The following is a 57671-nucleotide window of genomic DNA, read 5'->3' as shown; positions in this document are numbered from 1 at the left end:
TCCGGGCTCCAGTCGCCGCTGCTCGGCGCGGTCGCCGGCGGCGCGGCCCAGCAGATGGTCAACCAGGTCGTCCGCCAGGCCAAGGCCGCCGTCGAACCGGTCATCGAACGCAACCCGGACGTCTTCGACCACCTCGCCGCCGCCGGCGGTGAACTCCTCGCCGCGTACCGCTCCGCCGTCGAGGCCCAGGAGCGCCGCTGGACGAACCGGGACACCGGCCACCAGGCACGCCGTGACCAGGGGGACGATCCGGGCCCCGGGGAGCGCATCGACCTGGACTGACGGCGGGCCCGTCCGCCGGGCGGACGCCGGGAGTCCCGGGGCAGGGCCTCGGGTACGGTTGGCCGTAGCGGGGCTCGACCGAAACTGAGGGATTCATGGGACTCACCATCGGCGTCGACATCGGCGGTACCAAGATCGCGGCCGGTGTGGTCGACGAGGAAGGCAACATCCTCTCGACGCACAAGGTGCCGACCCCGGGCACGCCCGAGGGGATCGTGGACGCCATCGCCGCCGCCGTCGAGGGCGCGCGAGCCGGACACGAGATCGTCGGTGTCGGCATCGGCGCGGCCGGCTATGTCAACCGTCAGCGGTCGACGGTCTACTTCGCCCCCAACATCGACTGGCGCAACGAGCCGCTCAAGGAGAAGGTCGAGGCCCGCGTGGGCCTGCCGGTCGTCGTGGAGAACGACGCCAACGCCGCCGCCTGGGGCGAGTACAAGTTCGGCGCGGGCAAGGGCCACCGCAACGTCATCTGCATCACCCTCGGCACCGGTCTCGGCGGCGGCATCATCATCGGCAACAAGCTGCGCCGCGGGCACTACGGCGTGGCCGCCGAGTTCGGCCACATCCGCATGGTCCCCGACGGCCTGCTCTGCGGCTGCGGCAGCCAGGGCTGCTGGGAGCAGTACGCCTCCGGCCGCGCCCTCGTCCGGTACGCCAAGCAGCGCGCCAACGCCACCCCGGAGAACGCGGAGCTGCTGCTCGGCCTCGGCGACGGCACCCCCGACGGCATCGAGGGCAAGCACATCTCGATGGCCGCCCGCCAGGGCGACCCGGTCGCCGTCGACTCCTACCGCGAACTCGCCCGCTGGGCCGGAGCGGGCCTCGCCGACCTCGCGTCCCTCTTCGACCCCTCCGCCTTCATCGTCGGCGGCGGCCTGTCGGACGAGGGCGAACTGGTCCTCGACCCCATCCGCAAGTCCTACAAGCGCTGGCTCGTGGGCGGCAACTGGCGCCCGGTCGCCGAAGTGATCGCCGCCCGGCTGGGCAACGAGGCGGGCCTCGTGGGCGCGGCGGACCTCGCGAGAGAACCCGACCCGATCATGTAACCACCGCCCGGCGGCAACCCCGCGCCCCGTTTCTGGGGCGCGGGGCTGTGTCGATATGCGGCTCCGCCGCGTGCGCGCGAGGAACCACGACGCACCGGCAGTCGCAAGCGGACAAATGCACCCGAGCTCGTGGGCGTATCTTGATCCCCATGGTGACCCCGCTCCCCAACTCCCGCACGAACCCGGACGGTTCGGCAACCATTCGCGTCCTCAGCTACAACATCCGCTCCATGCGCGACGACACGGACGCCCTCGCCCGCGTGATCACCGCCTGCGCCCCCGACCTGGTCCTGATCCAGGAGGCCCCCCGCTTCTTCCGCTGGCGCAAGAAACTCGCGCGGCTCGCCGCGGCCTCCGGTCTGGTCACCCTCTCCGGCGGCGCCACCGCCTCCGGCCCCGCGCTGCTGTGCGGTCTGCGCGCCACGGTCGAGCAGACCGAGGACGTCCTGCTGCCCCTCACCCCCGGCCTGCACCGGCGCGGCTTCGCCACGGCGGTGGTCCGCTTCGGCCGCGCCCGCCTCGGCGTCCTGTCCTGCCACCTCTCCCTCCACAAGGACGAGCGGTACGAGCAGGGCGGCATGCTCCTGGACCACCTCGCCGGCCTGGGCGTGCCGCACGCGGTGGCGGGCGGCGACCTCAATGAGCGTCCGCAGGGCCGTACGTTCCGCCGCCTCGCCGGTGAACTGCAGGACTGCTGGAGCACCACGCCGTGGGGCGGCGAGTACACCTCCACCCCCACCGACCCCCACCAGCGCATCGACGCGATCCTGGCCACCGGCGGCATCGAGGTCCTCGGCTGCGGCGTCCCCCTCGACCACCCCGGCATCACCCACGACGACCTGAGGGCGGCCACGGACCACCTGCCGGTCCTGGCCGCCCTCAGGGTCCCCGCCGAGGCTTAGGGACGTCGTACCGCCCTAGCCCGCGGCCGACGGGTGCTCCTTGGCCCGGTCGACGATCGCCCAACTGTCCAGGTAGGAGAGCTGGGTGTAGATCTTCATGTCCTTGCCGTCGCCCGAGGAACGCTGGTCACGGAAGCCGAGGAAGGCGTAGGTCACCGGGTCGAAGATGAAGTAGCCGCCGTAGCCCGAGGCTCCCTCGGGCAGGGTGGGGTCGTCGTAGGTGATGGCCACGCCGACCCGCCCCTTGGCGTCCTTCTGGTTCGGCACCGCCTTGACCCCCGGCACCATTCCGAGCGCCTCGTACGCCGCCGGCCGCAGGCCCTCGGGCATCACCGGGACCAGCTTGAGCAGCCCGGCGAGGCTGAAGTGGATGTGCGACCACTCCTGGTCGGTGATGGCGTCCAGGGAGGTGTTCTTGTCCTTGCCCCCGAAGAAGTTTCCCTGGATCTCCAGGATCAGCCGCTCCGGGTCGGTCGGCAGCTCGCGCAGCGTGCCCCAGTCCTGCGGCGGCCACATGCTCTCGTTGTCCGCCAGCGGGGGCGACCACCAGCCCTTGCCGACCTCCATGATCCAGGAGCGCCGGGAGCCGTCCACCGAGCGCCAGTTCTCGTCGACGTGCGTCTTCGTCCGCCCGGTCTTCTGCTCGGTCTCCTTGATGATCTCCTTCGTGTAGACGAACTGGTCGTCGCGCGGGCTGACCGGCTTCTCGTGCTGTCGCGCGTACGCGGCCGCCCCGTTGAGCACCGTCCGCGCGCTCACGTTCCGCATCGGCGGCAGGCTCGCCACCGGCGGCTTCGCGGTCCTGCCCCGGCCGTCGTCGTCGCGGTCGTGCTGCACGGCGACCAGGACACCGGCGGTGACGGCGGCGGCGACCGCCCCGCTCAGCGCGATCCGCAGGACCGGCCGGCGGCGTACCGGAGAGGCGAGCCGGAAGGCTGGCCTGCCCGTCCGGTCCGCGCCCTGCGCGGTGATCGTGGCGAGCAGCCGGGCCCGCCCGCGCCGCCGGGTCTCCTCGTCCAGCGGGGGCGCCCCCGCGTCGTAGTCGGCGAGGTCCCGCAGGTCCTCCAGGGCCCTCGGGTCGTCGATGTCACGCATGGGCGTCTGCCTCTCGGAAAGCGGTCGGATCGGATCCGCCCAGTGCTTCGCGGAGTCTGCCGCGAGCCCGGTTCAGCCGGGATCTGATCGTGCCGACGGGCACGCCGAGGGCCTGGGCCGCCTCCTCGTAGTCGAGGCCGGCCCAGGCCACCAGCAGCACCACGTCGCGGTGCCGGGCGGACAGCCCGGCCAACGCCGCCGCCAGCTCCCGGCGCACCCCCGTGGCACCGGCCCTGGCGACCGCCCGGTCCGCGACCGGCTCCTCGTGCTCCACCGGCTCCGGCAGCCGGGCCAGCGCCCTGAAGCGGCGCGCCTCGGTCCGCCGGTGCCGGCCGACGAGGTTGGTGGCGACACCGAACAGCCAGGGGCGGGCGTCGAGCCGCTCCAGGTCGTACGTGTGCCGCCGCTGGAAGGCGATGGCGAAGGTCTCCGCCATCAGGTCCTCCGCCGCCTCGGGACCCAGCCGCCGGGCCGCGTAACGGTGCACGGCGTCGGCATGGCGGTCGTAGAGGACGGCGAACAGCTCGGGCTCGTCCCGGGACCGCTCGATCACGCGGGCGTCGCTCTCCTCGCGATCCGTGTCGCGGGTGCCGAGTCCCGGTGGTCCGACGGGCATCGGGGCTCCTCTCGTTCGTCCGAACGCCTCGAAGGCTTGGGCTCGTTCGGTCGTGCACCCGTACTTCGCCGTTCCCCGGAATCGAGTTCCATTCCGCCGCCGAGGAAGCGTGTCGTGGTGCCGGGCGACGGCGAGGGCCCGCCCGGAACGATCCCGGGCGGGCCCTCGTACACGACGCGACGTCGGTGGCGGCGGGGGTGGCGGTGGGGTCAGACGACCGCGCCCCGGCCCGGATCGTCGTCGTCCTCGTCGTCGCTCTTCATCCGCATCACCAGCGTGGCGAAGCCGCCGAGGAAGCCGCCGATGCCCAGGGTGGTGAGCCACCAGGTCATCTCCCAGCCGAGCAGCACGGCGAGCAGCAGCAGGACCGGACCGCCGGCCACGCCCAGCCAGGCGAACTTGGCGGTCGCGTCGGCCTCGGGCAGCGGGGGCGGCTCGGGCGGCACGAAGTGGCCCTCGCCGTCCTCGTCCTCCTCGTCGGCCTCGTCGCCCGTGTCCTCGCCGACCGGGTCGGGCACGCTGTAGTCGCGCGGTCCGGCCCCGACACCGGGTGCGAACGCGACCGAACTGCCGAGCGGCCTGGGGGCCGCGGGGCCGGCGGCGCCGTCCGGGGCCTTGTCGGCGGACTCCTCCGGCTCGGGCTCCAGGAGGGCCAGGTCCTCCACCGACTTGAACGGCTTGGCACCCGGCGGGTCCGGGGGCTCCGCGCCGAACCCGGCGACGATGGCCCGCCAGGCGGCGTCCTCGTCGAACGGCACGTGCTGCTCCTCGGCCGCGTGCTGCTCCTCGCCCGGCGACTCGCCGGACGAGGCACCCCCGGCGCCCTTGGCGGGGCCGCCTGCGGAGCTGCCCGAGGAGTCACCCCGTGAGTCACCGGGTGAGGCGCCGAGAGGCGCTCCCTGCTCCTCCGGCTCACGCTCGGAGTCGTGCTCAGCCACCAGTGGCCGTCCCTTCCCTCTGCTCCAAGGATCCCGGACCGTTCCGCCCCGCGGACCCCGAATCAGACTGCTGTACGGATTCCGCGTCGGACTTCTTCACCAGCCGGGTGACGAACGCGTGGCTCTCCTCGAAGATCCGGTCCGCGTCGTGGTCCAACGTCGCGACGTGGTGGCTCTGTTCCAGCAGGATCTCCGTGACGTCCGTCGACGACACCCGGCCGAGGACGCGCTCGGAGTCGACGGGCGGCACCACATGGTCCCGTGGGCTGTGCAGCAGCAGCAACGGCTGGGTGACCTGGGGCAGTTCCCCGTCGACCAGGCGCAGGAAATTGCGCAGCGAGTGCGCCGCGTGCAGCGGCACATGGCTGTACCCCAGCTCCTCGACGCCCTCCTTGGCGATGTCGCTGGTGATCCCCTTCGTGGTGGGGACGAAGTGCCGGAGCAGGGGGAGGGCGTGCGCGGCCGGGCCGTGCACCTTGTTCGCCGGGTTGACGACCATCACGCCGGCGACCGCGTCCCCGTGCTTCGCGGCCAGCCGCAGCGCCAGGGCGCCGCCCATGGACAGCCCCGCGACGAAGACCCGCGTACAGCGCTCACGCAGGGTCCGCAGCTCGCGGTCCACCTCCGCGTACCAGTCCTGCCAGCCCGTGGGGCGGAGGTCCTCCCAGCGGGTGCCGTGGCCCGGCAGCAGGGGCAGCGCGACGGTCAGCCCGCGCTCGGCGAGATACTCCGCCCAGGGACGCATGGACTGCGGTGACCCGGTGAATCCGTGGCAGAGGAGGACTCCGACCTCCCCGCCCTCGTGGTGGTACGGCTCGGCTCCAGGAAGGACCGGCACGGTTCGGTCTCCTGTTCATGAGAAGGGTGTGAAAGTCCGGATGTGGTTCACCGTACGCGACCGCACTGACACCGACCAGGGGCTTCGGTCGACACCGGCCGGACCTGTCGGACTCTTCGTCGGGCGTCCGGGTTAAGGTCTCATCCACGGATCACAGAGAGGCACTCGGTTGTTGTACGGCGCGATGAAGGTCGCTATCGGGGGACCGCTCAAGGTCACCTTCCGGCCCTGGGTGGAGGGCCTGGAGAACATTCCGGCCGAGGGCGCCGCGATCCTCGCGAGCAATCACCTCTCCTTCTCGGACTCGTTCTTCCTCCCCGCGGTCCTGGACCGCAAGGTCACGTTCATCGCGAAGGCCGAGTACTTCACCACCCCCGGCATCAAAGGCAAGCTGACGGCCGCCTTCTTCAAGGGCGTCGGCCAGCTCCCGGTGGACCGCTCCGGCGCGCGCGGCGCGGGTGAGGCCGCGATCAGGAGCGGCATACAGGTCATCGAGAGCGGCGAGCTGTTCGGCATCTACCCCGAGGGCACCCGCTCGCCCGACGGCCGCCTCTACCGGGGCAAGCCCGGCGGCCTGGCCCGCGTGGCCCTCGCCACCGGCGCGCCCGTCATCCCCGTCGCCATGATCGACACGGAGAAGATCCAGCCCCCGGGCAAGGTCCTGCCCAAGGTCATGCGCCCCGGCATCCGCATCGGCAAGCCCCTCGACTTCAGCCGCTACCAGGGCATGGAGCACGACCGCTTCGTCCTGCGGGCGCTGACCGACGAGGTCATGTACGAGATCATGAAGCTCTCCGGCCAGGAGTACGTCGACATCTACGCGACCGCCGCCAAGCGGCAGCTCGCGGACGCGGCCAAGGCCGAGAAGGAGGCCGACAAGGCCGCCAGGGCCGCCCTCGCCAAGGCAGAGAAGGAACAGGCCGCCAAGGAGCTCAGGGAACAGGCCGAGAGGGCCCGCGCGGGCAAGGACGACGCGGACGGGGACCGCCCGGCTTCGTGACCGCCCGGTTCCCGGGTACGGTCGCCTTCCGGACGCGTGCGCCGGGGGTGCCCGGTGGCGAGTCAGCAGGGGGTGGGGGACGTGCCGAAGCTCGAGCGGGTCATGGCGATGTCGGTGGAGCAGCCGCTGTGGCGCGCGCTCACCGGCTATCGAGTCCTGACGATGATCTACGCCGTCGGGCTGTTCATCAGCGCCTACGACAAGTTCGAGCGGCCCTGGCTCGCGATCACCTACTTCGTGGTGCTGGCCGGCTGGACGCTGGTGACCCTGCCGAAGGTCGCGGGCGCCGCCAGCTGCACCAAGCGGTTCCTCGCGGCCGACCTCACCATCGCGATCGCCGGCATCCTGCTCACCCGGCTCGCCGACTCGACCGCGCGGATCGAGGCCGGCGGCCCCACGCTGCCGTCGATATGGACCGCCGGCGCCGTCCTGGCCTTCGCCATCAAGGGCGGCTGGCGCTGGGCGGCCTTCGCCTCCACGCTCGTCGCCGTCGCCAACCTGATCCACCGGGGCGCCCCCACCCGCGACACCATCCACAACGTCCTGCTGGTCTGGGTCGCCTCCATCGCCATCGGCTACGTCGTCGAGGTCGCCCGCGCCTCCGAGCGCACCCTCGCCCGCGCCCTGGAGATCGAGGCCGCCACCCGCGAACGGGAACGCCTCGCCCGGGACATCCACGACAGCGTGCTGCAGGTCCTCGCCATGGTGCAGCGGCGCGGCACCGCCCTCGGCGGCGAGGCCGCCGAACTGGGCCGGATGGCGGGCGAGCAGGAGGTCGCGCTGCGCACCCTGGTCTCCGGCGGCCTGGTCCCCGTCTCCCGGATCTCGGAGGACGCCGCCCAGGGCGCCCTCGTCCGCGTGGTGGACGAACCCGACGCGTCCGACGACGGCGCCGGGGACCCCGTGGACCTGAGGGCGCTGCTCGCCCCGTACGCCGGCGCGAAGGTCACCTTCGCCGAGCCGGGCGGGCCGGTGACGCTCGCCCCGGGGCGGGCCCGGGAGCTGGCGGCGGCGGTCGGCGCCGCCCTGGACAATGTGCGCGAGCACGCGGGCGACGGGGCCCGCGCCTGGATCCTGGTCGAGGACTGGCCGGACGAGATCATCGTGACGGTACGGGACGACGGACCCGGCATCCCCGAGGGACGGCTCGTCCAGGCCGAGGGCGAGGGCCGGCTCGGCGTGGCCCTCTCCATCCGGGGGCGGCTGCGCGACATCGGCGGCACGGCCGAGCTGATCTCGGTGCCCGGCCAGGGCACGGAAGTCGAACTGAAGGTGCCCAAGGCCGCAGAGGGGCCGAAGGGCGTACGGGGGAAGGCGGAGAAGCGGTGACGAACAGCGTGGAGAGCGTGGGCGAGGGCGGGTCGGCGGACGCGGTGGCGCGGCCCGGCGGGGGCGGCGGCCCGATCAGGGTCATGGTGGTCGACGACCACCCCATGTGGCGCGACGCCGTCGCCCGCGACCTGTCCGAGTCCGGCTTCGACGTCGTCGCCACGGCGGGCGACGGGGAGCAGGCGGTGCGGCGTGCCCGCGCCACCGGGCCGGACGTGCTCGTCCTGGACCTGAACCTGCCCGCGAAGCCGGGCGTGCAGGTCTGCAAGGAGCTGGTGGGGGCCAACCCCGCTCTGCGTGTCCTCGTGCTGTCGGCGAGCGGGGAGCACGCGGACGTCCTGGAGGCGGTGAAGTCCGGCGCCACCGGCTACCTGCTGAAGTCGGCGTCCACGGAGGAGCTGATCGACGCCGTGCGCCGCACCGCCGTCGGCGACCCCGTCTTCACGCCCGGCCTCGCGGGCCTGGTCCTCGGCGAGTACCGCCGCCTCGCCTCCGAGCCCGCGCCCGCGCCGGGCGCCGACGAGCCGAAGGCGCCGCAGCTCACCGACCGCGAGACCGAGGTGCTGAGGCTCGTCGCCAAGGGCCTGAGCTACAAGCAGATCGCCGAACGCCTCGTCATCTCGCACCGCACGGTCCAGAACCACGTCCAGAACACCCTCGGCAAGCTCCAGCTCCACAACCGGGTGGAGCTGGTCCGCTATGCCATAGAGCGTGGTCTCGACGACGAGTAAACGCCTCGAATCACCCCATAGAGTGATGGCGATTTGATCAACTCCGGCCAACTCCCCCTCAATCGGCCGTAATTCGCCGGAATTGGCTTCCCGCGCATGCCGAAGTGACCTGGATCACTATTAGCGTGACCCTCACCAGGCAACCGCGGCGAAGGGACATTTCCATGCGCGTCGGAGTACTGACCGGAGGCGGCGACTGCCCCGGGCTCAACGCCGTCATCCGGGGCGTCGTCCGCAAGGGCGTACAGGAGTACGGCTACGACTTCGTCGGCTTCCGGGACGGCTGGCGAGGACCCCTGGAGAACGACACCGTCCGCCTCGACATCCCCGCCGTGCGCGGCATCCTGCCCCGCGGCGGCACGATCCTCGGCTCCTCCCGCACCAACCCGCTCAAGGAGGAGAACGGCATCCGCCGGATCAAGGAGAACCTCGCCAAGCAGGAGGTCGAGGCACTCATCGCCATCGGTGGCGAGGACACGCTCGGGGTGGCCGCGCGACTGTCGGACGAGTACGGCGTGCCGTGCGTGGGCGTCCCCAAGACCATCGACAACGACCTCTCCGCCACGGACTACACCTTCGGCTTCGATACCGCGGTCGGCATCGCCACGGAGGCGATCGACCGCCTCCACACCACCGCCGAGTCCCACATGCGCGTCCTGGTGGTGGAGGTGATGGGCCGTCACGCCGGCTGGATCGCCATCCACTCCGGTCTCGCCGGCGGCGCCAACGTCATCCTCATCCCCGAACAGCGCTTCGACGTCGACAAGGTGTGCGCCTGGGTGACGTCCCGCTTCAAGGCCTCGTACGCGCCCATCGTGGTCGTCGCGGAGGGGGCCATGCCGAAGGACGGCGAGATGGTCCTCAAGGACGGCTCGCTCGACTCCTTCGGCCACGTCCGCCTCTCCGGGGTCGGGGAGTGGCTGTCCAAGGAGATCGAGAGGCGGACCGGCAAGGAGGCCCGGACCACCGTCCTCGGCCACGTCCAGCGCGGCGGTACGCCTTCGGCGTTCGACCGCTGGCTCGCCACGCGGTTCGGCCTCCACGCGATCGACGCGGTGCGCGACCGGGACTTCGGCAAGATGGTGGCGCTGCGTGGCACCGACATCGTCCGCGTCCCGATCGCCGACGCGACGGCCAAGTTGAAGACGGTGGACCCGAGCCTGTACGAGGAGGTCGGCGTCTTCTTCGGCTGAGGGTGCGCCCGAGGGGGTGGGGGGTGCGGGTGCGTCGGCGGGTGCGGGCCCGGTGGGGCTTCTCGCGCAGTTCCCCGCGCCCCTGAAAAGCATGGGCTGCGCCCATGCTTTTCAGGCCCGCAGCCCCGTCGCCCTTCAGGCCCGCAGGGCCTGGTCTTTTAGGGGCGCGGGGAACTGCGCGACCAGCCCCCACCCACCCGCACCCGACAACGCACCCCGAGCCCCACCAACCCCCCGCCCCTAAACCGCCCGCAGAGACTGGACCCCCGCCACCAGTTCACCCACCACACTCACCCCGTCCAGCGTCAGCACCGACTCCGGATGGAACTGCACCCCCGCGAACCCGGGGCCGCGCAGCGCGTGCACCTCGTCGCCGCCGTTGCGGCTGACCTCGACCCCCCGCGCGGCCAACTCCCCGGCCGTCCCGTCGTCGCACCGGGCCACGAAGCTGTTGTAGAACCCCACCGTCTCGGGCCGCCCGAACAGATCGATCTCCGTCTGCGCCCCCTGGTACGGCACCTTCTTCCGCACGATCTCCAACCCCAGCTCCAGCGCGAGCAGTTCGTGCCCGAGACACACCCCGAGCACCCCGTACCGGTGCCCCCGCAGCACCTCGGCGGTCAGCGACCGCAGAAACGTCATCTTGGGGTCGGCCCCGTCCGACGGATCCCCGGGCCCGGGCCCCAGCACCACCACGCCCTCGTGCGCGAGCACCCCCTCCCGCAGCCCCGGCTCGTCGTACCGCCGTACCGTCACCTCCAGCCCCGACGACCGCAGCAGATGCGCGAGCATCGCCGTGAAGGTGTCCTCGGCGTCGACGACGAGCGCGTGCCCGGTCAGCTCACCCGTGCGCTCCCGCATCCGCAGCCAGAACGGCGCCAGCGAGGCCCGCCGCCCGTCCAGCGCGGCCCGCACCCGCGGATCCTCGGCCAGCCCCGGCCGCACCCGCTCCCGCTCCGGCCGCCCGGGTCGTACCCCCAGCGCCGCCAGCACCCCCGCCGCCTTCGCATGGGTCTCGGCGACCTCGCTCGCGGGGTCCGAGCCCCGGACCAGCGTGGCCCCCACCGGCACCCTCAGCCGCCCGTCCGCCGCGATGTCGGCCGTACGGATCAGGATCGGGGAGTCGAGGGTCTGCGCGCCGCCCGCGTCCCGACCCAGCAGCGCCAAAGCGCCGGCGTAGTACCCGCGCGCGACACCGTCCCGCCCGAGGGGCTCGTACCGCTCGATCACCCGGCACGCGTTCTGCACCGGCGAGCCGGTGACCGTCGCGGCGAACATCGTCTCCTTCAGCACCTCCCGCACATCCAGTGAGGACCGGCCGCGCAGCTCGTACTCGGTGTGCGCCAGGTGCGCCATCTCCTTCAGTCGGGGCCCGACCACGACCCCGCCCATGTCGCCGACCGTGCACATCATCTTGAGCTCCTCGTCGACGACCATCGACAGCTCCTCGATCTCCTTGCCGTCGCCGAGGAAGGCCAGCAGATCCTCCGGGGTGGGGCCCTCGGCCGGATAGCGGTACGTCCCGCTGATCGGGTTCATCACGACCGTCCCGCCGGACATCCGGACGTGCACCTCGGGGGATGCGCCGACCAGTGTGCGCTCACCGGTGTGCACCACGAAGGTCCAGTACGCCCCCCGCTCGACCTCCAGCAGCCGCCGGAACAGCGCCAGCGCGTCGGCGCGACCGAAGCCCGGGACCGTGCCCTCGTACGTCCGCCGGATCACGAAGTTGGCGCCCTCGCCCCGCCCGATCTCGTCGCGCAGCACCCGGCCGACGATCTCCGCGTACTCCTCGTCTCCGACGTCGAAGCCGCCGCCCTCGACCCGGACGTCGTGCGCGGGCAGCTGGGCGAGGGCCCGCTCCAGCGGCAGCGCGTACGACTCCTCGGGCACCAGCACCGACAGGGGCGTCCCGTCGTCGCGGACGTCGAAGCCGCGTTCGCGGATCTGCCGGAACGGGACGAGCGCCAGCCCCTCGTCGGGCAGGTCGGCGAGCCGCTCGTACGTCGTCACCGGGCCGATCAGCAGCTCCACCGTGTCGTGGTCGTGGAGGCCGGGGGTGCGCCGTCGCAGCAGTGCGAACGGACGGTCGTCGGACAGCAGCCGGGTCAGGTCCATGGGTTCCTCTTCCCTGGGGGATCACGGTCTCGCGGTGATCGGGGAGGAACGGCCGGGCCCTGGAAACGCCGAAGGCCGCCCCTCGGGCGGCCTTCGCGAAGTCTTGCGTACGCGCAGTCAGTGGGCCGCCGGATGAGCGGTCCACCACCAGTTCTGGGTCGAGTGCGCGAACATGCGCCGCACCCTACCGGAGATCCCCGCGGAACTCATGTGATCCACGCGGAGGGTTCAATTTATGATCACCTACTGTTCAGTCTTGACATGTTCGAGTCGATTTGTGGATACGGAAGGGCGAGTGTGTCACTCATAGGGAGAACGAGGCCCCTGGCCTTCGTCGTCGCGGCGGCAGCCCTGTTCGCCGGCCTCACCGGGCAGCCCGCGGCGGCCGCGGACGAGCCGGTGGTGACGAAGCTGACGCTGAGCGGCGACAGGTTCAAGATGACCGACACGAGCACCGTGTCGGCGGCCACCACCCTCGACGGCAAGCTGGCGAACGCCGACCTCGCCGACGTCGTCACCACCAACTACACGACGAACTCCTCCGGGGCGAGCGACCCCTGGATGAACCTGCGCACCATGCGCGCCTGCGCCGGCGACGAGACGAAGGCCCTGCCGCCGGTGACCCGGAAGGTCGCCTGGTGCTGGTCCTCGGCGCACGGCGACGACACCACTCCGCGCTGGTGGCCGCAGGGCATGAGCAGCACCGGCACCGCCGACGGGGCCGACGGCGCCATCCAGGACAAGCGCGTCACGGCGGTCGCCTGGCACTACGAGACCTTCAAGACCAACGCGGCCGGCGACTACGAGGCCAACGACAAGTGCAAGACGAACAACCTGCTCAAGCTCACCCTCATCGACCGTGACACCCAGAAGTACCGCCACATCCTGCTCGTCGAGCCGACCGAGAGCGGCGCGGACTTCAAGTTCGTCACCGGCCACGGCGGCGGCATCGTCTGGTACGGCAACTACATCTACGTCACGGACACCTCCAACGGCATCCGCGTCTTCGACATCAACAAGCTGGGCAAGGTCGACACCTACGGCTCCGGCCTCAACTCCTACGGCATCGACGGCACCGGGAAGTCCAGCGCCTGCGGCTACCCGTACGTGCTGCCGCAGGTGCACTACTACAAGCAGGCCTCCCCGCCGCCCTCCGGCGCCTGTGACGCGGACGCCGTGAACGGCACCCCCGACGCCGACTCCCTCTGCTACTCCTGGCTCTCCCTCGACAAGTCCGGCGGCGGCCCGTACAAGCTGGTCACCGGCGAGTGGTTCGGCAGCGCCGCGGGCGGCCGGGTGGTGCGCTACCAGCTCAATCCGACGAGCGCCTCGACCTACCCGGGGCTGCTCAACATGTCGGGCGGCAAGACCGTGATCCAGGACGCCTACGCCGCCTCCCGCTACGTGGGCCTCCAGGGCGGCATGACCTGGACCGACGGCGCCGGGCTGCTGAACTTCGCCTTCCACAAGGGCTGCGCCCTCCAGCCCGCCGTCTTCTCGCACACCTGGGTGGGCGACACCCGCGCCACCACGGCCTGCAACCGCACGGTCGGCGAGACCGTGTACGCGAACGGCAACTGGGCGGTGGGCACGCCCCAGGCCCTGAGCTACTGGCCGAGGCTCGGCACGGACCAGGTCGAGGAGCTCTGGGGGCTCACGGAGCACATCTGCGCCGGTACGACGCTGCGCACGAGCTTCCCCCACGAGTTCAAGGCCGTGGAGGAGCCGGACGAGAAGAAGAACGCCTGTGACGGCTACAACAACGCCGCCAACCTGTCGCTGCGCACGGTCTTCGCCGTCGGCTTCGACGACAGCGCGGTCATGAACCTGCACTGACACCGGCGGCCCATGCCACCGGCCGGACGAACCCCGCTCCCGATCGAGCGGGGTTCGTCTCACTTGATGAGCAGCGGGATGGACGGCGGACATGACCCCGTAATGTGGACGTCGTGACCGTGAACGCTAAGTCCAGCGCGAGCGCTGGCAACACCTGGCGAGACCTGCCCGCGGCGCAGCAGCCCGAGTACCCCGACACCGAGGCTCTGCGCGCAGTCGTTGCGGAGCTCGAGTCGTATCCGCCGCTCGTCTTCGCGGGCGAGTGCGACCAGCTGCGCGCCCGGATGGCGTCCGTCGCCAAGGGAGAGGCGTTCCTCCTCCAGGGCGGCGACTGCGCCGAGGCCTTCGACGCCGTGTCGGCCGACCACATCCGCAACAAGCTGAAGACACTGCTCCAGATGGGCGCCGTCCTCACGTACGCGGCCTCCGTGCCGGTCGTGAAGGTCGGCCGGATCGCCGGCCAGTACTCCAAGCCGCGCTCCAAGGGCACCGAGACCCGCGACGGCGTGACCCTGCCGACGTACCGCGGCGACTCGGTCAACGGCTTCGACTTCAACGAGGCCGCCCGCATCCCGGACCCCGAGCGCCTGAAGCGGATGTACAACGCCTCCGCCTCCACGCTCAACCTGGTGCGCGCCTTCACCACCGGCGGCTACGCCGACCTGCGCCAGGTGCACGCCTGGAACCAGGACTTCGTGAAGTCGTCCCCGTCCGGCCAGCGCTACGAGCAGCTCGCCCGCGAGATCGACAACGCGCTGAACTTCATGCACGCCTGCGGGGCCGACCCGGAGGAGTTCCGCACCGTCGAGTTCTTCTCCTCGCACGAGGCGCTGCTGCTCGACTACGAGTCGGCGCTCACCCGCGTGGACTCGCGCACGGGGCACCTGTACGACGTCTCCGCGCACATGGTGTGGATCGGCGAGCGCACCCGGCAGCTGGACCACGCGCACATCGAGTTCGCCTCGCAGATCCGCAACCCGATCGGGATCAAGCTCGGCCCGACGACCACGGCCGAGGAGGCGCTGCAGTACATCGAGCGCCTCGACCCGCACCGCGAGCCGGGCCGCCTCACCTTCATCGTGCGCATGGGCGCGGACAAGGTCCGCGACAAGCTGCCCGAGCTGGTCGAGAAGGTCACCGCCTCCGGCGCCACCGTGGCCTGGGTGACCGACCCGATGCACGGCAACACCTTCGAGGCGGCCTCCGGCCACAAGACCCGCCGCTTCGACGACGTGCTCGACGAGGTCAAGGGCTTCTTCGAGGTCCACAAGGGCCTCGGCACCCACCCGGGCGGCATCCACGTGGAGCTCACCGGTGACGACGTCACCGAGTGCGTGGGCGGCGGTGACGAGATCTTCGTCGACGACCTGCACCAGCGCTACGAGACCGCGTGCGACCCCCGGCTCAACCGCAGCCAGTCCCTGGACCTGGCGTTCCTGGTCGCGGAGCTGTACCGCGACTAGTAAAAGATCAACAGTGGGTGCGCCTGTTACGGGTGCGTGACAGGGCATGACGTGGGGCGCGGATCACATACGATCCGCGCCCCACTCCACTTTTGCGGTCCCGGCCCGCCGGGTAAGGTTAGGTTAGCCTCACCGATCATCGGGATGGCGCCACCTATCGATCCCGGCGGGAGGTGAACCGCGTGTTCGTCTGCAGTTGCTTCGGCATCACCGAGCAGCAGGTCAAGAAACATGCGGCGGACGGCGCCTGCACCCCTCGCCAGATCGCGTCGGCCTGCAAGGCCGGCACCGACTGCGGTTCGTGCGTCCGGCGGATCCAGGCGATCCTCGGCCGGGGGGCGTGCCCGCGCCGTGAGTCGGCCGACCAGGGCGAGTCGGTCTTCACCGAGCTCGAGGAAGCGGCCTGACCCGGACGGCTCAGCTCTCGGGCTGTTCGATCAGCTGGGCGATGTAGAGCGCCTCGCCGAGCTTCTCCAGCAGTTCCAGCTGGGTGTCGAGGTAGTCGATGTGGTGCTCCTCGTCCTCGAGGATCGACTCGAAGATGTTCGCCGAGGTGATGTCGCCCTTGGCGCGCATCACCTCGATGCCGCGCTTGAGACGGTCGATCGCCTCGACCTCGATCTGCCGGTCGGCCTCGAACATCTCCTTGACCGTCTGGCCCACCCGGACGTGGAACAGCCGCTGGTAGTTCGGCAGCCCGTCCAGGAACAGGATCCGGTCGGTGAGCACCTCCGCGTGCTTCATCTCGTCGAACGACTCGTGACGCGTGTACTTCGCGAGCTTCGTCCAGCCGAAGTTCTCCTGCATCTTGGCGTGCAGGAAGTACTGGTTGATCGCGGTGAGCTCCGCGGTCAACTGCTCGTTGAGGAATTCGATGACCTCGGGGTCGCCCTGCATCGCAGAGGCTCCTTCCAAGCGGGGAACTGGGAGGTTGCGCCGCGATGATTGCACCGCTGTCGAAGATCGTCCAGTAAGTGCAAGCTTAGTAAGTAAGTGCAGCCTTAGTTCTAAATGTCCGGGTCGGGTGGACCCTGGTCATGTGCACCACCCGGGGTCTGTCAGGATGGAGTCATGGGTCAGCCGGTGGAACGCGAATCAGGAGATCGCGCCTCTGAGAACGCGGCGTCGTCGCAGCTTCCGCCGGGACAGCGGCTCCAGCGCGGCTGGCCCGTCACGCATTACGGACCCGTCCCCAAGTTCCGTCCCGAGCGCTGGGACTTCCGGGTCTTCGGCGCCACCGCCGACGGCGAGAAGCACGCCTGGACCCACGACGAGTTCACCGCCCTGCCGTACGCCTCGGTCGTGGCCGACCTGCACTGCGTGACGAAGTTCAGCATGGTCGGCGCCGAATGGGGCGGCATCCCGGCCCGGACGATCCTGGACACCGCGCCGCCCGCCGCCGAAGTCACCCATGTGATGGTGTGGGCGGAGTACGGCTTCAGCTCCAACCTCCGCCTCGCCGACTTCGCCGACGACCGCACGATCTTCGCCACCCACAAGGACGGCGAACTCCTCACCGCCGAGCACGGCTTCCCGGTCCGCCTCGTCGTCCCCCACCTCTACGCCTGGAAGGGCCCCAAATGGGTCCGCGGCATCGAGTACATGACCGCCGACCGCCGCGGTTTCTGGGAGGAGCGCGGCTACCACAACATCGGCGACCCCTGGCGGGAACAGCGCTACTCCTATCAGGAGGAACCGGGGGACGGACCCGAACTCTGACGGGCCCCCGGCCGGCGGCGCGCTCCACGAGGGGGCGTGTCAGCCGTCCCTGAATCTCTTCAGCTGTCCCCGAGTTTCTTCAGCCGTCCCTGAGTTTCTTCAGGCGTTCCACGTCCGCCGCGTGGCCCTCCTTGCCGCCCGGAGTCTCGATGATCAGTGGCACGCCCGCCGTGGCGGGGTGGGTCATCAGGGCGCGGAAGGGATCCTCGCCGATGTGGCCGGAGCCGATGTTCTCGTGGCGGTCCTTGTGGGCGCCGACCACGTCCTTGGAGTCGTTGGCGTGGATCAGCTTCAGCCGGCCCTCGCCGACGGTGTCCACCAGCAGGTCGAGGGTCCGGTGCATACCGTCCGGGCCGGTCAGGTCGTGGCCGGCCGCGAAGATGTGGCAGGTGTCCAGACAGACACCCAGCTTCGGATGGGCGTCCAGCGCCTCGAAGTACGGCCCGAAGTCCCAGGTGCGGGAGCAGAGCGAGGCTCCCTGGCCCGCCGTCGACTCCAGCAGCAGGAACGGGTCGTCGTCGTGGGTCAACTCGTCCAGCAGCGGCAGCAGATACTCCCGCACCTGCTTGAGCGCCACCGACCGGTCCCGCCCGCCGGTCGCGCTCCCCGTGTGCACGACCACCCCGAGCGCGCCGATCTCCCGCCCCCGGCGCAGCGAGTGCCGCATCGACTCCACGGACCGCTCCGCCGTCGCCTCGGTGTGCGAGCCGAAGTTGATCAGGTACGGCGCGTGCACGTACACGGGGATCGACTCCTCGGCGCAGGCCGCGCGGAACTCCTCGTCCTGCCGGGGGTTGCCCACCGGGGTCGCCCAGCCGCGCGGGTTGGCGACGAAGACCTGGACGGTCTCGGCCCTCAGATCACGGGCGTACGTCAGCCCCACGGAGTTCAGGCCCCCGGCGACGGGCACATGGCCGCCGACGGGGTTGCGGGACGGGCCGGCGGGGGTGGGGAGGGGGCCCGGGAGGGCGGGGGACTGCTGAGTGCTCACCGCACCAGGGTGTCATGCGGTCCGCGGTGCCCGGCCGCCGGTTCGAGGCGACGGCCGGGCCGATCCCGTCAGCGGATCTCGATGGTGATGGTCGACCCCTTGGGAGCCGTGTCACCGCCGTCCACCGACTGGCTCCTGACCTCGTCGCCGAAGAGTCCGAGGATGCCCCGGTCCTCCTCGACCTCGAAGCCGGCGTCCTTCAGCTGCCGGGTCGCGTCGTCGACGCTGTCGCCCACGACATCGGGGACCTCGACCATCACGGGCCCCTTGGAGAGCGTCAGCGTGACGGTGTCGCCCTGCCCGACCTGCTTGCCGACGCCCGGGGACTGCTCGGCCACGAGCCCCTTGTCGAACTCGGAGTTGACCCGCCCGGGGGCGATCTTCACCTTCAGCCCCGCCTCCTCCAGCCGGGCCCTGGCGTCCGCGACCGACGCACCCGACACCTCGGGCACCTCCACCGGGGCGCCCCGGCTGACCACGATCCTGACCGCCGCGCCGGACGAGATCTCGGTGCCCGCGCCCGGCCGGGTGCCGATCACCTGTCCCCGGAGGACCTCGTCGCTGAACTCCCGCGTCACCACGCCCGGTTCGAGCCCGTCGTCCTTCAGTTGGGTCTTCGCCTCGGCCAGCGGGGTGCCCTTCAGATCCGGCACCTTCACGGTCTGCGGGCCCTTGGAGATCGTCACCGTCACGGTGTCGTTGTCCCGGATCCGCTCGCCGGGCGCCGGGTCGGTGCCGATCACCCTGCCGCGCTCGACGGTGTCGCTGTACGCCTGCTTGACGTCGACGTCCAGCCCGGCGCCCTCCAGCCGTCTCGTGGCGTCCGCCTCGCTCTGCTGCAACACGGCCGGGACCTGCGTGAACTGGCCCGAGTTGATGTACCAGACACCCCCGCCCACACCCAGCACGAGCACCACGGCGACGACGACCGCCCACAGCCCGCGCCGGGGCGCGGGGGAGGTGCGGGCGCCCCGGGGCGGCGGCGGAGGCGACTCGAACCGGCTCGTGCGGTTCAGCCGATCGTCGGGATCCAGTCCCACCGACCGCGACACGGACAGGGAACGCGGGATCACGCTCGTCCGGTCCTCCGCGGTGTCGTGGCCGTCGGCTATCGCCTGCGGCGGCACCACGTCCAGCTGCTCGGCGCTCAGCCCAGCCCGTGCCTCCAGCGTCTGCGCGAGCAGCGCCACGGCGTCGTACGGCCGCAGCTCCGGATTGCGGGCGGTCGCCGAGGCGACCAGTGCGTCCAGCTCGTAGGGCAGCCCCGGCACGGCGGCCGAAGGCGGCGGCACGTCGTCGTGGAGCGCGTGGTAGAGCACCTGCGCGGGGGAGTCGCCGGCGTGCGGCTTGCCGCCGGTGAGCATCTCGTAGAGCATCACGCCGCACGCGTACACGTCGACACGGGTGTCGGTCGTGCCGTGCTCCAACTGCTCGGGGGCGAGGTAGGAGACGGTGCCGAGGACGCTGCCGGTGGTGCTGGTGACGGTGTCCACGGCCCGGACGAGCCCGAAGTCGGCGACCTTCACACGGCCGTCGTCCCCTATCAGGACGTTCTCCGGCTTCATGTCCCGGTGCACGAACCCGGCGCGGTGCGCGGCGCCCAGGGCGGCGAGCACCGGCTCCAGGATGTCCAGCGCCGCGCGGGGCTGGAGCGCTCCGCGCTCGCGCAGCACGTCACGCAGGGTGCAGCCGGCGACGTACTCCATCGCGAGGTAGACGTACGAGCCGTCGGTGCCCTGGTCGTAGACCCCCACCACGTTCGGGTGGGAGAGCCGGGCGACCGACTTCGCCTCCCGGATGAACCGCTCGACGAACGTCCGGTCCGCGGCCAGCGTCGGATGCATCACCTTGAGCGCGAGCACGCGGTCGAGGCGGGTGTCCACGGTCCTGTAGACCGTGGCCATCCCGCCGACCGCGATCCGCGCCTCGACTCGATACCGGCCGTCGAGCACCTGGCCGACAAGCGGGTCCTGAAGGGTCGTGTCCACGCAGGTGAGTGTACGAGCCGCCGCCGACAGGCCCAGGGGCCCCGTGGCCCGCGAGACGTACTGCAGCAGAGCTGTGACCGAGTCCGGAGGGCTGTGACGAGCGGGTCTCCGACCTGACTCGTTCGACTGTTCGAGTGAGGGGTGGGGTGGCGTGAGCTCCGCCTCAGAACGCCGGGCGCTCCGGATCCAGCCGCGCCAGTCCCTCGGCGGGCGAGGAGGCCTCGGCGAAGTGACGGCGGGGGATGCGGCCCGCCCGGTACGCGAGCCGTCCGGCCTCCACCGCGTGCCGCATGCCCTCGGCCATCAGGACCGGCTGCTGCGCCCGGGTCACGGCGGAGGCGAGCATGACACCGGCGCACCCCAGCTCCATCGCGAGCGCCACGTCCGACGCCGTCCCGGCACCCGCGTCCAGGATCACCGGCACGCGCGCGTGCTCGACGATCAGCTGGAAGTTGTGCGGGTTGCGGATGCCGAGCCCCGAGCCGATGGGCGACCCGAGCGGCATGATCGCGGCACAGCCCACGTCCTGGAGCTTCCGCGCCAGCACGGGATCGTCGTTCGTGTACGGCAGCACCGTGAAACCGTCGTCGACGAGGGTCTCGGCGGCGTCGAGCAGTTCGATCGGGTCGGGCAGCAGGGTGCGCTCGTCGGCGATGACCTCCAGCTTGACCAGCGACGTGCCGAGCGCCTCCCGCGCGAGGCGGGCCGTCAACACGGCCTCGCCCGCCGTGAAGCAGCCGGCCGTGTTGGGCAGCACCCGGATGCCGAGCCGGTCGAGCACGGACAGGACCGAGCCCTGCGTGCCGGCGTCGACCCGGCGCATCGCGACCGTGGTCAGCTCCGTGCCGGAGGCCACCAGCGCGCGCTCCAGGACGTCCAGGCCGCTCGCGCCGCCGGTCCCCATGATCAGACGGGACGCGTAGGTCGTCCCGCCGAGGACGAAGGGGTCGTCTGCCATGGGATCAGCCTCCTTGGACGGCGGTGAGGACCTCGACACGGTCCCCCTCGGCGAGGGCGGTGGTCGCCCACCGCGCGCGCGGGACGACGGTCTCGTTGAGGGCGGCGGCGACACCGGAGACGGACGGCGTGAGCGTGCGCACGAGCGCGTCGAGCGCGGTGCCGGGGGTGATCTGCCGCGGCTCCCCGTTGACGGACACGGTCAGGGTGCCGGAGGTGCTCGTACGGCTGGTGCTCATACGGCCGGTGCTCATACGGGCTGCTCCAGGAGTTCGCGGGCCGCGCCGGCGCGGAACCGCAGGGGGGTGAAGTCGCGTGCCTCCGCCGGTAGTTCACCGGTGGTCAGCACCTCGGCCATGACGTCGCCGGTGACCGGCGTGAGAAGCACCCCGTTGCGGTAGTGGCCGGTCGCCAGGAGCAGGCCGTCCAGTCCGCTCGGGCCGAGGAGCGGGGCGTTGTCGGGGGAGGCGGGGCGCAGTCCCGCGCGGGTCTCGGTGAGCGGCAGTTCGGTGATGCCGGGAACGAGTTCGTGGGCGTCCCGCAGGAGTTCGTACACCCCGCCCGCGGTGACCGTGGTGTCCCAGCCCTGCTCCTCGCTGGTCGCGCCGACGACGAGTTCGCCGTTCTCACGGGGCACCAGATAGACCTGGCTGCCGCGCACCACGGCCCGCACCGTACGGCTCAGGAAGGGCGCGTACGGCTTCGGCACGGTCAGCCGGAGCACCTGCCCCTTCACCGGCCGCACCGGCGGCCGCACCTCGGCCGGCACCCCCGCGAGCCGGCCGCTGAGGCTGCCCGCGGCGAGGACGGTGTGCCCGGCGCTCAGCAGGTCGCCGTCGCCGGTCCGGATCCCGGTGGCCCGCTCCCGGGCCACCGTCAGCTCCTCGGCCCAGGCCCGGTGGAACACCACCCCGGCGCGTTCGCAGGCCGCGACGAGGGCGCCGGAGAGCCGCCTCGGGTCGACCTGGTGGTCCCCGTCGACCCGCAGTCCGCCGCGTACGCCGGGCGCGAGCATCGGCTCCAGGCGCCGGCACTCCCGTCCGCTCAGCCACTCCGAGTCGAGGCCCGACCGCTGTTGCAGGGCGTGCAGTTCACGCAGGTGGGCGCGGTCGTCGGCGTCGAGCGCGACGGCGAGCGTGCCGCAGCGGCGGTAGCCGAGGTCGAGGCCGGTGGCCTCCGTCAACTCGGCCGCGAAGTCCGGGTAGCGGCGCGCGGACTCCAGGTTGAGCCCGAGCAGCGTCTCCTCGCCGTAGTGCAGTTCGGTCACGGCGGCGAGCATCCCGGCCGCCACCCGCGCGGCCCCGCCGCCGGGCTCGGGATCGACCACGGTCGTGGTGAACCCGCGCTGCGCGGACCGCCACGCCGTGACGAGCCCGATGATCCCGCCCCCCACGACGAGGACGTCTGACGTGTGCGTACGCGACATGGGCGTCCAGCCCCTCCCTTCGCCGGCATGACCCGGATCAGGTTCGTACGGTCGGAGGCCGCCAGCCTCCCTCTCAGCCCGGTGCGTCCGGGCTCCCGCGAGTGCTCTACGGTGGCCCACCCTAGCCCCCGCCGATCGCCTCAGTAAGGGAGCCCGTGCCCATGGCCCGCTCGCTCGACGGTCTCGTCCTCGCCCCCGTGGCCGACCAAGCCCCAGGTCAGGTGGGCACCCGCACCCGGTTCACGTACCACGAGAAGGACGGCGAGATCTGGGCCGACTACGCGGGCGGCGACGTCGTACGGGGCCGGCTCGTGGGCACGCGCGCGGGGGACCGGCTGGACTTCCGCTACGTGCAGTTGAAGACCGACGGGACCACCGCCTCCGGCCACTGCGTGGCCCTCGTGGTCGAGCTGCCCGACGGCCGCGTCCGCCTGGAGGAGACGTGGGAGTGGGAGTCGCGGCCCGGCAGCGGGACGAGCGTGGTGGAGCAGGTCCACGAGCCGGCGGACCGCGCCCGCTGAGGTCACCCTCGCCCGGCCGTCAGCCGGACGACCGGACCACCCACCCCCTGACTGACCGAATATCAGTTGTCTATGGTGATCGGGTGAGCGAGCTGACGCAGCAGAGGGGCGGATCACCGGCGCGGCGCGTGGTCGTCGTGGGCGCGGGCATGGCGGGCGTGCAGACGGCGGTCGCCCTGCGGGAACAGGGCTTCACCGGCGACGTGATCCTGCTCGGCGCCGAGCCGCACCAGCCCTACGACCGCCCTCCCCTCTCCAAGGCCGTCCTGCTCGGCAACGCCGAGGGCTCCGCCTTCGACGTCGACTTCGAGGCGCTCGGCATCGACCTCCGGCTGGGCCGCGAGGTGACCGGCCTGCGGCCTGCCGAGCACGAACTCGACACGCCCGCCGGGCCCGTCCCGTACGACGTCCTCGTCGTCGCGACCGGCGCGGAACCGATCCGGCTGCCGGGCGCCGACGGCGTGCCCGGGGTGCATCTGCTGCGGACCCTGGACGACGCCGAGCGGCTGCGGCCCGTGCTGGCGCGGCAGCACGACATCGTGGTCGTGGGCGCGGGCTGGATCGGCGCAGAGTTCGCGACGGCCGCCCGCGAGGCGGGCTGCGCGGTGACGGTCGTCGAGGCCGCCGACCGCCCGCTCGCGGGCGCCCTCCCCGCGGAGGTGGCCGCCCCGATGACCGCCTGGTACGCCGACAGCGGCACCACTCTGCGCACGCACGCGCGCGTGGAGCGTGTCGAGCCCGGGACGGTGGTCCTGGACGACGGCACCCGGATCCCGGCCGGCGCGGTCGTCGTCGGCATCGGCGCGCGCCCCGCCACGGCCTGGCTGAAGGGCTCCGGCATCGAGCTGGGCGCCCACGGCGAGGTGGTGGCCGACGACCATCTGCGCACCTCCGCACCGGACGTCTACGCCGTCGGCGACTGCGCCTCCTTCCCCTCCGGCAGGTACGGACGGCGCCTCCTCGTCCACCACTGGGACAACGCCCTCCAGGGCCCCCGCACGGTCGCCGCGAACATCGTCGGCGAGACCCCCGAGCCCTACGACCCCGTGCCCTACTTCTGGTCCGAGCAGTTCGGCCGGTTCGTCCAGTACGCCGGGGACCACGCCTCGGCCGACACCACGGTCCGGCGCGGCGACCCGACCGGCGCCGCCTGGTCGGTGTGCTGGCTGCGCGAGTCCCGGCTGGTCGCCCTGCTGGCGGTGGGCCGCCCCCGGGACCTGGCCCAGGGCCGCCGTCTGATCGAGGCCGGCACACCGATGGATCCGCTGCTGCTGGAGGACCCGGCGCGGCCGCTGAAGGCGGCGACGGCGTAGCAAGGCGGGTTCCCGGAGCCCGACCGACGCGCTCCGCGCCCCTCGGTCGGCTCCGCCGGAGGCGGCTCGGCTACCCACTGTCAGTCCCAGATGGCAGTCTTGGAGACGTGACCGAGATTGACGCAAAGATCGATGCTCTCGTCCCCGCGTGGCTGACCCTCCCCGACATCGCAGAGATGCTGGACGTCGAGGTGACCCGGGTGCGGCAGCTGGTGAAGGAAGGCCAGCTCATCGCCGTACGCCGTGGTGAGAACCGCGCGCTGCACGTCCCCGCCGCCTTCATCGACGGAGACAAGGTGGTCAAGGGCCTGACCGGCACCCTGACCCTGCTGAGGGACGACGGCTTCACCGACGAAGAGATGCTGGAGTGGCTCTTCACTCCGGACCCCAGCCTGCCCGGCACCCCGGCCCAGGCCCTGAGCGAGAATCGCGGCACGGAGGTGAAGCGCCGTGCCCAGGCGCTCGCCGTCTGACCCGAAACACCCGCTCGTACGGCGTACGGGGGCCGGGGCCCGCGAGGGCCGCGTCCCCGTGCGCCGCACCGCTCACGCATGCCAACGGGGGGCCCACCCATGTCCGACGCCGCCGCACAGCTCGCCGACGCCCGGCTCTACCTCTGCACGGACGCCCGCAAGCGCCAGGGCGACCTCCCGCGGTTCCTGGACGCCGTCCTCGGCGCCGGCGTGGACATCGTGCAGCTCCGCGACAAGGGCATGGAGGCGGCCGAGGAGCTGGAGCACCTCCAGGTCGTCGCGGACGCCTGCCGACGGCACGGCAAGCTGCTCGCCGTCAACGACCGCGCGGACGTCGCCCACGCCGTCGGCGCGGACGTGCTGCACCTCGGCCAGGGCGACCTTCCCGTCCCGGCCGCCCGCGCGATCCTCGGCCCGGACGTGCTCATCGGCCGTTCCACCCACGCCGAGGAGGAGGCCGCCGCCGCAGCCGTCCAGGAGGGCGTGGACTACTTCTGCACGGGCCCCTGCTGGCCCACCCCCACCAAGCCCGGCCGCCACGCCCCCGGCCTGGACCTCGTCCGGTACACCGCCGCCCTCGCCACCGACCGCCCCTGGTTCGCCATCGGCGGCATCGACCTCGGCAACCTCGACGAGGTCGTCGAGGCGGGCGCCCGGCGCGTGGTGGTCGTGCGGGCGATCACGGACGCCGACGACCCGGGAGCCGCCGCGGCGGAGTTCGCCGAGCGGCTGCGCGCCCTCTGAGCGGCCGCGCCCGGAGTCCACGGCCGTCCAAGGCGTGGACACCAGAGCGGCAAAGGGGACAAAAGCTCCAGGTGTGGTTGGGGGACGGCGCCGATCTGACTAACCTGCCGGTATGGCCCTAGGAACCGCTTCCACCAGGACGGATCGCGCACGGACCGTGCGTGACATGCTCGCCACGGGCAAAACCACCTACTCCTTCGAGTTCTGGGCGCCCAAGACGGAGAAGGGCGAGCGGAACCTGTGGAACGCCCTCCGCAGGATCGAGGCCGTCGCCCCCAGCTTCGTCTCCGTGACGTACGGCGCGGGCGGCTCCACCCGGTCCGGCACCGTGAAGGCGACCGAGCAGATCGCCGCCGACACCACGCTCACGCCGGTCGCGCACCTCACCGCGGTCAGCCACTCCATCGCCGAACTGCGCAACATCATCGGCCAGTACGCGGACGCCGGGATCCGCAACATCCTCGCGGTCCGCGGCGACCCGCCCGGCGACCCCATGGCCGAGTGGGTCGCGCACCCGCAGGGCCTGACCTACGCCGCCGAACTGGTCCACCTCATCAAGGAGTCGGGCGACTTCTGCGTGGGCGTCGCGGCCTTCCCGGAGATGCACCCGCGCTCGCCCGACTGGGACAGCGACGTGGCGCGCTTCGTCGACAAGTGCCGGGCCGGCGCCGACTACGCGATCACGCAGATGTTCTTCCACCCCGAGTCGTACCTGCGTCTGAGGGACGCGGTCGCGAGGGCCGGCTGCGAGACCCCGGTCATTCCCGAGGTCATGCCCGTCACCAGCGTGAAGATGCTGGAACGGTTGCCGCAACTCAGCAACGCCGCCATCCCGAACGCCCTGAAAGAGCGGATCGTCACAGCCAAAGACGATCCGGCCGCTGTACGCTCCATTGGCATCGAGTTCGCCACGGAGTTCTGCGCGAGGCTGTTGGACGAAGGAGTCCCCGGACTTCACTTCATCACCCTGAACAACTCCACCGCGACTCTGGAAATCTACGAGAACCTGGGCCTGCACCATCCACCACGGGCCTAGACCGGTCGCACTCGCGTACGACACACTGCGTAGCGGCTACAGGGAGAGGGGCGTACATGGGCTGGGCGGTCCTCTACATCGCGTTCGGCGTCGTCGCGTTGTGGCTGCTGGGTGAGGTGCTGCTGCAGTACAAGGCGCGGCTGCGCTGGCGGCTGCTCGCCTTCGCCGGTTTCCTCGGTGTCGTCCTCGGTGTCCTCATCCCCAATGTGATCGTCATCGCGCTGGGCGCGATCGGGTTCGCCATCGGGCAGACCTATGTGACCCTGTCGTTCCGGCGCGGCTTCGAGGCCGGCTGGGCCGTCCGCCCGCGCTCCGGCGAGGGCGAGGACGCCGGCCGGCTGCCCAAGGCGGGCAAGAAGCGGCGGCGCGGCGAACCGGACCGCCAGGACCCGACCCTGGAGGTCACGGACCTGGAGAACACCGCCGCCGGCACGTACCACCAGGGCGACGACCTGCTCGACGACCGCGACGACGACGTGTTCGTCCGCCCGCAGTCCACGCCCTCCGCCGCCGGGCCGGCCCCCGTCTACTCCCCGGAACCCATGCCGGACGACACCAGCACCTACGGCGTCTACCGGGACGACGACGCCTACGCGGGCACCGCCGGCCAGCAGCACGCGACCGCCGACCAGGCCGCGCAGGACGAGGCCTTCGCCTACTACGGCTACGACCAGCAGGGGTACGGCTACGACCCGTCCCAGCAGCAGTACGCCGCCTACTCCGACCCGTACATCGGCACCCAGACGTACGACGCCACGGCCTCGTACGACCAGGCCTACGGGCAGCAGGGCTACGGTCAACAGGGCTACGGCCAGGACCAGTACGGCAACGGCGGCTACGGCGGCGAGACCCCGCCCGGCGGTGTCTGGGTCCCGCAGCAGCGCAACACCGACGACCCGTTCGGCTCGGACCTCCCGTCCGACCAGCAGTACCCGTACCAGGGCAACGGGAACGGCAACGGCCAGAACGGCTACGACGAGCAGCAGTACCGTTTCTGAAGCACCCGCCCGGCTTCCGCTCCGGCCCTGCTGAGCCTCACTGGGAGCCGCGGAAGTCCGGTCCCTCCACGATCAGCCCGGCCACCAGCGCGCCCGACATCCCGGCGTGCGGAAGGCCGCCGCCCGGGTGCGACCAGCCGCCGACGGTGAACAGGCCCGGCAGAGCAGTGCTGTTGGACGGGTGCAGCCACCGTCCGTCCGCCGCCGCGAGCGCGGGGGCCGGGACCGCGCCGCCCTCCGCGCCGGTCGCCCGCGCGATGTCGGCCGGGGTGCGCACCTCGCTCCACAGCAGCCGCTCCCGCAGGTCGGGTACGGCCCGCTCGGCGACGTCGATCAGCCGCTCGGCCTGCTGCTCGTAGACCTCCGACTCCGCCCAGCTCCAGTCGGGTTCGGCGGGGACCGCGCAGGTGATCGTGACCGCCTCGTGGTCGGCGTCCGGCACCAGCGCCGGATCATCCGGCCGCAGCACCGTCGCCGTGGGCCGCGCGACCATCCCGTGCGACGGACCGAACAGCAGGTCCAGCTCGGCGTCACGGTCCTCCGCGTGCACCACCGTGCGGTGCGCCGCGCCCGCCGGACGACCGCCGCGCAGCGCCAGCAGCACGGTCAGCCGGCTCGTCGCACCGCGCTGGGCCGGTACCTCGCCGGCACCGCGCACGACCGACCGCCGCGCCAGGCGGCCCAGCACCTCGGGCGCGACCCCGGCGACCACGAAGTCGGCCCCGGTCACCGTCCCGTCGGCCAGCTCCACCCCGGCCGCCCGGCCGTCCTTCTCGACGATCCCCGTGACCTCGGCACCGAAGACGAACTCGACCCTGCGCGCCAGACACCGCTCGTACAGCGCCCGCGCCAACTCCCGTACGCCGCCCCGGACGTACCAGGTCCCGAAGGCGTGGTCCAGGTAGGGCAGGACCGCCGCGCTCGCCGGGACGCTCCTCGGGTCCAGGCCGTACGCGAGGGCGTGGCTCTCCAGCAGCGCCGTCAGCCGGGGGTCGCGCAGCTCCCACGCGCCGACCTCGGCGAGGGTGGCGGCGCGGCGGGTGCGCAGCAGACGCTTGTGGGGGACCGAGGGGTACGGCTCGCGCTCGGCGAGGAGCTTCCAGTCGGACCACAGCGGCTCCTCCAGGAGGGGCCGCCGCGTGCGGTCCCAGGCCTCGCGGGCCCGCACCAGGAAATCGCCCCAGCGGTCGCCGGCGCCCGCGCCGAGCGCGGAGTTCAGGGCGGCGACCACGCCGGCGCGTGAGGCGTTCGGCAGCAGGAGGTCGGTGCCGTCCGCGAAGACGTGCCGGGCCGCCGGGTCGACCTGCACCAGGTCGACGCACTTCTCCAGCGGCTCCTTGCCGGTCTTGAGGAACAGGTCGCGGTGGACGGCGGGGAGCGGCAGCAGCCCGGGGCCCGTGTCGAACGCGAAGCCGTCGCGCTCGAAGCGGCCCACGGCTCCGCCGTAGGTCGTCGTGCTCTCGTGCACCACCACGCGGTGGCCCGCGACGGCCAGCCGGGCGGCGGCTGCCAGGGCGCCCATTCCGGCGCCGATCACCGCGATTCTTGCCATGCCGGTGACCTTATCGGGCGCCGTGTCGCAGGTGCTTCGCGGGAGAGCTCGGGGGGTGCGGTCGTTCGGCGGGTGCGGGCTCGTCGTGGCTTGTCGCGCAGTTCCCCGCGCCCCTGGATGGCGGCTGCGCCGCCGATCCGGGCCAGGGGAGTACGTGCGCGGGCGCGATCGTCACCAGTCGGTGACAGCGCGGGGTGGGGCTGAGTGCGCAGGGCTGAGTACGCGTACCTATGCGGTGAGTTGAGTATCCGTACGGATGGGGTCCCACCTGCGAGAACGGGAGAGTGGAGGCACGGGAAGGGGCGCGGCTCCGGTACCGCCGACACGGGGCGGCGGAACGGCTTTCGCGCTCTTACCGCTCCTTCCGTCGACGCGAGTCGGCGGGAGCGAGGCACGGGGGAGTACGGGGGAACGGGGAAGCGCCGGTTCGAGGTGGCCCGCGGGGGACGCGGCCAGTTCGGACCGGCGCTCTCGTTCGTGCCCCGGATCGGTCAGCCCTTTCCGCTCACCCGGCCCTGCAGCAGCCGGGACAGCGCCGCGTGGACGTCGTCCAGGGAGCGCTCCGGCTGGAAGGCCTTCCAGTCCAGCGCGGCCACCAGGACCATGCCGACCAGGGCCGCCGCCGTCAGGCCGACATCGATCTCGTCGCTCAGCTCGCCGCCCTCGACGCCCTCGCGGAGCACCCCCTCGACGACGGCGACCGCCTCCTGCCGGACGACCATCAGCGTGGACTGCCAGGCCCGGTTGGTGCGCCACAGCTCGGCCACGTACAGCTGGGTGAAGGACGGGTAGCGGTCGATGAAGACGAGCCCGGCCCGGATCATCGCGTCCAGGGAGTCGACCCTGCTGCCGCCCGCCCGCGCGGTCCCCTCGGCCGCCTCGCGGAGAGAGGCGGTGAGCAGTCCCACGCCGTGCCGCAGCAGCTCCTCGAAGAGGACCGACTTGCTCGCGAAGTTGTAGTACACCGTGCCCTTGGCGACACCGGCGCGCTCGGCGATCTCGTCCACCGTGGTCGCGGAGAACCCCTGCTCCGCGATGAGGGTGACGGCCGCTTCATAGAGTTTCTGCCGGGTCGCCTCACGGCGGCCCCCGCCTGCGCCGCCGGGGGCGTTGCTGCTTTCCATGGCCCTGATTGTCACAGGAACCGCGCGGTGCGCGGGAACCGCTCCCCGCGCGGTCACAGGCTCAACTCCGGGTGCAGGCGGTCCAGGGTCCACACCTGCTTGCGGCGGGCCGACAGGGCGGTCAGCGCGAGGGCGCCGACGGTGAAGGCCACCAGCACCGCGCACGCCTGCCACACCGGGCCGAGGCCGCCGCCCGTGATCAGCCGCCTGAGGGCGTCGACGACATGGCTCATCGGCAGGAAGGGGTGGACGGCGTTGAAGAAGTCGGGGCTGGTCTGCACGGGATAGGTGCCGCCCGCGGACGTCAACTGGAGCATCAGGAAGGCGAGGACGAGGATCCGGCCCGCCGCGCCGAAGCGCGCGTTGAGCCACTGCACGATCGCCGCGAAGCACGCGGTCACCAGGAACAGGAAGCCCACCGTCCCGGCCGCCCGCGCCATCTGCAGGCCGACCGCCCAGTGCAGCACCGCCATCAGCGCGACCGTCTGCAGCACGCCCAGGGCGGCCACCGGCAGCCAGCCGGCCAGCGCGATCCGCCACGCCGAGGCACCCGCCGCGAGGGCCCGCCGGTTGAGCGGCTGGATCAGCATGTACGCCACCATCGCCCCCACCCAGAGGGACAGCGGGATGAAGTACGGGGCGAACCCGGTGCCGTAGTTGGGCGCCTTGTGCAGGTCCCTGGTGGCCAACTGCACGGGATCGGCCATCACTTCGGTGCGCTGGTCGCGGTCCCGCTCGTCGTAGTCGGGGATCCTCTCGGCCCCTTCGTGCAGACCGCCCGCGAGCTTCCCGGAGCCGTCGGCCAGTTTGTACATGCCGCCCTTGAGGTCGATCGCACCGGTCTTGAGGTCTCCGACGCCGGTGTCGAGGTCCTCGGCGCCGGTCTTGGCGGTGCCGAGACCGGTGTGCAGGGCCTTGGCCCCCTTGGCTACCTCCGCGGCGCCCTTGTCGAGCGCGTCGATCTTGGCGACGGCGTCGTCGAGGTCCGTGGAGAGGGTGGGCGCCGCCTTCGCGAGGGCGCGGGCCTGCTTCTCCAGGGTCTGGAGGTCCTTGTCGAAGGCCTTCATGTCACCGTCGTAGTTCTTCACCACGGTGTTGACGTCCTCGGCGAGCACGGCGGCCTGAGCGGCGGCGTCCTTGGCCTTCTTCAGGTCCGCGCAGGCCGCGTCGGGCAGGACGGCCTCCTCGCAGCGGCGCCTGTGGACGTCGTTCAGGGCGTCGGAGGCGGCACGGGTGCCCGTCGCGGCGGCCGGTGCCGTCTTCACGAACGCGTCCAGGTGGTCCCGGATCGTGGCCGCCGAGTCGGCGACCAGGGTGGCGGTGTCGGCGATGGTGCCGCTCTTCTCGTCGAGGAAGGGCCGCACCTGGTCGGCCGCCGCGCCGACCTTGTCGGCGAGCTTCCCGGTGCCGTCCGCGACCTGTTGGGCGCCGTCCTCCAGGTCGCCCGCACCCTCCTCCAGGTCCTTCAGCCCGCCGGACAGGTCCCCGCTGCCCTCCTTGGCCTTCCGCAGCCCGTCCGCCAGGTCCTTCGAACCCTGCTCGGCCTTGTCGATACCGCCCTTGAGGTCGTCGGCGCCGTCCGCCGCCTCCTCGGTCTTCCCGTGGATGTCCGAGAACGAGATGAAGATGCGGTCCAGGAACGACCGCGAGGCCTTCGTCGACGCGGCCGTCCGCACCTCGGAGAACACCGTCCGCGAGATCTGGCCGACGATGTAGTTGTTCGCGTCGTTCGTCCGCACCTGGAGGGCGCCGGTCTCCGGCACGTCCCCCGAACTGGACGCGATGCGCTCGCTGAAGTCCTTCGGCATGGTCAGCGACAGGTAGTAGGTGCCGTTCTCGACGCCCGCGCGGGCCTCGGCGGCGCTCACCCGGTGCCACTCGAAGGTGTCGCTCTCCCGCAGCCCCTTCGCGATGTCGTCGCCCGCCGTCAGCCTCTCCTTGCCGACCGACGCCCCCCGGTCGTCGTTCACCAGTGCCACGGGGATGCGGTCCAGCCGGCCGTACGGGTCCCAGAAGGACCACAGGTACAGGGCGCCGTACAGCAGCGGCAGCAGCAGGAGCGAGACCAGCGCGGCGCGCGGCAGCTTCCCCCGGCCGAACCGCCTGAGCTCAAGCGCGGCGAGTCCCGGCGAGCGCATCGGCCGTCTCCTTGTCGTCGGTGTCGGTGTCGGGTTCGGTGTCCGTGGTGCCAGCTGCGTCCGTGGCGTCAGCCGTGTCCCTGGCGTCAGCCGTGTCGGTGGCGGGCTCCGAGGGTTCGTGTACGTCGCCACGCGCGCGTGCGGCTTCGTCCGGCGCAGTCGACACCACGACAGCCCCCTCCGGTGCCGCGCTGCACACCGCCACCACCGTGGTCCCGGACTCGGTGAGGGACGTCAACAGGGCCCACATCTCCGTCCGTTCGGTGTCGGAGAGCTTCAGGTCGGCGTCGTCCACGCCGAGCAGCCGGGGCCGGCCGACGAGAGCGAGGGCGACCGACAGCCGCAGGGCCTCCATCCGGTCGAGGTCGCGTACGGCGGTCCGGGAACCCTTCGGCAGGGCCTCGCGGTCCAGCCCGGCGGCGGTCACGGCGGCCTCGATCCGGGCCTTCGCCTCGGCGGCGCGCTCGGCCCGGGGCCGCAGCAGCCCGCGCAGGGTGCCGTCGAACCGCCGCTGCAGCAGCGCCCGTTCACGCAGGTGCTCCCCGACCGTCAGGGCCGGGTCGAGGTCGGTCACGCCGGGAACATGGGCGAGGGCGCTGATCCGGCGCACGGCCGCCATCCGTTTCGGCAGCGGCAGGGAGCCGACCGCGGCCCGGCCCTCGCTCGGCTTCATCCGGCCGGTGAGCGCGAGCAGCAGACAGGTCCGGCCCGACCCGGACGGCCCGGCGATCGCGACCAGCGAGCCGGCCTCCGCCTCGAACCCGACGCCCCGGAAGGCCCAGCCGCGTGGCCCCTTGAGCCCGAACCCCTCCGCGCCGACGGCGACACCGCGGGCCGTTCCCCGCCCGGTGTCCGCCTCCCCTGCCTCTGCCATGTCCCCGGAACCCCTCTGCCCGTCTTTGAACTGACTGGTCAGTGCAAAAACTACTCCGAACCTTTGATCGAAGCAAAAGCCCAGGTCAGAACGGATTGTCAGTGGCATACCTCACGATGGGCACATACGGCACCTCGTGTCAGAGCGTGTCGTCCGAAGACGACAGGAGGTTCGTCATGGCCAGCTACCACGCAGCAGCCGCAGGCCGGCGCCGCGCCACCGGCCCTGCCCCCTCACTGACCGGCCCGGCGAGCGACGTGCACCCCGTGCTGCGCCGGGCGACGGCCCCGCCCGCCGCCCTCGACCTGCTCGCCCAGGCCCGCTCCGGACTCGAGGAGGCGTCCGTGCTGCGCACGCCCAACGAGCGGTACGCCACCGCCCACCTGGCCGCCCTGCGCACCGCCGCCGCGGTGCTCGCCGCCCGGGGCCGCCCCGAACCCACCCCGAAGCGCCGGGCCAAGATCCGGAGCGCCTGGGAAGTGCTCCCCGAGATAGCGCCCGAACTAGCCGAGTGGAGCGCGCTGTTCGCCTCCGGCGCCGCCCGCCGCGCACGGGCCGAGGCGGGGATCCAGGGCGCGGCGAGCGCGCGCGACGCCGACGACCTCATACGCGACGTCGCGATGTTCCTGCGCCTGGTCGAACGGATGCTGGTGCTCCAGCCGGTGCTGCCGCAACCCCGCCAGGACGGCGGCCCGGAGGTCCCGGACGCGGGCTGACCGACCGTCCCGGCGCCGCCCATTAGGGTTGGGGGCAGCAGCACCCTCCGTCACGGCCACCGGCCCGGCGGAGCCGCAAGCCCATCGCTCCGCCGCACACCAGGCGGTGCCGCGCCGAGGAGTCAACTGCCGTGTCGGACCCGATGCGACCCCGCGCCTCTCTCCGTACCGCCGTGGTCTGGGAGGTCCTCCAGGACGCCCTCGACCGCCGGGTGAAGGCGACGGGGCGTGAGTCGCTCGACGTACTGGACACCGGGGGCGGCAGCGGCAGGTTCGCGGTGCCCGCCGCCCGCCTCGGCCACCGTGTCACCGTCGTCGACCCCAGCCCGAACGCGCTGTTCGCGCTGGAGCGCAGGGCCGCCGAGGCCGGCGTCGCCGACCGTGTCCGGGGTGTCCAGGGCGACGCCCACGGCCTCTTCGACGTCGTCGAGCGCGGCGGGTACGACGCCGTGCTCTGCCACGGCGTCCTGGAGTACGTGGACGACCCCGCCGAGGGCATCGGCAACGCGGTCGCCGCGCTGCGCCCCGAGGGCGTCCTCAGTCTGCTCGCGGCCGGCCTCGGCGGCGCCGTCCTCGCCCGCGCCCTCGCCGGGCACTTCAAGGAGGCGCGGCAGGCGCTCGCCGACCCGAACGGACGCTGGGGCGAGGGTGATCCGGTTCCCCACCGCTTCACCGCCGAACAGCTCACCGGCCTCGTCGAGGGCGCGGGCCTCCAGGTCGCCGCCGTGCACGGCGTCCGGGTCTTCGCCGACCTCGTCCCCGGGGTCCTCGTCGACACCGAGCCCGGTGCCCTGGACGCCCTGCTCAAGCTGGAGGCGGTGGCCGCCGAGCTGCCCGCCTTCCACTCCGTGGCCACCCAACTTCATGTGCTGGGTGAGACCCGAGGGGCCGCCGAGTCCTGAGCCGTCTCTCGCGGCGGACGAGGGCGCCCCGCTGATCAGGGGCTCGGCGGCGGATGGAGTACGCCACAGGCCCCCCGATCGGGCGCGCGGAGCCGTATGATCGAGGGAGACCGTTCCGGCATGACGGGCCGTTCGCTGGGGAATTCACACCTCAGCGAGTCGGGGTGCCATGGCGGGTTCCGGTTGGCGAATTGGCGTAGAGGGGCGGGTTTCAAGGGGGCGATTCCCTGCCTATCCTGAAGAGGACCCCCCGGGTCGCCCCGGCGACCGCACGATGAGGAGGACTCCGTGCCGCTCTCAGAGCACGAGCAGCGCATGCTCGAGCAGATGGAGCGAGCGCTGTACGCCGAAGATCCCAAGTTCGCGTCAGCGCTTGAGGGAAGCGGGCTGCGTACGTACACCCGGCGGCGGGTCTACCAGGCGGTCGCGGGCTTTCTGGTGGGTATCGCGCTCCTCATGGCCGGAATGGTCGCACAGCAGATCTGGGTCAGCGTGGTGGGATTCCTCGTCATGCTGGGCTGCGCCGTGCTCGCCGTCACCGGTTGGCGCAAGGCCCCCAAGCCGGGTGAGCAGCCCACCGGTGCCGCAGGCTCCCCCGGTGCGCGTCGGCAGACACGACAGCGCCGCTCCATGATGGACCGAATCGAACAGCGCTGGCAGCGCCGTCGTGACGAGCAGGGCGGCCACTGAGCCCGCCGAACAGCCGACCCGACAGCCACAGCTGAACACGGACGAAGGGTGACCACCCGAGCGGCGGTCACCCTTCGAGCATGCCCTCAATCGAACGTCCGCGCATCGCCGCGCCTACGACTACGACGGATGCGGGGCCACCGCCCTGCCCACCGCCCCGTGTCCGTCGCCGTGCTGCCGCAAGACGCGGCTCCTGACAGACGAACGGGGACCGGCGAACGGGCCTCCTGACAGACGAACGGCCCTGTCCCCGTCGGGCGAACCCGGTGGGGACAGGGCCGTGACGCGTCCGCGCTAGCCGTGCTGGCTCGGTGTGGGGCGTCGCCAGGGCAGGCGTGGCGTCGGGAGGCGGGACAGCAGCTCGTCCCTGGTGTCCGCCCAGCGCGCGGCGAGGGCCCACACCACCCGGACGGTCGAACGCGGCAGCAGCAGCGCCCGCAGTTTGGTGCGGCGACCGGCGTTGGCCCTGAGGCCGACCCCGACCTGCTGCGCGTCCCGGGCGAGCCCCGCCGGGATCTGCGGGCGCGGAGCGAAGAGGACCTGCTCCACCGCCGCCGCCACCCGGTGCACCGCGTCGGCGGCCGCCGGTTCCAGCTCCCCGAGCCGCACGATCCGCGCGGCGGCCTTACGGGGCGTCTGCGACTCGTCCGGCGCGATCCCGTAGTCCCACGCCGTGTCGGCCACCTCCTGCCAGGCGGCCAGCGCATGCGCCGCCGCGGCCTCCGTACGCCCGTACGGGGTGGCCCTGGCCGGCGGGTCGAAGAAGCCAGGTGCCGCGCCGGCCTCAGGGGTCACCTCCCGCGCGACGGCGGGCTCCTGGGGCCCCTTCGGCACCGCGCCCTGGTGCGCGCCCAGCCGCACGGACCGCACCCGCAGCCGCCACAGCATCGGCAGCAGCGGGATCGCCAGGACCAACAGCGCGCCCGGGACGATCAACAGGGTCCAGGGGGAGAAGAACACCAGCTCCCAGAACGAGCGCTCCTCGTCGTCCGAACCCGGCAGGGCCGCCGCCGACTCGGTCCCGCAGGCTCCCAGCTTCGCCTCCTGCGGCGTGCAGCTCTCGCTCGCCGTCGGCTCGGCCGACGGTGCCGTCGACGCCGACGACGAGGGACGGGGCACCTCGGGAAGACCGCCGGTGCCGGTGTCCTCCGGCACCGTGTACTCGGGAGTGGAGCCCCGGTTGGGCGTGGGCTCGAAGCGGGTCCAGCCCACGCCCTCGAAGTACAGCTCCGGCCAGGCGTGCGCGTCGCGCAGGCCCACCGACATCGTGCCGTTCGTCTGCGGGGTGCCGGGGGTGAAGCCCACCGCCACCCGGGCCGGTATGCCGAGCGTGCGGGCCATGGACGCCATCGCGAAGGAGAAGTGGACGCAGAAGCCCTCCTTGTCCTCCAGGAACCGGGCTATCGCCCGCGCGCCCGTGCCCGACCGCACCTCCGTGTCGTACGTGAACTCGCCGCTGAACGCGAACCAGTCCTGGAGCTTCACCGCCCGCTCGTAGTCGTTCTTCGCGCCCTCGGTGACCTCCAGCGCCGTCCGTGCCACCACCGGCGGCAGCGAGGCCGGCACCTTGGTGTACTCCCGCCGCAGCGCCGGCGGCGGCTCCGGCGCCGAGGCCAGCTGCTCCGCCGTGGGCTGCACGATCAGGCTCTCGACCTGGTACTGGGCGCCCTTGGTGTCCTGGCCGTGGTCACCGACGAGGGTGCGGCCCACGGGCTCGTACCGCCAGTCGCCGTCGATGTCCACGCTGGTCACCGGGTACGGCATCGGCAGCCAGTTCTGCTCGTAGTCCTCCGACGCGACGATCCGGGTCTCGATCGACGTCCGCTTGACGTCGGAGGCGAGACCGGTGGGGGTGCCGAAGTCGTCCGGGACCCCCGTGATGGAGCGCTCGGTCGGGGTCCAGGAGGTGCCGTTGAAGTTGTCCAGGGAGACGATCCGCAGATACATCTCCTGCACGTCGTCGGTGTTGGTGCGGTAGGACAGGACCTGGCGGTCCTCGTCCACGTTCAGGCTGCCGCGCAGCTGCACCACCGGGTTCACCGCGGCGATCGTGCCGCCGCCACCGGAACCCCCGCCGAGGCCGGCGCCCGTGCCGTCCAGCAGCCCGCCGTCGAGGGAGGGCAGCCCGAGCGGCACCACCAGGGCGATGCCCAGCGCGACCGCGCCGATGCGCCGCCCCGTCCGCACGGGTGCCACGGCACCGCTGGGAGACTCCGCGCGCGGACCCTGCGGCGCGCCTCCGAAGACCCGGCCCCACTGCGAGAGCCGGTCGCGGCTCTCGGTCAGGAGCAGCAGCAGATAGCCGGCCGAGGCCAGCACGAACCACAGCCACGCGGCGCCGTCGGAGAGCCCGGCGGCGACCGAGTACAGCGCCAGCAGCGGCAGACCGGCCGGCGCGGCGCTGCGGAACGTCACCGCGAGCGCGTCCACCAGCAGGCCTATCACCAGCACACCGCCGATGATCATCAGCCGGATGCCGTCGGTCAGCGGTGCCGGGATGGCGTACCGGCCGACGTCCTCCGCGCCGGTCTGCAGCAGCGTCGCGAAGTACTGGAACGCCTCCGGGCCGGGGACGATCCCGGCGACCGCCCGCTCCCGGGCGAAGACCAGCGTCAGCATCATCAACGTGACCAGTGCCTGCGCGGCCACGGTCAGTGGCCTGGCCAGCGGGACGCGCCGGGTGAGCGCTCCCACGCCGGTCTGGACGCCCAGCATGAGCGCCGCCTGGAAGACCCACGTCGCCGGGTCGACCAGCGGCAGCAGTGCGCACGCCGCCATGATCGTGGCGGCCCAGGCGCACAGCGCCAGCTTCGCCCGCCCGCTCATGACCGTTCCTCCGTAACGCTCCCGGACAGCGCTCCGGTGCGCTGTCGGTCCGCCTGCCGCCACAGGTCCGTCAGCGAGGCGCCGCGCGGCACGGTCAGCGCCGTCCAGCCCGCCTCGTGCAGCAGCCGCAGCGACTCCTCGCTCGCGCCCCCGGCACCGGGCACCTCACCCGGCTCGGTCGTCCACGTCTCGCTGTCCAGCAGGAAGGCGACCGCCCCACCGCCGCGCTGGCGCATCTTGCCGATCACCGTCGCCTGCTCCTCGTCGAGGTCGCCGAGGAAGGCGACCAGCAGCCCCTCGTTGCCGCCGCGCAGCACGTCGTACGCGGGCGACAGGCCCGTGCCGTCGGAGTGGTCGATCACCGCGAGCATGTCCATCATCAGTCCGGCCGCGTCGGCGGTCTCCTGGCTGGCGCCCGCGAACCCGTCGGCGCCCTCGCCGGGCACCGAGCTGCCGGTGTCGGTCAACAGCCTGACGGAGAAGCCCCGTTCGAGCATGTGGACCAGCATGGAGGCGGCGCCGGAGACGGCCCACTCGAAGGCGGAGTCGGGGCCCGCGCCGAGGAATGCCTCGGCCCGGGTGTCCAGCAGCACCGTGCAGCGGGCGCGCTGCGGCTGTTCCTCGCGGCGCACCATCAGCTCGCCGTAGCGCGCGGTCGAACGCCAGTGCACCCGGCGCAGATCGTCGCCGTGGCGGTAGCCGCGAGGGATCACGTCGTCCTCGCCGGCCAGCGCCAGCGAGCGCTGCCGCCCGTCGCCGTATCCCTTGGCCTCGCCGTTCAGCCGCACCGGTGGCAGCGCCTCCACCCGCGGGACGACGGTCAGCGTGTCGTACGTCGAGAAGGACCGGGTCAGCTCGCACATGCCGAACGGGTCGGTCAGGCGCAGCTGGAGCGGTCCCAACGGGTAGCGGCCGCGCAGATCCGAACGGACGCGGTACGACACCTCGCGGCGGCCGCCCGCCTCCACCCGGTCCAGCACGAATCGCGGGCGCGGACCGAGCACGTACGGCACCCGGTCCTGGAGCATCAGCAGCCCGGTGGGCAGCCGCGAGACGTTGTCCATCCGCAGATGGACGCGGGCCTCGCTGCCGGCGGGCACGCGCGCGGGGGAGAGGCGGCGGCTGCCCGCGACCCGGTAGCGGGTGCGGTACAGCACGGTCGCGCAGACCAGCGGCAGCACCGCCAGCAGCAGGCCGACCCGGAGCAGATCGCTCTGCCCGAGGACGTACGCGCAGACGGCGGCCGCCACGCCGGCGGCCAGGAAGGAGCGCCCGCGCGTGGTGAGGCCGCCGAGGGCCGTACGCAGCCCGCCCTTGTCCTGTTCCGGGGCGGGCGCCGGCCCCGCGGTGGTCATCCAAGCCTCCGCGGCGGCTGCTGCGGGTACGCGGGCGCGGTGTGGACCGAGCCGTAGCCGCTCTGCGCCTGGGGGGCCTGCGGCACGGGCGTGCGCTGGAGGATCTCCTGCACCACCTGCTCCGGCGTACGCCGGTTGAGCTGGGCCTGGGCGGTGGGCAGCAGCCGGTGGGCGAGGATGGAGACGGCCAGCGACTGGATGTCGTCCGGCAGGGCGTACTCCCGGCCGTTCAGGGCGGCGGTCGCCCTCGCCGCGCGCAGCAGGTGCAGCGTGGCGCGCGGCGAGGCGCCGAGTCTGAGGTCCGGATGGGTGCGGGTGGCGCCGACCAGGTCCACCGCGTACCGCCGGACCGTTTCCGCGACGTGCACGTTACGGACGGCCTCGATCAGCTTCACGATCTCGTGCGCGTGCGCCACCGGCTGCATGTCCTCCAGCGGCGAGACCCCGCCGTGGACGTCGAGCATCTGCAGCTCGGCCTCCGGGCTGGGGTAGCCGACGGAGACGCGCGCCATGAAGCGGTCGCGCTGGGCCTCCGGCAGCGGGTAGGTGCCCTCCATCTCCACCGGGTTCTGCGTGGCCACCACCATGAAGGGGCTCGGCAGCTCGTACGTCGTGCCGTCGATCGTGACCTGGCGCTCCTCCAGGGACTCCAGGAGCGCGGACTGCGTCTTCGGCGAGGCACGGTTGATCTCGTCGCCGATCACGATCTGCGAGAAGATCGCGCCCGGTTTGAACTCGAACTCCTTGCGCTGCTGGTCCCAGATGGACACACCCGTGATGTCCGACGGCAGCAGGTCCGGCGTGAACTGGATACGCCGCACCGAGCAGTCGATGGACCGCGCCAGTGCCTTGGCCAGCATGGTCTTGCCGACGCCGGGTACGTCTTCGATCAGAAGATGTCCCTCGGCGAGCAGCACTGTCAGCGAAAGCCGTACGACCTCAGGCTTGCCCTCGATCACTCCTTCGACCGAACTGCGGACTCGCTCCACAGTGCTGGTCAGATCAGTGAGGCTCGCTCGATCGTCATAGGTCGTCACCCGGCCCTCCTCGGCCCGTTCTTTCTCCGGGCCGTCGCTCTGCGATGCGGACCGGCCCACCCCGAAACACGGACACCACGCGTGAACTGCTCAGCGTGACGCCACACCCGCATTCTTGCCGCCGTTACCAATCCGTGTCACTCGCCTGTGGACAACTGTCCGCGATATGTCAGGTTCGCGGTGTTTTGCGGGGTGGGATGCCAGCAGATTGACAGGAAACCAGGGCTGCGCGGAACCGCCCTCGGGCGGTAGGAGGGCGGTTCCGGCCGCGCGGTTCGACGGGATCAGGCCGCGTCGACCGCGTCGATCTCCCGGAGCAGACCGGTCTTCACATCGAAGACGAACCCGCGCACGTCGTCGGAGTGCAGCAGGAACGGGTTGGTGCGGATCCGTTGCATGGACTGCCGTACGTCCTGGTCCACGTCCCGGAAGGACTCCACCGCCCAGGCCGGGCGCTGGCCGACCTCGGCCTCCAGCTCGGTGCGGAAGTCCTCGGTGAGGGACTCCAGGCCGCAGCCGGTGTGGTGGATGAGGACGATGCTGCGGGTGCCGAGCTTGCGCTGGCTGATGGTGAGGGAGCGGATCACGTCGTCGGTGACCACGCCGCCCGCGTTGCGGATGGTGTGACAGTCGCCCAGCTCCAGGCCGAGCGCGTCGTGCAGGTCGAGGCGTGCGTCCATGCAGGCCACGACCGCGACACGCAGGACGGGGCGGGCGTCCATCCCGGGGTCGGAGAACGCGGCGGCATAGCGCTGGTTCGCCTCGACGAGGCGGTCGGTGACGGTGCCGTCGGATATGGCGCCTTCGGGGCCGGTGGGAACTGCTGCGGAGGTCGTCATGGACAAGACGGTACTGGTCACGGCCGCTGAGGGCGCTCTGTGAGAGAGGACAAAGAACGTCATTGAGCCTTGTTGTGAGGTAACCCACAGGAGTGGCGGGATCACGACCGTACGGGTGATTTCGACGTATTCACGGCTTCGAGCGGGGAGCGCCGCGACGCGCAGGCCGGTTGATTGACCGCGCAGGACCGTGGACTAAAGTGACGCCGAGCGGGAGGCCGGGGCAGAACGGGAACGTGACGACAGGCCCCGGGCGCCCCGCTGGACCGAAACCCAAGGAGAACCGGCGAGAGCTCGGCGTCTCCCCGCGTGCGCGGCGCGTACGTGCGGCTCGCGCCGGACCTGAGAGGGCCCCTTGAGCAACAGCCGCCACGTCCCCGTCATGCTCCAGCGCTGTCTGGACATGCTGGCCCCGGCCCTCACGGCGCCCGGCGCGGTGGTGGTCGACTGCACGCTCGGCCTCGGCGGCCACAGCGAGGCGCTCCTCACCCGGTTCCCCGAGGCACGGCTCGTCGCCCTCGACCGGGACAAGGAGGCCCTGCGTCTCTCCGGCGAACGCCTCGCCCCCTTCGGCGAGCGCGCCACCCTCGTGCACGCCGTCTACGACGAACTCCCCGACGTGCTCGACCGCCTGGGCCTCCCGCGCGTCCAGGGCGTCCTGTTCGACCTCGGCGTCTCGTCCATGCAACTCGACGAGGCGGACCGGGGCTTCGCGTACGCCCAGGACGCCCCCCTCGACATGCGGATGGACCAGACGACCGGCATCAGCGCCGCCGAGGTCCTCAACACCTACGCCCCCGGCGAACTCGTCCGCATCCTCCGGGCGTACGGCGAGGAGAAGCAGGCCAAGCGGATCGTCTCCGCGATCGTGCGCGAGCGCGCCAAGGAGCCGTTCACCAACAGCGCCCGCCTCGTCGAACTGATCCGCGACTCCCTGCCGCAGGCCGCCAAGCGCACCGGCGGCAACCCCGCCAAGCGCACCTTCCAGGCCCTGCGCATCGAGGTCAACGGCGAACTCACCGTCCTGGAGCGGGCGATCCCCGCCGCCGTGAAGGCCCTCGCGGTCGGCGGCCGGATCGCCGTGCTGTCGTACCACTCGCTCGAGGACCGGCTGGTGAAGCAGGTGTTCGCGGCCGGAGCCGCCACCACCGCCCCGCCCGGACTGCCCGTCGTCCCCGAGCGCTATCAGCCGAGGCTCAAGCTCCTCACCCGTGGTGCCGAACTTCCCACCGAGGAAGAGGTCGCCGAGAACCGGCGCGCCGCCCCCGCACGTCTGCGCGGGGCGGAACGCGTGCGGGAGGACGTCGAATGAGGAGTGCGTGGGACGCGTGAGCAGGAAACCCGAACTGAGGGGCCGGGCCGCCCGTCTCGCGCGGCTGCTGCCCACGAGGCCCAAGGGAGCCGCCCGCACGCCCTTCGTCCTGCTGGTCGTCCTCCTGCTGGGCGGCGGCCTCATCGGCCTCCTCGTGCTGAACTCCGCGCTCAGCGAAGGGTCGTTCAAGCTCGACGACCTCCAGGACGACGTGAAGAGCTACACCGACGAGGAACAGGCGCTCCAGCGCGACGTGGACGCCTACTCGGCGCCCGACGCCCTCCAGCGCCGCGCCCGCGAGCTGGGCATGGTCCCCGGCGGCGACCCGGCCTTCCTGAACCCCGACGGCACGGTGAGGGGCGTCCCGAGCGCCGCCCAGCAGTCCGTGGCCCGGATGCCGCTCGTCCTCGCGCCCGAGATCCTCGACCCCGGCCCGCCGGTGAGCCCGACGCCCTCCGGCAGCCCCACGCCCGCCGACTCCCCGACGCCGACATCTACCTCGACGCCGACATCGACCTCGTCACCGACATCGACCGACCCCGAGCCGCTGTCGCACGCGCGGACCCCGGAGCCCTCGGGCCCTCCCACGCCGACCCCCACCACCCCGCCCGTACAGCCCACCCAGCTCCCGACGACCCCCGGCAGGTGACGGAAGTGGCCGACTCAGGCAGGCAGCCCCCGCGCCGCCGCGTACCCGGGCCGGCCCGGCCCGTACGCCCCGGCGGCCAGCAGCGCCGACCGGGCCCCGGCGCCCGCCCCTCCGCACAGCGCCGCCCGTCCAGGCCCTGGCAGCCGCCGGGGCGCACCATCCGGCTGGGCAGCCCCCGCCCCCGGCTGCGCATGGTGAGCCTCGCGCTGACCCTGGTGATGATCGCCTTCGTCGTACGGCTGCTCCAGGTGCAGGCCGTCGACGCGAGCGAGTACGCGGCCAAGGCCGACCAGAACCGTTACGTCGGCCGGGTGCTGGCCGCCGAACGCGGCGGGATCACCGACCGCAACGGCGTCGCCCTGGCGATCAGCACCGACGCCAACGACATCACGGCCGACCCGACGATGTTCACGCGCGAGCAGCTGAGGATCGACGACGGACCCGAGCAGGCGGCCGCGCTCCTCGCGCCGATCCTCGGCGCGGACCAGGAGACGCTCGCCGAGAAGCTCCGCACGAAGAACACGCGCTACGTCCTGCTCGCCCGCCGCCAGACCCCCCAGGTCTGGAACCAGATCAGCGATCTGAAGACCGCGCTCGTCAAGCGGGCCGCGGACGAGAAGGGCACGGTCAACGTCCTGGCCGGCGTCTTCCAGGAGCCCAGCAGCAAGCGCGTGTACCCCAACGGCGACCTCGCCGCCGGGATACTGGGCTGGGTCAACGCCGAGGGCAAGGGCGGCGGCGGCATCGAACAGCAGTGGAACAGCCGCCTGTCGGGCAAGGACGGCAAGATCCGCTACGCCCAGTCGGGCGGCCGGCTGGTGCCCACCGCGGGCTCCACCGAGACCCCCGCCGTGGCCGGCTCCGACGTCGAGCTGACCATCGACCGCGACATCCAGTGGGCCGCGCAGAACGCCATCACCGAGCAGGTGAAGAAGTCCCAGGCGGACCGCGGTTACGTGATAGTGCAGGACACCCGCACCGGCGAGATCCTCGCCATGGCCAACTCACCCGGCTTCGACCCCAACGACCTCACCAAGGCGAACCCGGACGCGCTCGGCAACGCGGCCCTCCAGGACGCCTACGAGCCCGGCTCGACCGCCAAGGTGATGTCGATGGCCGCCGTGCTGGAGGAGAACGTCGCCACCCCGGAGACCCACGTCACCGTCCCCAACCGGCTGCACCGGGGCGACCGGCTCTTCAAGGACGACATCGACCACCCGACCTGGTACCTGACGCTCAACGGCGTCCTCGCCAAGTCCAGCAACATCGGCACGATCCTCGCCACCGGCGAACTCGGCCGCAACCAGGCGGAGTCCAACAAGATCCTCCACTCCTACCTGCGCAAGTTCGGCATCGGCAGCTACACCGGCCTCGGCTTCCCGGGCGAGACCAGGGGCATCCTCGCCGCGCCCGGCGACTGGTCGACCTCGCAGCAGTACACGATCCCTTTCGGCCAGGGCGTGTCGATCAACGCCATGCAGGCGGCCTCCGTCTTCTCGACGATCGCCAACGGCGGCGTACGCGTCGAACCGACCCTCGTACGGGGCACCAAGGGACCGGACGGCCGCTTCACCCCCGCCCCCAAGCCCGGCAAGACCCGGGTCGTGAGCGAGAAGACGGCGAAGACCCTCGCCCGGATGCTGGAGTCCGTCGTGGACGACGAGGAGGGCACGGGCACCAAGGCGCGCATCCCCGGCTACCGGGTCGCGGGCAAGACGGGTACGGCCAACCGTGTGGATCCGGCCACCGGCAGATACCGGGGCTACACCTCGTCGTTCGCCGGGTTCGCGCCCGCCGACCAGCCCCGGATCACCGTCTACTGCGCGATCCAGAACGCCACCAAGGGCAACTACTTCGGCGGCCAGATCTGCGGACCCATCTACAAGGAGGTCATGGAGTTCGCACTGAAGACCCTCCAGGTGCCGCCCACCGGGGCCAAGCCCGCGAACCTGCCCGTCACCTTCGCTCCCTGACCCGCCTCCTGCCCCCACCCTGATCCGCCCGCTGATCAGCGCAACCAGCCAGGAACCCACTCGTGACCATGATCACTCCCGACCCCGGGAACCACACCCCCGAGCCCCGCTCGCACAAACCCTCGCTTCGCTCCCGTGGGGGTGCGCCCGGTACGCTCACCGCCGTGCCACACGCTGATCAGTCCCAAACCACCCAGAAGGACGTTCCCGTGACATATCCGGGACCGCCCAGGCCGGCCCACGTCTCCGCCACACCCCTCGCGGAACTCGCCGGTCAGCTGGGTATCGAGCAGCCGACGAGCGCGGACGCCGTCCAGGTCACGGGCATCACCCACGACTCGCGCGCCGTCCGCCCCGGCGACCTGTACGCCGCCCTGCCCGGTGCCCGTCTGCACGGAGCCGACTTCGTGGACCAGGCGGTCGGCCTCGGTGCCGTCGCCGTCCTCACCGACCCCAGCGGCGCCGAGCGCGCCGCCGCGGCCGGGCTCCCCGCCCTCGTCGTGGAGAACCCCCGCGCGCGGATGGGCGAGCTGGCGGCCACCCTCTACGGACGGCCGGGCGCCGACCTGCTCCAGATCGGCATCACCGGCACCTCGGGCAAGACCACCACCGCGTACCTCGTGGAGGGCGGACTGAAGACCGTCCGCTCCACCGGACTCATCGGCACCGTCGAGACGCGCATCGGCGACGAGCGCATCAAGTCCGAGCGGACCACCCCCGAGGCCACCGACCTCCAGGCCCTCTTCGCCGTCATGCGCGAACGCGGGGTGGACTCGGTCGTCATGGAGGTCTCCAGCCACGCCCTGGTGCTCGGCCGGGTCGACGGCTGCGTCTTCGACGTGGCGGTCTTCAACAACCTCAGCCCGGAGCACATGGAGTTCCACTCCGACATGGAGGACTACTTCCAGGCGAAGGCGCGGCTCTTCACCCCGGAGCGCAGCAGGCTCGGCGTCGTCAACCTCGACGACGAGTACGGCCGCCGGCTGGTCGACGAGGCCACCGTCCCGGTCGTCACCTTCTCCGCCGAGGGACACCCCGACGCCGACTGGCGCGCCGAGGACGTCCGGGTCGGGCCGTTGGACTCGACGTTCACCGTGGTCGGACCCAAGGGCGAGCGGATCGCCGCCAGGTCGCCGCTGCCGGGCGCCTTCAACGTCGCCAACACCCTGGCGGCCGTCGCCGCGCTGGCCGTCGCGGGGATCGACCCGCAGACCGCCGCCGACGGCATCGGCGCCGTACCGGGCGTGCCGGGCCGGCTGGAGCGGGTGGACGCCGGGCAGCCGTACCTCGCGGTCGTCGACTACGCCCACAAGACGGACGCCGTCGAATCGGTCCTCAAGGCGCTGCGCAAGGTCACCGAGGGCCGCCTGCACGTCGTGCTCGGCTGCGGCGGCGACCGGGACACCACCAAACGCGGACCGATGGGCGCCGCGATGGCCCGGCTCTCCGACACCGCCGTACTGACCTCCGACAACCCCCGCTCCGAGGACCCCCTCGCGATCCTCGCGACCATGCTCCAAGGCGCGGCGTCCGTGCCGGCCCACGAGCGCGGCGAGGTCCTCCTCTTCGAGGACCGGGCCGCCGCGATCGCCGCGGCGGTGGCGCGCGCCCAGCCGGGCGACACCGTGCTGGTCGCGGGCAAGGGCCACGAGCAGGGCCAGGACATCGCCGGCGTGGTCCGTCCCTTCGACGACCGCCAGGTGCTCCGCGAAGCTATCCAGCAGACCCAGGGATGAACTTGTGATCGCCCTCTCTCTCGCCGAGATCGCAGAAGTCGTCGGCGGGCAGACGCACGACATACCGGATCCGTCGGCGCTGGTCACCGGACCGGTCGTCCGGGACTCCCGCGAGGTGGGGCCCGGCAGCCTCTTCGTCGCCTTCGCGGGCGAGCGCGTGGACGGCCACGACTTCGCGGCCGCCGTCGTCGAGGCGGGCGCGGCCGCGGTGCTGGCGTCCCGTCCCGTCGGTGTGCCCGCGATCGTCGTGACCGATGTGCAGGCGGCGCTCGGCGCCCTCGCCCGGCACGTCGTGCGCAAGCTCGGCACGACCCTCGTGGCCCTCACCGGCTCGGCCGGCAAGACCAGCACCAAGGACCTGATCGCCCAGGTGCTCCGGCGCAAGGCGCCGACGGTGTTCACGCCCGGCTCCCTCAACAACGAGATCGGACTGCCCCTCACCGCGCTCAGCGCCACCGAGGAGACGCGTTTCCTGGTGCTGGAGATGGGCGCCCGGGGCATCGGCCACATCAAGTACCTCACCGACCTGACCCCGCCGAAGGTCGGCCTCGTGCTGAACGTCGGCACCGCCCACATCGGCGAGTTCGGCGGCCGCGAGCAGATCGCGCAGGCCAAGGGCGAACTGGTGGAGGCGCTTCCACCGGCGAGCGAGGGCGGCGCCGCCATCCTCAACGCCGACGATCCGCTCGTCCGGGCCATGGCCTCGCGCACGAAGGCGAAGGTCCTCCTCTTCGGCGAGTCCGGCGAAGCGGACGTACGTGCCGAGAACGTGACGCTCAACGAGGCCGGACAGCCCGTGTTCCGGCTTCACACACCCTCCGGTGCAAGCGATGTGACCATGCGCCTGTACGGTGAGCACCACGTGTCGAACGCGCTCGCCGCGGCCGCCGTCGCCCATGAGCTGGGCATGTCCGCAGACGAGATCGCCACCGCGCTCTCCGAGGCGGGCTCCCTCTCCCGCTGGCGCATGGAGGTCACCGAGCGCCCGGACGGCGTGACGGTCGTCAACGACGCCTACAACGCGAACCCCGAGTCCATGCGGGCCGCTCTGCGCGCGCTCGCGGCCATGGGCAAGGGGCGGCGGACCTGGGCGGTGCTCGGCAAGATGGCCGAGCTCGGGGACGAATCGCTCGCCGAGCACGACGCGGTCGGACGGCTCGCCGTCCGGCTCAATGTCGGCAAGCTCGTCGCGGTCGGGGGCAGGGAGGCCTCCTGGCTGCAACTGGGCGCATACAACGAGGGTTCGTGGGGTGAGGAGTCGGTGCACGTGTCCGACGCACAGGCGGCGGTCGACCTGTTGCGCAGTCAGTTGCGCCCGGGAGACGTCGTACTCGTGAAGGCGTCCCGGTCGGTCGGGCTCGAGAGTGTGGCGCAGGCGCTGCTCGACGGCGGCAACGAGGGTGAGGTTGCCGCGCGATGATGAATCAGATCCTGTTCGCAGGAGTCATCGGTCTCTTCCTGACCCTGATCGGCACCCCGCTGCTGATCAAGCTGCTGGCCCGCAAGGGCTACGGCCAGTACATCCGTGACGACGGCCCGCGCGAGCACGCCAGCAAGCGCGGTACGCCGACCATGGGTGGTATCGCCTTCATCCTGGCGACGATCGTCGCGTACTTCCTGGCCAAGGTGATCTCGGGCCAGCCGCCGACCTTCTCCGGTCTGCTGGTGCTCGGCCTGATGGGCGGCATGGGCCTCGTCGGCTTCCTCGACGACTACATCAAGATCGTCAAGCGCCGTTCGCTCGGTCTGCGGGCCAAGGCGAAGATGGCCGGCCAGCTGATCGTCGGTATCGCCTTCGCGGTCCTCGCGCTGCAGTTCCCGGACGCGCGCGACCAGACGCCGGCCTCCACCAAGCTCTCCTTCGTGCAGGACTTCGGCTGGTCCATCGGCCCGGTGCTGTTCGTGATCTGGGCGCTGTTCATGATCCTCGCGATGTCGAACGGCGTGAACCTGACCGACGGCCTCGACGGCCTCGCCACCGGTGCCTCCGTGCTCGTCTTCGGCGCCTACACCTTCATCGGCGTCTGGCAGTTCCAGGAGTCCTGCGCCAACACGCAGACCCTGACCAACCCGTCCGCCTGTTACGAGGTACGGGATCCGCTCGACCTGGCGATCGTGGCCTCCGCGCTGATGGGCGCCTGCCTCGGCTTCCTGTGGTGGAACACCTCGCCGGCCAAGATCTTCATGGGCGACACCGGTTCGCTGGCCCTCGGCGGCGCGCTCGCGGGTCTCGCGATCTGCTCCCGCACCGAGCTGCTTCTCGCGCTCCTCGGCGGCCTGTTCGTCCTCATCACCATGTCGGTCGTCATCCAGGTCGGCTCGTTCAAGCTGACCGGCAAGCGGGTCTTCCGGATGGCACCGCTCCAGCACCACTTCGAGCTCAAGGGCTGGTCCGAGGTCCTGGTCGTGGTCCGCTTCTGGATCATCCAGGGCATCTGTGTGATCGTCGGACTGGGCCTCTTCTACGCGGGATGGGCAGCGGACAAGTGACCGACTGGCAGGGCAAGCACGTCACCGTCGCCGGGCTGGGCGTCTCCGGAATCCCGGCGGCCAAGGTCCTGCACGGCCTCGGCGCGGTCGTCACCGTCGTCAACGACGGCGACGACGAACGCGCCCGCGCGCAGGCCGCCGACCTGGAGGCGCTCGGCATCACCGTGCGCCTCGGCGACGGCGCGACCCTGCCGGAGGGCACCGAACTCGTCGTCACCGCCCCGGGCTGGAAGCCGGACAAGCCGCTGTTCGCGGCGGCCCGCGCGGCCGGCCTGGAGATCTGGGGCGACGTCGAACTCGCCTGGCGGCTGCGGGACCTGGACGGCAGGAAACCCGCCCCCTGGCTCGCCGTCACGGGGACCAACGGCAAGACCACGACCGTCCAGATGCTCGCCTCCATCCTGACGGCGGCGGGCCTGCGCACGGCCGCCGTCGGCAACATCGGGGTCTCGCTCCTGGACGCGGTCCTCGGCGACGAGCCCTACGACGTCCTCGCCGTCGAACTGTCCAGCTACCAGCTCCACTGGGCGCCCTCCCTGCGCGCCCACTCCGCCGCCGTCCTCAACCTCGCCCCCGACCACCTCGACTGGCACGGCTCCATGGAGGCGTACGCCAAGGACAAGGGCCGCGTCTACGAGGGCAACCGGATCGCCTGCGTCTACAACGTCGCCGACAAGGCCACCGAGGACCTGGTGCGCGAGGCCGACGTCGAGGAGGGCTGCCGGGCCGTCGGATTCACCCTCGGCACGCCCGGCCCGTCCCAACTCGGCGTGGTGGAGGGCATCCTGGTCGACCGCGCCTTCGTCGAGAACCGGCAGAAGAACGCCCAGGAACTCGCCGAGGTCGCGGACGTGAACCCGCCGGCCCCCCACAACATCGCCAACGCCCTCGCGGCGGCCGCCCTCGCCCGCGCCTACGGCGTCCCCGCCGCGGCCGTACGGGACGGGCTGCGGGCCTTCACCCCGGACGCGCACCGCATCGCGCACGTCGCCGACGTGGACGGCGTGGCGTACATCGACGACTCCAAGGCCACCAACACCCATGCGGCGCAGGCCTCGTTGGCCGCGTACGAGTCGATCGTGTGGATCGCGGGCGGACTCGCCAAGGGGGCCACCTTCGACGAACTCGTCGCCGGCGCCGCCGGGCGGCTGCGCGGGGTCGTGCTGATCGGCGCGGACCGCGCGCTGATCCGGGAAGCGCTCGCGCGACACGCGCCGGAAGTGCCGGTTGTCGACCTCGACCGGACCGACACTGGGGCGATGCTCGCCGCCGTCCGCGAGGCGCGGACGCTGGCACGGACGGGCGACACGGTGCTGCTGGCGCCGGCCTGTGCGTCGATGGACATGTTCGTCAACTACAACAGGCGTGGGGACGCGTTCGCGGAGGCAGTGCGCGAACTGGCCGCCACGGACGGCTGACCCGGCCCGGCCTCGCCTGGCGGCGCCGGGTGACACTGGGAGGGACGCGTGACACGGAACTGGTCGGTCGGCGGCGAGGGCGCCCCCGATGCCGAGTAGCCGTACGAGCCGTGCGCCTCTCCAGCGCGTCACCCGGCGACCCCCCGTCTCCCGGCCGCCGCGCGAGAACCCCCTGCGGCGGCTGCACACACGGGCGCGCAAGGCCTGGGACCGGCCGCTGACCGCCTACTACCTGATCCTCGGCGGCAGCCTGCTGATCACCGTGCTGGGGCTGGTGATGGTCTACTCGGCCTCCCAGATCACCGCCCTGCAGAAGTCGCTGCCCGGCACCTTCTTCTTCCGCAAACAGTTCCTCGCGGCCTCGATCGGCACCCTGCTGCTGCTCGTGGCCTCGCGGATGCCGGTCAAGCTGCACCGCGCGCTGGCGTACCCGATCCTGGCCGGCTGTGTGTTCCTGATGGCCCTGGTTCAAGTGCCCGGGATAGGGCAGTCGATCAACGGCAACCAGAACTGGATCGCCGTCGGCGGCTCCTTCCAGATCCAGCCCAGCGAGTTCGGCAAGCTGGCGCTCGTGCTGTGGGGCGCCGACCTGCTGGCCCGCAAGGAGGACAAGCGGCTGCTGACACAGTGGAAGCACATGCTGGTGCCGCTCGTTCCGGTGGCGTTCATGCTGCTCGGGCTGATCATGCTCGGCGGCGACATGGGCACCGCAATCATTCTCACGGCGATCCTGTTCGGCCTGCTGTGGCTGGCCGGGGCGCCCACGCGGATGTTCGTGGGCGTGCTGTCCATCGCCGGACTCATCGGGTTCGTCCTGATCAGGACCAGCGAGAACCGTATGGCCCGCCTGGCCTGCATCGGAGCCACCGAACCCCGCACGGACGGCGCCGACTGCTGGCAGGCCGTGCACGGCATCTACGCCCTGGCATCGGGCGGAATCTTCGGCTCCGGGCTCGGTGCCAGTGTGGAAAAATGGGGCCAACTCCCGGAAGCGCACACCGACTTCATCTTCGCCGTCACCGGTGAGGAACTGGGCCTCGCGGGGACGCTGTCGGTGCTCGCCCTCTTCGCGGCTCTAGGCTATGCGGGTATCCGCGTGGCCGGGCGCACGGAGGACCCCTTCGTCAGGTATGCCGCGGGAGGCGTGACCACCTGGATCACCGCGCAAGCGGTGATCAACATCGGTGCGGTGCTCGGTCTGCTGCCGATCGCCGGAGTCCCGCTCCCGCTGTTCTCCTACGGGGGATCCGCCCTGCTTCCGACCATGTTCGCCATCGGGTTGCTGATCGCCTTCGCGCGCGACGAGCCCGCTGCGCGGGCGGCGCTTGCGATGCGGCAGCCCCGCTTTGGTAGAAAGCGTGGCGGCGGCCCTTCGGGGCCCGGGAGATGGAACACGATGCGACGGCGTGTCTCGGCACGTTCGTCCGGAGAGCGGTGAATTTCGGTGCATGTCGTACTCGCCGGTGGCGGAACCGCCGGTCACATCGAGCCCGCGCTCGCCCTCGCGGACGCCCTGCGCAGGCAGGACCCGACCGTGGGCATCACGGCCCTGGGCACGGAGCGCGGCCTCGAGACACGCCTCGTCCCCGAGCGCGGCTACGAACTCGCGCTGATCCCCGCCGTGCCCCTGCCACGCAAGCCGACCCCCGAGCTGATCACCGTGCCCGGCCGGCTGCGTGGCACGATCAAGGCGACCGAGCAGATCCTGGAGCGCACCAAGGCGGACGCGGTCGTCGGCTTCGGCGGCTATGTCGCCCTGCCCGGCTACCTCGCCGCCAAGCGCCTCGGGGTGCCGATCATCGTCCACGAGGCCAACGCCCGCCCCGGCCTCGCCAACAAGATCGGCTCCCGGTACGCCGCCCAGGTCGCGGTCTCCACCCCGGACAGCAAGCTCCGCGACGCCCGCTACATCGGCATCCCGCTGCGCCGCTCCATCGCCACCCTCGACCGGGCCGCCGTGCGCCCCGAGGCCCGCGCGCTGTTCGGCCTCGACCCCAACCTGCCGACCCTGCTGGTCTCCGGCGGCTCCCAGGGCGCGCGCCGCCTCAACGAGGTCGTCCAGCAGGTCGCGCCCTACCTCCAGCAGGCCGGGATCCAGATCCTGCACGCGGTCGGCCCGAAGAACGAACTGCCGCAGGTGCACCAGATGCCGGGAATGCCCCCGTACATCCCGGTACCGTACGTGGACCGGATGGACCTCGCGTACGCCGCGGCCGACATGATGCTCTGCCGTGCGGGCGCGATGACCGTCGCCGAACTCTCCGCCGTCGGGCTCCCGGCCGCCTACGTCCCGCTGCCCATCGGCAACGGCGAACAGCGGCTGAACGCCCAGCCGGTGGTCAAGGCCGGCGGCGGACTGCTGGTCGACGACGCGGAGCTGACGCCGCAGTGGGTGCAGCAGAACGTGCTGCCCGTCCTCGCCGACCCGCACCGGCTGTACGAGATGTCCCGCGCCGCCAGCGAGTTCGGCCGCCGGGACGCCGACGACCTGCTCGTCGGGATGGTGTACGAGGCGATCGCGTCGTCGCATCGCCGTTAGGACCGGGTGACGGAGGGCTGGAAGCGTGGCCGGAGCGACCACCGCCGAGCGCGGCGCGGACGAGGATCTGGATTCCGGCCCGCCGTCGCGGCGGCGGCTCCCCGGCCCCCGGGCGCTGATCGCCGCCGCGGTCGCCCTGGTCCTGATCGGGGGCGTCGCCGTCTGGGCCCTGTACGGCTCCTCCTGGCTGCGGACCGAGCGGGTCTCGGTGTCGGGCACCCGGGTGCTGACCGAGACCCAGGTGCGCGAGGCTGCCGCCGTGCCGCTCGGCGACCCGTTGATTTCCGTCGACCTCGACGCGATCGAGTCACGTCTGCTGCAGAAATTGCGTCGAATCGACTCGGTCGAGGTCACTCGCTCATGGCCCCATGGAATCGGGCTGAAAGTGAGCGAACGTACTCCGGTTCTGATTGTCGAAGCGGCAGGAAATTCGGGCAAGTACGTCGAAGTGGACGCGAAAGGTGTGCGTTTTGCCACGGTTTCACGCGCCCCGGAAGGCGTTCCCGTACTGGAATTGACGGTGTCCCGGTCCGGTTCGTCCGCCGCCAGTCTGCGGCGATTCGGTGAGGACCGGCTCGTGCGCGAGGCGGTGCGGGTCGCCGACGCGATTCCGGCCGCGATCGCGCGCGAGACGCTGGTCGTCAAGGTCCGCTCCTACGACGCCATCTCGCTGGAGTTGAGCGGAGCCCGTACGGTCGCGTGGGGGAGCGCGGAGAAGGGGCGCGCGAAAGCCCGCGCGCTCACCGCACTGTTGAAAGCGGCCCCCGGCGCGGCGCACTTCGACGTGAGTGTCCCCACCGCGCCCGCGTCATCAGGGAGTTGACGCACATCCGCGCAGGCCAGCACCCTGGTTGGGCACCGCTACGGCTGATCACATAGGGTGAAAAGAAAAACGGGAGGTTCGGCGTGTTCGTTGAACGTGCGCCACTTGTCGACTTAGTGTCCTGTTCGGAAGAGTCCAAGGAACAGTCACACTGGTAACCCTAAACTTCAGCGTTAGGGTTCGGGTCGGCGTTCGGACCGTCCCACTTCGGCATCAGTCGTCGGCTCGCGGGTACCCCGCGAAGCGGCGACACGTAACTCGAGGCGAGAGGCCTTCGACGTGGCAGCACCGCAGAACTACCTCGCAGTCATCAAAGTCATCGGTGTCGGCGGCGGTGGTGTCAATGCCATCAACCGGATGATCGAGGTCGGTCTCAAGGGCGTCGAGTTCATCGCCATCAACACCGACGCGCAAGCTCTGTTGATGAGCGACGCCGACGTCAAGCTCGACGTCGGCCGGGAACTCACCCGCGGACTCGGCGCCGGCGCCAACCCGGCCGTCGGCCGGAAGGCCGCCGAGGACCACCGCGAGGAGATCGAGGAGGTCCTCAAGGGGGCCGACATGGTCTTCGTGACGGCCGGCGAGGGCGGCGGCACCGGCACCGGCGGCGCGCCCGTCGTGGCCAACATCGCCCGCTCCCTCGGCGCCCTCACCATCGGCGTGGTCACCCGCCCGTTCACCTTCGAGGGCCGCCGCCGCGCCAACCAGGCCGAGGACGGCATCGCCGAGCTGCGCGAAGAGGTCGACACCCTCATCGTCATCCCGAACGACCGGCTGCTCTCCATCTCGGACCGCCAGGTCTCCGTGCTGGACGCGTTCAAGTCGGCCGACCAGGTCCTGCTCTCCGGTGTCCAGGGCATCACCGACCTCATCACCACCCCCGGTCTGATCAACCTCGACTTCGCCGACGTCAAGTCGGTCATGTCCGAGGCCGGTTCGGCCCTCATGGGCATCGGCTCGGCCCGTGGCGACGACCGCGCGGTGGCCGCCGCCGAGATGGCGATCTCCTCGCCGCTCCTCGAGGCCTCCATCGACGGCGCCCGCGGCGTCCTGCTCTCCATCTCCGGTGGTTCGGACCTCGGTCTGTTCGAGATCAACGAGGCCGCCCAGCTGGTCAGCGAGGCCGCGCACCCCGAGGCCAACATCATCTTCGGTGCGGTCATCGACGACGCCCTCGGCGACGAGGTCCGGGTCACGGTCATCGCGGCCGGCTTCGACGGCGGTCAGCCCCCGGCCAAGCGGGACAACATCCTCGGCTCGGCCGCGGCCAAGCGCGAGGAGCCCGCCCCGGCGCGACCCGCCGAGAGCCGCCCGTCCTTCGGCTCGCTCGGCAGCGTCAAGCCGAAGGAGGAGCCGGCGGCGCCCGCCCCGGAGCCGGTGAACGAGGTTCCGGTCGCCCCGCCGGTCCCGCCGTCCCGGTCCTACTCGGACAGCGCCGCCGAGGAGCTGGACGTGCCGGACTTCCTCAAGTGATAGGACAGCGCGAGAACGTGAGCGGCGCGCACTTCGCCTTCACCGACAGGTGGGGCGGGGTGAGCGCCGCTCCGTATGAGGAGCTCAATCTCGGCGGCGCGGTCGGGGACGACGCCGCCGCCGTGACGACCAACCGGGAGCTGGCGGCCAAGTCGCTGGGCCTGGAGCCCGACCGGGTCGTCTGGATGAACCAGGTGCACGGCGCGGACGTGGCCGTGGTCGACGGACCGTGGGGCGCCGGATCCGCCGCCGACTCCGGCCCCGACTCCTGCTCCGGCGCCGTCCCGGCCGTCGACGCGATCGTCACCACCCGGCGCGGTCTCGCGCTCGCCGTCCTCACCGCCGACTGCGTTCCGGTGCTGCTGGCCGACCCCGTCGCCGGGGTCGTCGCCGCCGCCCACGCGGGCCGGCCCGGCATGATCGCCGGGGTCGTCCCCGCGGCGGTACGGGCCATGACCGAACTCGGCGCCGACCCGGCCCGGATCGTCGCCCGCACCGGACCCGCCGTCTGCGGCCGGTGTTACGAAGTGCCCGAGGCGATGCGCGCCGAGGTGGCCACCGTCGAGCCGGCGGCGTACGCCGAGACCAGTTGGGGCACGCCCTCCGTGGATGTGTGCGCCGGAGTGCACGCACAGCTGGAGCGCTCCGGAGTGCGCGACCGGGAGCAGTCGCCGGTGTGCACGCTGGAGTCGCGCGATCACTTCTCGTACCGCCGCGACCGCGCCACAGGGCGACTCGCGGGATATGTCTGGCTGGACTGAGGGACATGACCGACCGTAAGGCACAACTCGCCGCGAACCTGGCGAAGGTGGAGGACCGCATCGCGGCGGCGTGCGTGGCCGCGGGCCGCAAGCGGGACGAGGTGACCCTGATCGTGGTCACCAAGACCTACCCGGCGAGCGATGTGCGGATCCTGTCGGAACTCGGTGTGCGCCACGTCGCCGAGAACAAGGACCAGGACGCGGCCCCGAAGGCGGCCGAATGCTCGGATCTGTCCCTTGTGTGGCACTTCGTGGGCCAGTTGCAGACCAACAAGGTCCGTTCTGTGGTGCGTTACGCGGATCTCGTGCAGTCCGTCGATCGTTCCAGGCTTGTCACGACTCTGTCGAAAGAGGCCGTTCGGGTCGGCCGTGAGGTGGGATGTCTCATCCAGGTCGCGCTCGACGCCGACGAGAGCGGCCGCGGGGAGCGAGGAGGTGTCGGTCCGGGCGGAATCGAAGAGTTGGCCGACCTCCTGGCGGAGTCGCCGGGGGTGCGGGTCGATGGTCTGATGACCGTGGCGCCGCTCACCGGGGAGTACGCCGGACGCCAACGGGCCGCGTTCGAGCGGTTGATGGATTTGTCGACCGACCTGCGCCGAGCCCATCCGGCTGCGAACATGGTCTCCGCAGGGATGAGTGCGGACCTCGAGGATGCCGTGGCGGCCGGAGCGACACATGTACGCGTCGGCACTGCGGTACTCGGAGTCCGTCCCGGGCTCGGGTAACGTCGCCAAGAAGTCGGACCACAGCAGAAAATATGGTCATTCCGTCGAGAGGCGGGCGCAACGACCTCGTGGATCGCGGGCACTTGGGAAGTCGTCAGTCGATCCACCACAGAGCGGAGGACTCAGAGCATGGCCGGCGCGATGCGCAAGATGGCGGTCTACC

54 protein-coding genes and 1 riboswitch (2 of these 55 cut by a window edge) are annotated in these 57671 nt (G+C 71.8%); of the genes, 34 read left to right on the top strand and 20 right to left on the bottom strand.

Going from position 1 to position 57671, the window contains the following annotated elements:
* The 3 genes from L3078_RS12500 to L3078_RS12490 all read left to right on the top strand — a co-directional run.
* Positions 1-282: the 3' portion of a DUF5304 domain-containing protein gene (locus L3078_RS12500; protein WP_239753516.1), read on the top strand. The gene continues 258 nt to the left of window position 1, outside the view; 282 of the gene's 540 nt are visible here — the last part of the coding sequence; the start codon falls outside the window, past its left edge; it ends in the stop codon at positions 280-282.
* Between the two features lie 95 nt (positions 283-377).
* Positions 378-1331 (top strand): ROK family glucokinase, encoded by a 954-nt coding sequence (locus L3078_RS12495; RefSeq protein ID WP_239753515.1) that lies wholly within the window; start codon positions 378-380, stop codon positions 1329-1331.
* A gap of 149 nt (positions 1332-1480) precedes the next feature.
* Positions 1481-2233 (top strand): endonuclease/exonuclease/phosphatase family protein, encoded by a 753-nt coding sequence (locus tag L3078_RS12490; protein WP_239753514.1) that lies wholly within the window; start codon positions 1481-1483, stop codon positions 2231-2233.
* A gap of 15 nt (positions 2234-2248) precedes the next feature.
* Here L3078_RS12490 and L3078_RS12485 read toward each other — a convergent pair whose 3' ends face one another.
* The 4 genes from L3078_RS12485 to L3078_RS12470 form a co-directional block, all read right to left on the bottom strand.
* Positions 2249-3328 (bottom strand): CU044_5270 family protein, encoded by a 1080-nt coding sequence (locus L3078_RS12485; RefSeq protein ID WP_239753513.1) that lies wholly within the window; start codon positions 3326-3328, stop codon positions 2249-2251.
* Positions 3321-3944, bottom strand: a complete 624-nt coding sequence (locus L3078_RS12480) for an RNA polymerase sigma factor (RefSeq protein ID WP_239753512.1) — start codon at positions 3942-3944, stop codon at positions 3321-3323. Before L3078_RS12480 ends, L3078_RS12485 begins: the two co-directional genes overlap by 8 nt.
* Before the next feature lie 209 nt (positions 3945-4153).
* Positions 4154-4882 carry a hypothetical protein gene (locus L3078_RS12475; RefSeq protein WP_239753511.1) on the bottom strand — a complete coding sequence of 243 codons (729 nt, stop codon included), beginning with the start codon at positions 4880-4882 and terminating at the stop codon, positions 4154-4156.
* Entirely contained in the window at positions 4875-5720 is an 846-nt protein-coding gene (locus L3078_RS12470; protein ID WP_239753510.1) for an alpha/beta hydrolase, read from the bottom strand. Before L3078_RS12470 ends, L3078_RS12475 begins: the two co-directional genes overlap by 8 nt.
* Positions 5721-5904: 184 nt before the next feature.
* On the opposite strand from L3078_RS12470, the gene L3078_RS12465 reads away from it, so the two are divergent.
* The 4 genes from L3078_RS12465 to L3078_RS12450 all read left to right on the top strand — a co-directional run bounded on the left by L3078_RS12465 (position 5905) and on the right by L3078_RS12450 (position 9973).
* Positions 5905-6720 (top strand): lysophospholipid acyltransferase family protein, encoded by an 816-nt coding sequence (locus L3078_RS12465; RefSeq protein ID WP_239753509.1) that lies wholly within the window; start codon positions 5905-5907, stop codon positions 6718-6720.
* A gap of 81 nt (positions 6721-6801) precedes the next feature.
* Entirely contained in the window at positions 6802-8049 is a 1248-nt protein-coding gene (macS, locus tag L3078_RS12460) for a MacS family sensor histidine kinase (protein WP_239753508.1), read from the top strand.
* 83 nt (positions 8050-8132) lie between these two features.
* Positions 8133-8780, top strand: coding sequence for a response regulator (locus tag L3078_RS12455; RefSeq protein ID WP_239760288.1), 648 nt, complete (start codon positions 8133-8135; stop codon positions 8778-8780).
* 164 nt (positions 8781-8944) lie between these two features.
* The gene (locus L3078_RS12450) at positions 8945-9973 is read left to right on the top strand and encodes a 6-phosphofructokinase (RefSeq protein WP_239753507.1); all 1029 of its coding nucleotides are present in this window, start codon (positions 8945-8947) and stop codon (positions 9971-9973) included.
* A 240-nt stretch (positions 9974-10213) separates the two neighbouring features.
* On the opposite strand, the gene L3078_RS12445 is transcribed toward L3078_RS12450, so the two are convergent.
* A complete protein-coding gene (locus L3078_RS12445; RefSeq protein WP_239753506.1) occupies positions 10214-12091 on the bottom strand; it encodes an anthranilate synthase family protein in 1878 nt (625 codons plus the stop codon).
* 117 nt (positions 12092-12208) lie between these two features.
* Positions 12209-12265, bottom strand: a complete 57-nt coding sequence (locus L3078_RS44920; protein WP_071528813.1) for a trp operon leader peptide — start codon at positions 12263-12265, stop codon at positions 12209-12211.
* Positions 12266-12388: 123 nt separating this feature from the next.
* Between L3078_RS44920 and L3078_RS12440 the strand changes: the two genes are divergently transcribed.
* The 3 genes from L3078_RS12440 to L3078_RS12430 all read left to right on the top strand — a co-directional run bounded on the left by L3078_RS12440 (position 12389) and on the right by L3078_RS12430 (position 15797).
* Positions 12389-13927, top strand: a complete 1539-nt coding sequence (locus tag L3078_RS12440; protein ID WP_239753505.1) for a hypothetical protein — start codon at positions 12389-12391, stop codon at positions 13925-13927.
* A gap of 113 nt (positions 13928-14040) precedes the next feature.
* The gene (locus tag L3078_RS12435; RefSeq protein ID WP_239753504.1) at positions 14041-15390 is read left to right on the top strand and encodes a class II 3-deoxy-7-phosphoheptulonate synthase; all 1350 of its coding nucleotides are present in this window, start codon (positions 14041-14043) and stop codon (positions 15388-15390) included.
* A gap of 173 nt (positions 15391-15563) precedes the next feature.
* Complete coding sequence (locus L3078_RS12430; RefSeq protein ID WP_033528147.1) at positions 15564-15797, top strand: (2Fe-2S)-binding protein; 234 nt, start codon at positions 15564-15566, stop codon at positions 15795-15797.
* 10 nt (positions 15798-15807) lie between these two features.
* On the opposite strand, the gene bfr is transcribed toward L3078_RS12430, so the two are convergent.
* Positions 15808-16287 (bottom strand): bacterioferritin, encoded by a 480-nt coding sequence (bfr, locus tag L3078_RS12425; protein WP_239753503.1) that lies wholly within the window; start codon positions 16285-16287, stop codon positions 15808-15810.
* Positions 16288-16461: 174 nt separating this feature from the next.
* On the opposite strand from bfr, the gene L3078_RS12420 reads away from it, so the two are divergent.
* Complete coding sequence (locus L3078_RS12420) at positions 16462-17109, top strand: sulfite oxidase-like oxidoreductase (RefSeq protein ID WP_239753502.1); 648 nt, start codon at positions 16462-16464, stop codon at positions 17107-17109.
* A 79-nt stretch (positions 17110-17188) separates the two neighbouring features.
* Here L3078_RS12420 and L3078_RS12415 read toward each other — a convergent pair whose 3' ends face one another.
* The 5 genes from L3078_RS12415 to thiO all read right to left on the bottom strand — a co-directional run bounded on the left by L3078_RS12415 (position 17189) and on the right by thiO (position 22471).
* Positions 17189-18100, bottom strand: a complete 912-nt coding sequence (locus L3078_RS12415) for a deoxyribonuclease IV (RefSeq protein ID WP_239753501.1) — start codon at positions 18098-18100, stop codon at positions 17189-17191.
* Between the two features lie 68 nt (positions 18101-18168).
* A complete protein-coding gene (gene pknB, locus L3078_RS12410) occupies positions 18169-20088 on the bottom strand; it encodes a Stk1 family PASTA domain-containing Ser/Thr kinase (protein WP_239753500.1) in 1920 nt (639 codons plus the stop codon).
* Between the two features lie 163 nt (positions 20089-20251).
* On the bottom strand, positions 20252-21046 hold the full coding sequence (locus tag L3078_RS12405) for a thiazole synthase (protein ID WP_239753499.1): 795 nt from the start codon (positions 21044-21046) through the stop codon (positions 20252-20254).
* Positions 21047-21050: 4 nt separating this feature from the next.
* Positions 21051-21251 (bottom strand): sulfur carrier protein ThiS, encoded by a 201-nt coding sequence (gene thiS / locus L3078_RS12400; protein ID WP_239760287.1) that lies wholly within the window; start codon positions 21249-21251, stop codon positions 21051-21053.
* A gap of 44 nt (positions 21252-21295) precedes the next feature.
* Positions 21296-22471, bottom strand: a complete 1176-nt coding sequence (gene thiO, locus L3078_RS12395) for a glycine oxidase ThiO (RefSeq protein ID WP_239753498.1) — start codon at positions 22469-22471, stop codon at positions 21296-21298.
* A riboswitch (TPP riboswitch) is annotated at positions 22469-22580 on the bottom strand. Its footprint overlaps the gene before it by 3 nt.
* Before the next feature lie 52 nt (positions 22581-22632).
* On the opposite strand from thiO, the gene L3078_RS12390 reads away from it, so the two are divergent.
* The 6 genes from L3078_RS12390 (at position 22633) to L3078_RS12365 (ending at position 27556) form a co-directional block, all read left to right on the top strand.
* Entirely contained in the window at positions 22633-22992 is a 360-nt protein-coding gene (locus tag L3078_RS12390; RefSeq protein WP_239753497.1) for an avidin-fold protein, read from the top strand.
* 83 nt (positions 22993-23075) lie between these two features.
* Positions 23076-24305: an NAD(P)/FAD-dependent oxidoreductase gene (locus L3078_RS12385; protein ID WP_239753496.1), complete on the top strand. Its 1230-nt coding sequence runs from the start codon at positions 23076-23078 to the stop codon at positions 24303-24305.
* 107 nt (positions 24306-24412) lie between these two features.
* A complete protein-coding gene (locus L3078_RS12380) occupies positions 24413-24778 on the top strand; it encodes an Rv2175c family DNA-binding protein (protein WP_190208348.1) in 366 nt (121 codons plus the stop codon).
* Positions 24779-24877: 99 nt separating this feature from the next.
* On the top strand, positions 24878-25522 hold the full coding sequence (thiE, locus tag L3078_RS12375) for a thiamine phosphate synthase (RefSeq protein WP_239753495.1): 645 nt from the start codon (positions 24878-24880) through the stop codon (positions 25520-25522).
* Between the two features lie 112 nt (positions 25523-25634).
* Positions 25635-26558 carry a methylenetetrahydrofolate reductase [NAD(P)H] gene (gene metF, locus L3078_RS12370; RefSeq protein WP_239753494.1) on the top strand — a complete coding sequence of 308 codons (924 nt, stop codon included), beginning with the start codon at positions 25635-25637 and terminating at the stop codon, positions 26556-26558.
* A 56-nt stretch (positions 26559-26614) separates the two neighbouring features.
* Positions 26615-27556 (top strand): SCO2102 family sporulation regulator, encoded by a 942-nt coding sequence (locus L3078_RS12365; RefSeq protein ID WP_239753493.1) that lies wholly within the window; start codon positions 26615-26617, stop codon positions 27554-27556.
* A 37-nt stretch (positions 27557-27593) separates the two neighbouring features.
* Here L3078_RS12365 and L3078_RS12360 read toward each other — a convergent pair whose 3' ends face one another.
* The 4 genes from L3078_RS12360 to L3078_RS12345 form a co-directional block, all read right to left on the bottom strand.
* The gene (locus L3078_RS12360; RefSeq protein ID WP_239753492.1) at positions 27594-29108 is read right to left on the bottom strand and encodes a phytoene desaturase family protein; all 1515 of its coding nucleotides are present in this window, start codon (positions 29106-29108) and stop codon (positions 27594-27596) included.
* 491 nt (positions 29109-29599) lie between these two features.
* The gene (locus L3078_RS12355) at positions 29600-30232 is read right to left on the bottom strand and encodes a TetR/AcrR family transcriptional regulator (protein WP_239753491.1); all 633 of its coding nucleotides are present in this window, start codon (positions 30230-30232) and stop codon (positions 29600-29602) included.
* 53 nt (positions 30233-30285) lie between these two features.
* Positions 30286-32370: a YhgE/Pip family protein gene (locus L3078_RS12350; protein WP_239753490.1), complete on the bottom strand. Its 2085-nt coding sequence runs from the start codon at positions 32368-32370 to the stop codon at positions 30286-30288.
* Complete coding sequence (locus L3078_RS12345; protein WP_239753489.1) at positions 32342-33244, bottom strand: ATP-binding cassette domain-containing protein; 903 nt, start codon at positions 33242-33244, stop codon at positions 32342-32344. The genes L3078_RS12350 and L3078_RS12345 overlap by 29 nt, the downstream gene beginning before the upstream one ends.
* A 176-nt stretch (positions 33245-33420) precedes the next feature.
* On the opposite strand from L3078_RS12345, the gene L3078_RS12340 reads away from it, so the two are divergent.
* The 3 genes from L3078_RS12340 (at position 33421) to L3078_RS12330 (ending at position 35552) form a co-directional block, all read left to right on the top strand.
* A complete protein-coding gene (locus tag L3078_RS12340; RefSeq protein WP_239753488.1) occupies positions 33421-33960 on the top strand; it encodes an SAV_6107 family HEPN domain-containing protein in 540 nt (179 codons plus the stop codon).
* 131 nt (positions 33961-34091) lie between these two features.
* Positions 34092-34862 (top strand): methyltransferase, encoded by a 771-nt coding sequence (locus L3078_RS12335; RefSeq protein ID WP_239753487.1) that lies wholly within the window; start codon positions 34092-34094, stop codon positions 34860-34862.
* Positions 34863-35150: 288 nt separating this feature from the next.
* Positions 35151-35552: a DUF3040 domain-containing protein gene (locus L3078_RS12330; RefSeq protein WP_239753486.1), complete on the top strand. Its 402-nt coding sequence runs from the start codon at positions 35151-35153 to the stop codon at positions 35550-35552.
* A gap of 294 nt (positions 35553-35846) precedes the next feature.
* Here L3078_RS12330 and L3078_RS12325 read toward each other — a convergent pair whose 3' ends face one another.
* The 4 genes from L3078_RS12325 to L3078_RS12310 all read right to left on the bottom strand — a co-directional run bounded on the left by L3078_RS12325 (position 35847) and on the right by L3078_RS12310 (position 41609).
* Positions 35847-38378, bottom strand: coding sequence for a transglutaminase TgpA family protein (locus tag L3078_RS12325; RefSeq protein ID WP_239753485.1), 2532 nt, complete (start codon positions 38376-38378; stop codon positions 35847-35849).
* Positions 38375-39733, bottom strand: coding sequence for a DUF58 domain-containing protein (locus L3078_RS12320; protein ID WP_239753484.1), 1359 nt, complete (start codon positions 39731-39733; stop codon positions 38375-38377). Before L3078_RS12320 ends, L3078_RS12325 begins: the two co-directional genes overlap by 4 nt.
* Complete coding sequence (locus tag L3078_RS12315; protein WP_239753483.1) at positions 39730-40770, bottom strand: AAA family ATPase; 1041 nt, start codon at positions 40768-40770, stop codon at positions 39730-39732. Before L3078_RS12315 ends, L3078_RS12320 begins: the two co-directional genes overlap by 4 nt.
* 284 nt (positions 40771-41054) lie before the next feature.
* Positions 41055-41609: a beta-class carbonic anhydrase gene (locus tag L3078_RS12310; protein WP_239753482.1), complete on the bottom strand. Its 555-nt coding sequence runs from the start codon at positions 41607-41609 to the stop codon at positions 41055-41057.
* A 355-nt stretch (positions 41610-41964) separates the two neighbouring features.
* On the opposite strand from L3078_RS12310, the gene rsmH reads away from it, so the two are divergent.
* The 14 genes from rsmH to L3078_RS12240 all read left to right on the top strand — a co-directional run.
* Positions 41965-42921 carry a 16S rRNA (cytosine(1402)-N(4))-methyltransferase RsmH gene (gene rsmH / locus L3078_RS12305; RefSeq protein ID WP_239753481.1) on the top strand — a complete coding sequence of 319 codons (957 nt, stop codon included), beginning with the start codon at positions 41965-41967 and terminating at the stop codon, positions 42919-42921.
* A 16-nt stretch (positions 42922-42937) separates the two neighbouring features.
* The gene (gene ftsL / locus L3078_RS12300) at positions 42938-43570 is read left to right on the top strand and encodes a cell division protein FtsL (RefSeq protein WP_239753480.1); all 633 of its coding nucleotides are present in this window, start codon (positions 42938-42940) and stop codon (positions 43568-43570) included.
* The gene (locus L3078_RS12295) at positions 43567-45543 is read left to right on the top strand and encodes a peptidoglycan D,D-transpeptidase FtsI family protein (protein WP_239753479.1); all 1977 of its coding nucleotides are present in this window, start codon (positions 43567-43569) and stop codon (positions 45541-45543) included. The genes ftsL and L3078_RS12295 overlap by 4 nt, the downstream gene beginning before the upstream one ends.
* Before the next feature lie 62 nt (positions 45544-45605).
* Complete coding sequence (locus L3078_RS12290) at positions 45606-47279, top strand: UDP-N-acetylmuramoyl-L-alanyl-D-glutamate--2,6-diaminopimelate ligase (RefSeq protein ID WP_239753478.1); 1674 nt, start codon at positions 45606-45608, stop codon at positions 47277-47279.
* A 4-nt stretch (positions 47280-47283) separates the two neighbouring features.
* Positions 47284-48699, top strand: coding sequence for a UDP-N-acetylmuramoyl-tripeptide--D-alanyl-D-alanine ligase (locus L3078_RS12285; protein ID WP_239753477.1), 1416 nt, complete (start codon positions 47284-47286; stop codon positions 48697-48699).
* Complete coding sequence (mraY, locus tag L3078_RS12280) at positions 48696-49769, top strand: phospho-N-acetylmuramoyl-pentapeptide-transferase (RefSeq protein WP_239753476.1); 1074 nt, start codon at positions 48696-48698, stop codon at positions 49767-49769. Before L3078_RS12285 ends, mraY begins: the two co-directional genes overlap by 4 nt.
* Entirely contained in the window at positions 49751-51187 is a 1437-nt protein-coding gene (gene murD, locus L3078_RS12275; protein WP_239753475.1) for a UDP-N-acetylmuramoyl-L-alanine--D-glutamate ligase, read from the top strand. The genes mraY and murD overlap by 19 nt, the downstream gene beginning before the upstream one ends.
* A gap of 88 nt (positions 51188-51275) precedes the next feature.
* Positions 51276-52625, top strand: a complete 1350-nt coding sequence (gene ftsW, locus L3078_RS12270; RefSeq protein ID WP_239753474.1) for a putative lipid II flippase FtsW — start codon at positions 51276-51278, stop codon at positions 52623-52625.
* Positions 52626-52631: 6 nt separating this feature from the next.
* Positions 52632-53726 (top strand): undecaprenyldiphospho-muramoylpentapeptide beta-N-acetylglucosaminyltransferase, encoded by a 1095-nt coding sequence (murG, locus tag L3078_RS12265; RefSeq protein ID WP_239753473.1) that lies wholly within the window; start codon positions 52632-52634, stop codon positions 53724-53726.
* Between the two features lie 25 nt (positions 53727-53751).
* Positions 53752-54549 carry a cell division protein FtsQ/DivIB gene (locus L3078_RS12260; RefSeq protein ID WP_239753472.1) on the top strand — a complete coding sequence of 266 codons (798 nt, stop codon included), beginning with the start codon at positions 53752-53754 and terminating at the stop codon, positions 54547-54549.
* Positions 54550-54828: 279 nt separating this feature from the next.
* On the top strand, positions 54829-56022 hold the full coding sequence (gene ftsZ / locus L3078_RS12255; RefSeq protein ID WP_086804504.1) for a cell division protein FtsZ: 1194 nt from the start codon (positions 54829-54831) through the stop codon (positions 56020-56022).
* The gene (pgeF, locus tag L3078_RS12250; protein WP_239753471.1) at positions 56019-56783 is read left to right on the top strand and encodes a peptidoglycan editing factor PgeF; all 765 of its coding nucleotides are present in this window, start codon (positions 56019-56021) and stop codon (positions 56781-56783) included. The genes ftsZ and pgeF overlap by 4 nt, the downstream gene beginning before the upstream one ends.
* Positions 56784-56788: 5 nt before the next feature.
* Positions 56789-57508, top strand: coding sequence for a YggS family pyridoxal phosphate-dependent enzyme (locus tag L3078_RS12245; RefSeq protein WP_239753470.1), 720 nt, complete (start codon positions 56789-56791; stop codon positions 57506-57508).
* Between the two features lie 129 nt (positions 57509-57637).
* Positions 57638-57671 carry the 5' portion of a cell division protein SepF gene (locus L3078_RS12240; protein WP_239753469.1) on the top strand. The gene runs 608 nt beyond the window's last position, so the window shows 34 of its 642 coding nt (coding positions 1-34); it begins with the start codon at positions 57638-57640; its stop codon lies beyond the right edge, outside the window.

It is taken from the genome of Streptomyces deccanensis (assembly GCF_022385335.1).
GTDB lineage: Bacteria > Actinomycetota > Actinomycetes > Streptomycetales > Streptomycetaceae > Streptomyces > Streptomyces deccanensis.
This window is presented reverse-complemented; position numbering and strand designations above follow the sequence as displayed.

What these genes read in the sequence shown, in the direction of transcription:
- L3078_RS12495 (WP_239753515.1), top strand. Translation starts at nt 378, where the DNA reads ATGGGACTCACCATCGGCGTCGACATCGGCGGTACCAAGATCGCGGCC.
- L3078_RS12490 (WP_239753514.1), top strand. Translation starts at nt 1,481, where the DNA reads ATGGTGACCCCGCTCCCCAACTCCCGCACGAACCCGGACGGTTCGGCA.
- L3078_RS12485 (WP_239753513.1), bottom strand. Translation starts at nt 3,328, where the DNA reads ATGCGTGACATCGACGACCCGAGGGCCCTGGAGGACCTGCGGGACCTC.
- L3078_RS12480 (WP_239753512.1), bottom strand. Translation starts at nt 3,944, where the DNA reads ATGCCCGTCGGACCACCGGGACTCGGCACCCGCGACACGGATCGCGAG.
- L3078_RS12465 (WP_239753509.1), top strand. Translation starts at nt 5,905, where the DNA reads ATGAAGGTCGCTATCGGGGGACCGCTCAAGGTCACCTTCCGGCCCTGG.
- L3078_RS12455 (WP_239760288.1), top strand. Translation starts at nt 8,133, where the DNA reads ATGGTGGTCGACGACCACCCCATGTGGCGCGACGCCGTCGCCCGCGAC.
- L3078_RS12450 (WP_239753507.1), top strand. Translation starts at nt 8,945, where the DNA reads ATGCGCGTCGGAGTACTGACCGGAGGCGGCGACTGCCCCGGGCTCAAC.
- L3078_RS12445 (WP_239753506.1), bottom strand. Translation starts at nt 12,091, where the DNA reads ATGGACCTGACCCGGCTGCTGTCCGACGACCGTCCGTTCGCACTGCTG.
- bfr (WP_239753503.1), bottom strand. Translation starts at nt 16,287, where the DNA reads ATGCAGGGCGACCCCGAGGTCATCGAATTCCTCAACGAGCAGTTGACC.
- L3078_RS12420 (WP_239753502.1), top strand. Translation starts at nt 16,462, where the DNA reads ATGGGTCAGCCGGTGGAACGCGAATCAGGAGATCGCGCCTCTGAGAAC.
- L3078_RS12405 (WP_239753499.1), bottom strand. Translation starts at nt 21,046, where the DNA reads ATGGCAGACGACCCCTTCGTCCTCGGCGGGACGACCTACGCGTCCCGT.
- thiO (WP_239753498.1), bottom strand. Translation starts at nt 22,471, where the DNA reads ATGTCGCGTACGCACACGTCAGACGTCCTCGTCGTGGGGGGCGGGATC.
- L3078_RS12390 (WP_239753497.1), top strand. Translation starts at nt 22,633, where the DNA reads ATGGCCCGCTCGCTCGACGGTCTCGTCCTCGCCCCCGTGGCCGACCAA.
- thiE (WP_239753495.1), top strand. Translation starts at nt 24,878, where the DNA reads ATGTCCGACGCCGCCGCACAGCTCGCCGACGCCCGGCTCTACCTCTGC.
- metF (WP_239753494.1), top strand. Translation starts at nt 25,635, where the DNA reads ATGGCCCTAGGAACCGCTTCCACCAGGACGGATCGCGCACGGACCGTG.
- L3078_RS12365 (WP_239753493.1), top strand. Translation starts at nt 26,615, where the DNA reads ATGGGCTGGGCGGTCCTCTACATCGCGTTCGGCGTCGTCGCGTTGTGG.
- L3078_RS12360 (WP_239753492.1), bottom strand. Translation starts at nt 29,108, where the DNA reads ATGGCAAGAATCGCGGTGATCGGCGCCGGAATGGGCGCCCTGGCAGCC.
- L3078_RS12355 (WP_239753491.1), bottom strand. Translation starts at nt 30,232, where the DNA reads ATGGAAAGCAGCAACGCCCCCGGCGGCGCAGGCGGGGGCCGCCGTGAG.
- L3078_RS12350 (WP_239753490.1), bottom strand. Translation starts at nt 32,370, where the DNA reads ATGCGCTCGCCGGGACTCGCCGCGCTTGAGCTCAGGCGGTTCGGCCGG.
- L3078_RS12345 (WP_239753489.1), bottom strand. Translation starts at nt 33,244, where the DNA reads ATGGCAGAGGCAGGGGAGGCGGACACCGGGCGGGGAACGGCCCGCGGT.
- L3078_RS12340 (WP_239753488.1), top strand. Translation starts at nt 33,421, where the DNA reads ATGGCCAGCTACCACGCAGCAGCCGCAGGCCGGCGCCGCGCCACCGGC.
- L3078_RS12325 (WP_239753485.1), bottom strand. Translation starts at nt 38,378, where the DNA reads ATGAGCGGGCGGGCGAAGCTGGCGCTGTGCGCCTGGGCCGCCACGATC.
- L3078_RS12320 (WP_239753484.1), bottom strand. Translation starts at nt 39,733, where the DNA reads ATGACCACCGCGGGGCCGGCGCCCGCCCCGGAACAGGACAAGGGCGGG.
- L3078_RS12310 (WP_239753482.1), bottom strand. Translation starts at nt 41,609, where the DNA reads ATGACGACCTCCGCAGCAGTTCCCACCGGCCCCGAAGGCGCCATATCC.
- mraY (WP_239753476.1), top strand. Translation starts at nt 48,696, where the DNA reads ATGATGAATCAGATCCTGTTCGCAGGAGTCATCGGTCTCTTCCTGACC.
- murD (WP_239753475.1), top strand. Translation starts at nt 49,751, where the DNA reads ATGGGCAGCGGACAAGTGACCGACTGGCAGGGCAAGCACGTCACCGTC.
- ftsW (WP_239753474.1), top strand. Translation starts at nt 51,276, where the DNA reads ATGCCGAGTAGCCGTACGAGCCGTGCGCCTCTCCAGCGCGTCACCCGG.
- L3078_RS12245 (WP_239753470.1), top strand. Translation starts at nt 56,789, where the DNA reads ATGACCGACCGTAAGGCACAACTCGCCGCGAACCTGGCGAAGGTGGAG.